The organism is Gordonia jinghuaiqii (assembly GCF_014041935.1).
Taxonomy (GTDB): domain Bacteria; phylum Actinomycetota; class Actinomycetes; order Mycobacteriales; family Mycobacteriaceae; genus Gordonia; species Gordonia jinghuaiqii.
This window is the reverse complement of record NZ_CP059491.1, coordinates 5,003,183-5,060,580: the sequence shown is the minus strand read 5'-3', so window position 1 is coordinate 5,060,580 and position 57,398 is coordinate 5,003,183. Positions and strand designations below refer to the sequence as shown.

Genomic DNA, 57,398 nt, shown 5'->3' with positions numbered 1-57,398 from the left:
GTCCGGTCAGCTCCTGCACCCGTTCGAACACGGGAACCGGGAGTGGAGCGCTGCCCGAGATGAGCAGACGCGAAGTGGAAAGCGTCTGTGCGGCAACAGGTTCGGCAGCGATGCGACTCCACACCGTCGGTACGCCGAAGAACATGCTCGCGCCCGCCTCGGCGGCGGCCGCGTAACCTGCGGCGGTCGGCTTCTCCGTGTGGATCAACCGTCCGCCCCGGCGGAGCGGACCCAGCACGCCGAGAATGAGGCCGTGTACGTGGAACAGCGGAAGGCCATGTGCCAGTGTGTCATCGGCCGTCCACAGCCAGGCGTCGGCGAGGGCATCGAGTCCCTCGGCGATCGCCTGCCGGGTGATCGGCACGCCCTTGGGCAACCCCGTCGTACCGGAGGTGTAGAGGATCAGCGCCGTCGAGTCGGCGTGCGGTTCGGGGTGACGATGCCACGACTTCGCGTATCGCCGGACGGGGATGACGGGCAGCGTCGCCTCCGCCGGGCCCTGTCCCAGCCAGGCCTGCGCGCCCGAATCGGCCAGGATGTGTTCGAACTCGCGTGGCCCGGAGTCGGGCGGCACCGGGACCACCGGCACGCCTGCGATCAATCCGCCGACCAGCGCGAGCACGGTGTCGACAGTGGGGGTGGCCAGGACAGCGACGGTGCGCGCCCCCGCTATCCGCTCGGCCACCGCGGTCGCGGCGCCGACCAGATCCTCGCGTGAGAGACGGTCGCCGCCGATGCGGATCACGTCTGGGTCGTCCGGCGCGGTGGGGGTCAAGGTCGGCAGCAGCACATACTCACTGTGCCACGGTGCGACAGTTCAACCGTTCACCTGCTGCGATCGCCGAGGTCACGCGGCGCGCGGGGAGTCCGGCTCGATGTTCCCGGAGCCGGTGCCAGCGGCTCGACGCGCCGATCGTCGACGCGGTGGTCGAGATGTCTCCACCAGGCGGCCAGCGCGATCTCGATCACGCCGATGACCGCGACCGCCGGCTGGAGATAGAAGAAGATCTGAAGAAAGGCGACCTGCAGCAGAATCCACACGATCAACGACGCTCCGGCGAACAGACCGCCGAGACTCGCGAGTCGTGCGCTGACGGGTGGGGCGACGATGGCCAGCGCGGCCAGGATGTGCGGAACCGCGATTGTGGCGATGAGCAGTAGTCCGGGACCGGTCCAGTTGTCGAAAGGTGTGTTGTGCAGCCACTCTCGGGGCATCACCCACCGGTCGTCGATCAGGGCGAGGCCCCCGCTGATCGCCTGGTACGCCACAAAGCCCTCGATGAGGGCGAGAACCCATGCTGGCCAGGGTCGTCGGCCATGCGCGGTGAGCGTGGGGTGGTATTTGCCCGAATCCGGCCGCATTTCCTCAGTCTGTGCCGATCGTCGGGCGGAGTCGTGGGCCTTAGGTCCCTCCGGTTCAGAGACGGCCCGAGGTACGCCTCACGGGCGTACCCACCCGTCGGCCATGAACTCCAGAAGTAGTTGCGCCTTGTTGCCGACGGGACGGCCGGCCTCCTCGTAGCGACGGACGACGCGACGATAGTGTTCGCGGACCGTGCTCTCGGCGATCTGGTGTTCCCGCGAGGTCTGCCGCAACGTGGCACCGAGTGTGTAGGTCGTCAGGATCTCCTGCTCGCGTTCGGTGACGCGCACCCGGTTGACCGGCGCGACCGGCGTGGAGGGCGGCGGCGGGCCGATCGTGGTGGCGAGTGCGTTGAGGAGCGCGCCCTGAGCATCGGGTGCCCGCGGGGAGATGCGGATGTGGTCATAACCTGCAACGCCGTCGCCGACGAGGACAACCCTCACGGTTCGCAACATCGGCAACCGCCGAGCGAAACCGAGCATCGCCGCGGAACGCACGAGCAGGACGGCGGGATCGCGAAGGGCGGGGAGCTGGGCGGGTTCGATCAGGGCCGCGCTGTACCCGGAGGTCTCCACGAGGGCGACGAGCGCGGCGTCGAAGATGTCTCCCTCGGCCACGACGGCAGCCAGGCGTGCCGTCGCAGTTGTCGGGGCCGTTCTGGACGGACGCCGTTGCCCGGCGGACGTGTGCCCGGTGCGAGAAGACGGATGGTCGATCTCGTTGAGGGGTACAGACACGTCGCGGTCCTCCTGGGTCGACATTCGACTCGGCGTGCGCGCATCGATGACGATGGCGCGGCGCTGCTCGGCTGCGATCGACTCTGCTTGCGATCCCGACGCGGGATGGAACGGATCCGCTTCCGCGTCTACTTGTTCAGCCTTGCGAACATCGGCCCGGAAGTCAGCGGGTTTCGGGACCAGATGTGTGTCGAATCGGGTCAGAAACTCCGTAAAACACTCAATCGGAAGCGTGATCGCGCATGAATCGGAGATATCGGGCAGAATCGCACCGTGCCAAACCGTTTGCGAGTGCTCGTCGCCTCACCTCTGGGACACGTGGTGGCAGGGCCACTGCAGAGTGCTCTCGAGGACGCTGCGGTCACGGTCGCGACGGGTGAGAACGAGTTCACCCGCAGCGTCGCGGGCAACGTCCGGTTCGACGTGGTGGTGGCGGACCTGATCTGGAACCGTGCCGACATCGAGTGGACATTCGACGGTCTCGACGTCATCGACGCGCTGGACAAGCACGATCGTCGCGCGCCCGTGATCCTGGCCACCCAGGGGCATGACATGGAAGTCGACCACATCGACGAGGCGCGGTTGCGGGACGAGGTCGCCGGGGTGATCGCGAAGTCCGACGGTTTCGCGACTCTGGTGAATGTGGTGCGTGCGGTGGCATTGGGGCAAGGCCTGCCGGACAAGGCGCCGGGGGTCCGAAGCCGGCCGCCACTCTACGAACTGCTCACCGGTCGGCGCGGGCAGACCGCCGGCCGACTCGCCGGGGCGATCGCCTCGGGTAACGCCGCCGACAACGCATCGCTCGCGCGGACAGCCAAGGTCTCACCGAACACCGCCAACAAGGTGACCAGTCACTACCTCGGCCCGATCATCACCGCGCGCGGCGAGCACGGACCGGGACTGCCGATGACGCAGGCGGCCGTCTACCGGTGGTGCGGTCTCCACGCGCGGTATCTGATCAGCTGGTGTCGCCGGCACGGCCACTCCGACGTCCTGGGCCCCATGCCGAGCTGATCAGCGCTCCCGGATTCCCGCGGGTTCGGCGCGCCCGAGCCCGCAGCGCTCGCCGAACCACCGGAGGATCTCGACTCCCGCGAGCGCACCGGTCTCTTCGGTCACGGCGAGCCCCGGTGCCGACCAGCCGAGTAGTTCCAGTTCTCCGTGTCGCGGGCGGATCGCATGATCGGCGACGAGCAGCAGGTCGGTGTCCAGCCAGCCGTCGCCCGCCGCGTACAGCTCGGCGCCGGGCTGCAGGGTCCCGTCGTCGAGGAGGCGTCGGCGGACCTCGGCGATCGCCGATGACTTGGTCACCGGTCGGGGTGTCGCGTAGATCTTCCGGCCCTGCTGGGACACCGTCCATCCGCGTGCGGCACACCAGTCGTGCCATGCCGGCAGGAACTGCGGTGGTTGCGCTCTCGGGTCGACGACGAGGTAGCAGAACAGGTCGTCGGCGGTCCGCAGCGAACTCACCCACGTCTCGTCGATGCGGCCACGCAGTTCGGCCAGGATCTCCTCGAGAGTGGCGCCCGAGGCCGCGACGGACTCCTCGACGTGGCTGCGCCACAACGGGTCATCGGCCCCGTCGACCAGGATGCGCCCGCCGTTGCTGACCACCGCGTACCGGAACGGGCCTCCCGGTAGAGAGATGCGCTCGTACTGGGCGGGCGTACGTGTGGTCGTCGGGACCACGGTCACCTCGACGGCCAGGCGGGTCATCAGTTCGACGGCGGTGGTGGTCATGTACGACAACGGTGCATTCTGGTAGATCTCGACGCAGACTGTGTCGAGCGCGGCGAACTGGGCCTCACCCATCGCGGCTCGCGAGTAGATCATCGTCCGGTCGAGGTCGGTGGCGACCAGGGCGTTCACGCGTCCTCCTTGATGAGCCCGACGCAGGAATACCCCAGGCCGGGCGAGACCTCGACGGGCACATCGCGTTCGGCGGCCAGGAGCCGGATGTGGCGATGTTCGGGCAGGTCCGCGTCGCGGACCAGGATGCGCCACGGCACCCGGCGCAGCAGTACGCGGGTGGTCTCACCCACACCGGGTTTGACCAGGTTGATCGACGAGAGGCCGTACTCGGTCTGGAGGTGTTCCACCGATCGCCATCCCGACCAGGTGGGTCTGCGCATCTCGGGTGTCATGCCGGCGAGTGTGGCGGCGACGCGCTCGGCGACGGCACCGAACTCGGCACTCACGGTGTCGAGCAGTACACCCGAGACGTCGAAGTCGGTGAGATGGCGATAGAACTTGGCGCCGTGGAATTCTCCCGGACCGATGTGATCGGCGTTGAGCACCGTGCGCGACACCAGTCCCGAGACCGTGGAGTTCAGGCACGCAGAGGCGATCAGGAAGTCGTCACGCGTACCGAACAGGGTGGTGCAGGATCCGGGGTCGGCGAGTACGGCCAGCTCGTCGTGCAACCGCGGGCGGCCGGCGACACTCGCATAGTCGTCGAGCGCCGCGGTCAACTCGCGTTGGATCGCGCCCTTGCCGGTCCAGCCGTCGACGAAGACGACCGATTCGGCGGGATGCCGCTCCAGGATGTGATCCAGTGCGACGGTGTCGATTCCGCGACCACGAACGATCGAGATGGTGTAGTGACGTGGGTCCCCGCCGTGCATCGAGGCCATCCATCGCCGGATCAGGATCCCGACCGGGGTCCCGGCGCGTGCGAGCGACACCAGTGTCGGCGACGTATGTCGTTCGGCGAGAATCAGTTCCGCCACGACGCCGACAGCCTCGGCGAGGCGTTGTGCCGATGACCGCAGCGTCGCGTGGAACAGGTCCTGGTACTCCCGGCCCGGCTGGTACTCGATCGGCAGCGATTCGGCGTAGTGGGCCTTGCCGGATTGGATACGGCGCTCCCTTTCGCGCAGATCGGCTTCGAGTGCGACCTCGGACAGATCCTTCAGCAGCCAGGTCACCTCGTCGGGGGCGTACGACCCGAACTGCGGCCCGCGAAGCGGCGGCGTGGTGGTGACGATGTCCATCACCGCGCCGCCTGCCGGGCCCGGGCGAGGGCGGACTGGCCGGTCGCCGGGAGTACGGCCACGGTCACGGGGTGCCCGGCGTCGGTGAGGACATCGATGAGCCCGCCCGGCGCGTGGAGTTCGGCGGTGTCGGCAGGGGAGTCGACGACCAGCACCACCTGCGGATCGGGTGCCGCCGGGGTGGCGACGTTGTAGACGTATCTGGGGGCATGTGGATCGGACTCCGGTGCGGGGAAACGGAATCCGCGTCGGAGTGGATAGCCGGTCACGTCGTGGACCTGGGCGGGCGACCGGGTGGTTGTCTGATACCTCGTCTCGAAGCCGACGGAGGCAAGACGCTCGCCGATGCACAGCGGCGCGTACATGAGCTCCTCGTGACCGAGCACGACGACGGGCCGTTGCGGGTCCAGGTGGGTGGCCAGCGTGTCGGCGGCGGCATCGGCCGCCTGGCGGAAGGCCTCGGTATCAGTCCGGAGGAATCCGTGCCGACCGCCGTCGGGCACCGAGGTCGGCCACTCGACGGGCACCATCGTGACGTCGCCGCGGTGTGGCGCCGAGGGATTGAGGTCCCCGGACTCCAGTGCCCACACATCGTCGAGGAGGTTCGGCGGCAGCGCGATGGAGCCGGAAGCGAGCGCGACGTAGGCAACTTCGACGCCGAGATCGGCTGCAGCGGTATCACAGTCGGAGCGCTGAGCGGGAGTACGCATGTCCACCAGCGACGCCACGACGAAACGCGTACGTGGCCGCGCGGCGATGATCGCCGCGATGGCGCCCAGCGCGGTCTTGCCCGTCGAGACCTCGTCGTCGACGAGGATCAGGGTCTCCTCGGGGGTGGTGGCGTCGAGGAACTCCGGGTTGCTCGGTTGCAGCAGGTGCGTCGTCGCGTGGGAGTGTCCTTCCTCGAAGGTGCCGGACACGGTCACCCCAGGCATCCTGCGGCGCGTCGAATGGAGGTAACGCGAGGCGCAGAGTCGCTCGGCGACACAGTGTCCGAGTCCGGTGGCGGTCTCGGCGAAGCCGAAGACGATTGCGTCGCGCGCGGCGTCGGCGCCGATCCGCTCGATGATCGCCGAGCCCAGGTCGTCGGCCGCACCGCGGACGGCGGACGGCGGCGTCGGGATGTGCTTGCCCAACACGGTCGACACCAACAGGTGGGCGCGCCGGCGATTGCGGCGCAGGCCGAGCATGACCAGATCGTGAACCGTGTGATCGGGGTGCCCACCGTCGACGGACTCGATTGCGACGCCGAAATTCTGTGTCACCCAATCGGTGTCACGGGCGACAGAGGTGTTCACGCGGGCCCCGATCCCGGGTTCGCGAGTGCGGTGAGGACATCGACAAAGGAAACGCCCTGACGCGTCACGCCGAACGCCGCCGCCCGGTCCATCACCCGCAACGCCCAGTTGCGGTGTGGTTTCGCCTCGTTCATCTTGTTCCGGTACGACGACGCCCGCACCCCGCCCGACTCGCCGGCGAGGATGTCGAGCGCGTCGTGGTACTCCTCGTGGGTCACGGCCGACAATGCGTGTACCGCCGCCACGTGTGCGGGGTGGATGACGGTCTTGCCGTGCAGGCCGTTGGCGCGGTCGAGAGTGATCTCACGCAGGAGGCCGTCCATGTCGCGGCTGACCAGCTGCTGCCGGAAATAGACCGCATCGTTCTCACGAAAAGGGGTGTGCCGCAGCGTCGGTTGGAAGAGTCGCTCGTGATCGGCGAAGTACTCCCACACCGGCCCGGTCACGACGAAGCCCGATTCGTCACTGCGCCCGAGGTGGTTGACGATCGCGGCGATCACGTCGGCGGCGACCCGGACGTCGTAGATCGTGAGGTCGCGGTCGCGTCGGATGCCGAAGTATCCGCAGATGTCGGTGGCGCCGATGCGCACCGCGAGGACATGTTCACGGTTCGCGGCGAGCACCGACGCGATCGCCGCGAGCTCTTCGTCGCGGGTCTCTCGGTGCACGACCGACGCGGATTCCAGGACCGGCATCATCCACAGGTGATGGCCGAGCACCTTGCCGGCCTCCCGGACTGCGTCCAACGCATCGTGTGCGTTGTCCGAGTTGAACTTCGGAATCACGAAACCGGTCAGAACGGACGTGGGACCGAGGGCCGAGGCGATCGGCATGATCCGGTCGGCGGCGCGCGGCCGGACGAACAGGAGCATGGGCCGGCCGGGATTCTCGGCGATGTCACGGAGGGCGGTGACCGCGTGGTCGATCGCCTGCGCCTCCTCGTCGTCGGCGACCGCATCCTCGAGGTCGATGACCATCGAGATAACGCCTCCCGCGCGTCGTCTGCGGATCACCTCGGCGAGGTCTGGCCGCGTCGCCGGCACGTAGAGCGTGGCCCCCAACGCGACGGCGAGCCGGTGTGCGGGCCAGCTCGAGTCGATCGACTCGGGATGCCGGTGGAAGAGCAGTTCACTCGCGTGGAGTCCCAGATGATCGAAATGCCTGATCTGCCCGGGTTCCAGCCCGGGTCCCTCGTGGCGTGCCGTGGTGGTCATCGCGCGGCCACCTGTCCTCTCATCCGGGAAACGATTTCGGTGATCCGGTCGTCCACCGCCCGCAGCTGCGTGAGGTACGCCCAGTAGTCGGGGTGGACACGATCGAGGTCTCGCTTCGCACGCTCGATCCGGTCGGCCTGAGCATCGAGGACCGAACCCCATTCGTCAACCAGCGTGTGATTGACGGCAAACAGTTGAGCGTCGCGGAGTCGGAATCGGACGCGTTGTTCGGCGCCTTGCGGATCGGCACGAACCTCGCGCAGGACCCGGAGCCGGTCCAGAACGGCGTCGACGGACTGTTCGGCCACGGCCAGATCCTCCCGGGCGGCCTCGGCCTGCTCGATCGCCTGGTCGGGCGCCGCATCGAGCAGCGAGCGGGCGGTGGCGAGCTCGGCGTCGGCCTCGGCCAACCGCTCGTCGACGAGAATTCCGTTGCGCTGCAGGTCCACAGAGCATTCGGCACTGAACTCGCGCCGCAATGCCGACAGCGTGTCGGGAACCTGTTCGCTGCGCGTCGAGATGGCGTTGCGACGTGTCTCCACCGACCGGATGACGCGACGGGCGCGGTCGGCGAAGTCGGGCGCCTCGGCGAGGAGTTGTTCGAGTCGCCGGGCCGCCGCGACCACCGCCGCCGCCGCCGTCTGGCGGTCGAGGATGTCCGTACTCTGTTCGAATACTGTCAATGCGCGGTCGAGGGCTTCGGTGGCCAACGACACAGACCGAAGCCGGCCGACAGCCGGAGATGCGTTCTCGAGGGCGGACAGCGACCGATGAGCCGCCACCCGTGCCTCGTGGTCCCCGGCCGTCGCCGCGCGGAGGTTTGCCCGGGCCCGTTCGAGCGGGTCTGCGTTCACCTCGGCGAACCGCCTCATCGCCGCGGTTACGGTGCGCAGCGCTTCGGTGGCTCGCTCGTACTGCTGCGCGCGCACACGGGTGCCCTCGGGCGGCGACACCAGCTCGAGGTAGTCGGCGGTGGCCGCGGCGTGCTGCTCGCGCAGTGCCGACCACGCGGCCCGCAGCTGTGAACGGGGGTCTCTGGAGGCTGCCACGCGCACGGCCTGATCGATGTCGGCGAGGACGGACTCGGCCTCCAGGAACGCCGCTGTCATTTGTTCCGATGATGCAGGTGGTGCGGATTTCGTGCGTGAATCGTCCCCGAACCATCGACGTACGAAGTTTCCGGGCACCACACGATGCTATCGGCTATTTTCATCTCCGTATGAGGCCGGATTCCGGACTTGTGGCGGAGACCGGCCGGGACGTGATCGGGTGCGGGCTGCCGGGGTGTGCGGGGATGGCCGGTGGATCGAGCGGCTCTCGGGCCGAGTCGAGGACCAGACGAGGGAGACCGGGTGGCGGCCTCCCCGCGGCGCGAGAGAGGCACGTCGAATGCAGTTGGTACAACGCTCCAAACGCGTGGTCGAGGCCAGGCTCAACAACACCGCGGTCCGCGCGATCAGCGGGTCGATGGTGGCCTATGAGGGCCAGGTCACGTTCAAGTCGGCGGGTTTCGGGGGTGGCGACGGCGTGCTGGCGGGGCTCAAGCAGCGCGCAACCGGCGAGGCCCTGTCGCTGATGGAGGCCGCGGGCAGCGGCGTCGTCTACTTCGCCCACAACGCGGCCGAGACGACGATCATCGAATTGAACAACGAGACATTGCAGGTGGAGTCCCAGCAACTGATGGTGCTCAACGGCAATCTGCAGACCAACGTGACCTTCGCGGGTCTGCGAGGGGCGTCGTCGGGGCAGGGTTTGTTCACCACGACAGTGACCGGGCACGGTCAGATCGCCCTGCTCTCCAATGGGGGGCCGCTGATCCATCTCGAGGTGTCACTGCAGTACCCGCTGGTCGTCGATCCCGACGCATTCGTCTGCGCGCGAGGACAATTGAGCCAGTCCTTCGTCACCGACGTCTCGTGGCGCTCGGCCCTCGGACAGGGCAGCGGCGAGGCGTTCTCGTTGCGCTGGGATGGCAGCGGCGTCGTGTCGATCCAACCTGCCGAGCGGTGAGGGCGAGGTAACGCGAGATGTTCACCAAGGTCAACAGCAAAGTCGTCTGCGTCGACATCGGCCGCAGCGGTCCGGTGATCGCGCGCCGTGGGGCGATGCTCTTCTACAAGGGCAACGTGCACTTCCAGCCGCACCAGATCGCGGGAGCAGGCGGAATGGGCGGCGGTATGCCAGGTCTGGGAGCGATGGGCGGCATGGCCGGACGCATGCTCGCAGGCGAACACGAGTCGACGATGATCGCGCAGGGCAACGGCGAGGTGCACTACGGCTTCCTCGGTATCGAGGTCCACGTGGTGGATCTCGGGTCTGTCGGCGGGATCATGCGCGTCGAGGCGTCGCGCCTGCTGGCGTACTCGGCCAACCTGCAGGCGTCGGTGGTCTCGGTCGCCTCGCAGGGGAACGGTGGCGGGGGTGGCGGGGGACTGTTCGGCGCGCTGCGGTCCGCGGCGGCCGGCGCGGTCACCGGCCAGGGGATGTTCACGACGCAGCTCTCCGGTCCCGGTACGGCAGTGATGCTGGGGCACGGCGGGATCTTCGAACTGGAGGTGTCTCCCCAGAAGCCGCCCGTCACCGTCGACCCGCAGGCGTTCGTGGGTTCGGCCGGTCAGGTCGACACCAGTCTGCGATCGGCCATGAGCTGGCGCAACGTCGGCCGTTCGGGCGGCGAGGCAATGCAATTGGAGTGCTCCGGACAGGGCATCGTCTACGTGCAGGCATCGGAGGAGAAGCTGTGAGCCAACTCAACACCGTGTGGAATCCGATGAGCCTGCCCGCGGATGACAATGTGCCGGACAACAATTACTCGTTCTGCATCGACGTGTCCCAGCCGTGGTTCATGTCCAAGGGCGCGATGATCGCCTACTACGGACAGATGCAGTTCACCGCGTTGACGCAGGGGCTGCAGGGCAGTGTGCTCCAGATGGTCGCCCAGCAGTTTTCCGCCCCGCTGTATCTCGGCGACTACGTCGTCGTCGAGGGGCAGGGCAAGCTGATCATCGGTGACCGCGGATACGACATCAACGCCTACGACCTCGACGACGGCAACCTCACCATCCGCGCGGCCAATCTGCTGGCGTTCCAGCCGAGTCTGTCGCTCAACCAGTCGATCGTCCCCGGGTTCCTCACGCTCATCGGCACCGGCAAGTTCCTCGCCTCGTCGAACGGGCCGGTGATGTTCGTCGAACCGCCCGTGCGCGTCGACCCCGAAGCCCTCGTGGGCTGGTCGGATTGTCCGTCGCCGAGCCATCACTACGACGAGGCATGGGTCAACAGCTTCATCGCGGCCGCCGGCCGGCGGATGGGCCTCAACTCCGGGGAGGAGCGACAGTTCGACTTCACCGGTAGCGGAACGGTTCTCGTCCAATCGAGCGAGAAGGTCCGCGACGACACGTCTGTGCTGCGCACCATCCAGGGGCATCTGCCCGGAATGACGGTGCCGAGTCTGCAGCAGATCAACCAGCAGATCAGCCAGCAGTTGGGTCAGCAGCAGGGCTGATCCGTCCTCGGGCACAGAAAGAACTGCGCCGCAGATCCTTTCGGATCTGCGGCGCAGTTCGTTGTGTCCTTGCGGGGGTCAGATGTTGACCCTGTCCTCCTGGCCCTTGGCCGCGAGTCGGTTACGCCGGACGATGCTGGAGAGCAGCGCTGCGACGATCAGTGCCACGCCGATGAGACCGGTGATGATCTCCGGCACATGGGTGCCGATCGAGTACAGCAGGATGAACGCCAGCGCGCCGATGGCCCAGTGGGCGCCGTGCTCGAGGTAGACGTACTCCGAGAGCGTGCCCTTGCGCACCAGGTAGACGGTGAGCGAGCGGACGAACATCGCGCCGATGAGACCGAGGCCCAGGGCGATGATGATCGGATCGGCGGTGATGGCGAACGCGCCGATGACACCGTCGAACGAGAACGATGCGTCGAGCACCTCGAGGTAGAGGAACAGGAAGAAGCCTGCCTTACCGGTCGCCTTGGCCAGGCCTGACGGTCCGGAACGGCCTTTGGTCGTCTCGGAGGCAGGCTGTCCGGGTTTGGATTTGTCCAGCGTCACCTTCTCGGCGGCGTCGGTACCCGGCTCCACTGCGTCGTCATTTACTTCGGTCTCGACGTTGAAGTACTCGCCGAGGCCGTTGACCAAGATGTAGGTGATCATGCCGAGAGCACCGGCGATCATGACCGTCGATCGTTCGTCAGCAGGAGCGATGTAGGTCGCGGTGAGCACGAGCAGCGTGATGGCGATGACGACTTCGAGCATCTCGAGCTTGCCGATGCGCTCGAGAGGACGCTCGATCCACGACAGCCAGGTGATCTCCTTCTGCTCGAAGAAGAAACCGAGGAACAGCATCAGCAGGAACATGCCGCCGAATGCCGCGATCTGCGGATGCGCGTCGGTGATGATCGTCTCGTAGCTCGGGTCACCGTTCGCGAAGTACGCCGCGTCGTTGGGCGGCGGGTTCAGGGCGAGGTCGAGCGCATCCACCGGATTGAGGCCCGACGCGAGCCACACGATGACCAGCGGGAACACCAGCCGCATACCGAAGACTGCGATCAGGATGCCGATGGTGAGGAACATCTTCTGCCAGAACTCGCTCATTCTGCGCAGGATGGTCGCGTTGATGACCGCGTTGTCGAAGGAGAGCGAGATCTCGAAGACGCCCAGGATGGCCGTCAGGATCAGTGCTTCGACACCGCCGTAGAGAAACGCGATGATCAGCGACACGATCGTCACGACGACCGAGAGGCCGAATATTCGTACTACCACTGGTTGGTGGCCTTTCTAGAGATGCAGAGGGCCGACCGCCGACGGCATCGTCGGGGACGTACACAGACACGCGGATGCCGCACCCACTCTAGGAGAAGGTGCGGCATTCACGGGGATCAGCCGGTGTGAGCCAGGACTCAGACGTTCACGCCGAAGTCGCGGGCGATGCCCGCGAGCCCCGACGCGTAACCCTGGCCGACGGCACGGAACTTCCATTCCGCACCGTTGCGGTACAGCTCACCGAAGACCATGGCGGTCTCGGTCGAGGCGTCCTCGCTGAGGTCGTAGCGGGCGATCTCGGCGCCGCCTGCCTGGTTCACGACGCGGATGAACGCGTTGCGGACCTGACCGAAGGACTGCGAGCGTGCATCCGCGTCGTAGATCGAGACGGGGAAGACGATGGAGTCGATGTTCGGCGGAACACCGGCGAGGTCGACCTTGATGACCTCGTCGTCGCCCTCGCCCTCACCGGTCAGGTTGTCGCCGGTGTGCTCGATCGAGCCGTCCGGCGAACGCAGGTTGTTGAAGAAGACGAAGTGCTGATCCGAGACGACCTTCTTGTCGGTACCGAGCGCGATGGCGCTGGCGTCGAGGTCGAAGTCGGTGCCGGTGGTGGTGCGGATGTCCCAGCCGAGGCCGACCGACACCGCGGTGAGTCCCGGTGCCTCCTTGCTCAGCGAGACATTGCCACCCTTGCTCAGGCTCACGCCCATGAGATGTGCCTTTCTGTTGGTACGTGGTCTGGTGATGTCCGATGCGCCCGAGTTACGAGAGGCATTCGGAGCAACCGACAACACTCTATGTGAAGGGTGGGTGAGGGTCACCTAGTTGACCGGATGACCTGCGGGTTCTCTCAGCGGGGCAGGCCGCGGGTGTGTACGGTCCGAACGATCGGCGTATCTGCCGAGCCGCCGCGCACGTGTCCCGTGAGTCGACGATGTCTGTGGGGGACAACCCCGATTGCACGCCGCGACTTCTGCCGCGACGACAACGTCCCCGCGGGAATCGGAGGGGTGAACCTCACGAATCCCCACGGGGACGAAGTTGTCTTCGGCAGACCTACGAGGCTCAGGCCTCGATGATGAACTCCTCGAGCTGCTTGCGCGCGACGTCGTCGGCGAGCTGCTCCGGCGGGGACTTCATCAGGTAGGCCGATGCCGGGAGGATCGGTCCGCCGATGCCGCGGTCCTTGGCGATCTTGGCGGCGCGCACGGCGTCGATGATGATGCCGGCCGAGTTGGGGGAGTCCCAGACCTCGAGCTTGTACTCGAGGCTCAGCGGCACGTCACCGAAGGCGCGGCCTTCGAGGCGGACGTAGGCCCACTTGCGGTCGTCGAGCCACGCGACGTGGTCCGACGGTCCGATGTGGACGTTCTTGTCGTCGACCTTGCCGGCGAGCGCGCCGGTGAGGTTGGAGGTGACGGCCTGGGTCTTGGAGACCTTCTTGGATTCGAGTCGCTCACGCTCGAGCATGTTCTTGAAGTCCATGTTGCCGCCGACGTTGAGCTGGTAGGTGCGGTCCAGCGTGACGCCGCGGTCCTCGAACAGCTTGGCCATCACGCGGTGGGTGATGGTGGCGCCGACCTGGCTCTTGATGTCGTCGCCGACGATCGGGACGCCGGCGTCGGCGAACTTCTGGGCCCACTCCGGGTCCGAGGCGATGAACACGGGCAGCGCGTTGACGAAGGCGACGCCCGCGTCGATGGCGCACTGTGCGTAGAACTTGTCGGCCTGCTCGGAGCCGACCGGGAGGTAGCTGACGAGGACGTCGACCTCGTTGTCCTTGAGGGTCTGGACCACGTCGACGCCGGAACCGTCTGCCTCGGTGATGGTTTCGAGGTAGTACTTGCCGAGACCGTCGAGGGTGTGTCCGCGCTGGACGGTGACACCGGTCGGCGGCACGTCGGCGATCTTGATGGTGTTGTTCTCGCTGGCGAAGATCGCGTCGGACAGGTCGAAGCCGACCTTCTTGGCGTCGACATCGAACGCGGCGACGAACTCGACGTCGCGGACGTGGTACTTGCCGAACTTCACATGCATCAGGCCGGGAACGTTGGCGTTCTCGTCGGCGTCCTTGTAGTACTGCACGCCCTGCACCAGGGATGAAGCGCAGTTTCCTACGCCCACAATGGCCACGCGCACCTTATTGGGCTCACCCATGGTCGGGTTCTCCTTCTTCTCGCGGCATCGCAGTCGTTCGCTGCGCAACCGGTGTTTTCAATTGCTCGGGTTTCCCGAGCTGTTCGTCCCGGCTCGGCGTCGAGTCGGGTTCTTGATAGTCGTCAGCGGATCGGCCGGAGTCGGTCTTCGACGCCGAACGGCCCTGTGACTGTTGGGCTTCGGCGAGTTCGTCGTCGAACTGGCCGTCCCGGAATCCGTTGTCGTCGAACGGACCGGGCACCCCGTCTTGCTGGGAACTCTCCGCGGCGATCAGCTCGTTGAGCCAGCGCACTTCTCGTTCGCTGGACTCCAGGCTGAGCTGATGCAGCTGACGGGTGTAGCGATCGACGGCGCGGTTGGAGCGTCCGACGATCTCACGCAAACCTTCGCGACGTTCCTCGACCTGCCTGCGCCGGCCCTCGAGGATGCGCATGCGCGCGACCGCGGGGGTTCGGCTGAAGAACGCCAGATGCACACCGAAACCGTCGTCGGTGTAGTTCTGCGGTCCGGTGTCGGCCACCAGCTCGGCGAACCGGACCCGGCCGGCATCGGTGAGCTGGTAGACCCGCCGACCCCGCCGCACCTTCGCGCCCAGCGGCGTTTCCGGCTCGTCTATGAGGCCGTCGGCCTGCATGCGACGCAGCGTCGGGTAGAGCGAACCGTACGAGAACGCGCGAAAGGCGCCGAGCAGGCCGGTGAGTCGCTTGCGCAACTCGTAGCCGTGCATGGGGGATTCGAGAAGCAACCCGAGAATCGCGAGTTCGAGCACTTGCCTCACCCCCTCCGGTGCCGTCGACGTGATCGCCGCTGTTGGATCGTGCGCTGTGTCGGTACGCTCTGACGTCCCGACACCTCGCTCCGATGTGTTTGCCAATGTATCGCACCGATATAACCGTGTCCACGAGGAGGTCGGTCGGGGGAGTGACAAGAGTCTCCGTGCCCGGGCCGTACCGAGCCGGTACGCCTCGCGCCGACCCGAACCGTGCGACCACGTACCCTGAAAGCCGTGCAACGCCAGATCGTCGACTACGCCCTGCAGCGGCGCGCTCGGCTGTCCGCGGTCCACGCGGGCCGGGCTGCTGTGGCCGAGGTCTGCGATGCGAGTCCGTACCTTCTGCGTGCGGCAAAGTTCCACGGTCGGACAAGTGCCACGATGTGCCCGATCTGCCGGAAAGAGCAGGTCACGCTCGTGTCGTGGGTGTTCGGCGATCGGCTCGGCCAGGTGAGTGGCTCGGCGCGCAGCACCGAGGAGATCGCCCGCCTGGCAACCACCGCCGAGGAGTTCTCGGTACACGTGGTCGAGGTGTGCCGAACCTGCAGTTGGAACCATTTGGTGCAGTCATACGTTGCCGGGCTGCCGCCGCAGACCACGCGCCGCTCTCGACGCGTGGCCAAGTAGCGCGTCGACTGCGTGCTTTTGCCCAGGTGACGCGCGTGCTGTCAAAGTGGAGTGGCACAAGGCTCGAGAAGGTAACCGTGGTTCGCGGCGCGTGAGCCCGCGCAGCCCGGTAGGAAGGTGGACGATGAGCGAGGCGCATGGTTCTTCGCCCACACCGCGGGGAACGGGAACCCGTCCCGGACGCAACGGTGGCGGTCAGGACAGCAGGAACACGATGGCAACCCGGCACCGCCGGTTCGCGTGGGCGCTGGGCATTGTCGGAGCGATCGTCCCGGCGATCGTCCTGGTCTTGATCGTGGCCTTCGCGTTCACCTACTTCACGGCTGAGATCCCCGAACCCGACGTGAGCCAGAAGGCCACCATCGTCGACACCTCGGGTCGAACTCTCGCCGACATCACCTCACCGGACGGCAACCGCACCGTCGTGCCGTTCGACGAGATCCCCGAGACGATGAAACAGGCGATCGTCGCCGCCGAGGACCGCGAGTTCTGGACCAACAACGGTTTCTCGCCGCGCGGACTGTCCCGCGCGGTCATCGGGCAGATCACCGGCAACCAGACCGCCGGCGGTGGTTCGACGATCACCCAGCAGTACGTCAAGAACGCGATCGTCGGTGACGAACGCAGCTTCGATCGCAAGTTCAAAGAACTCGCGATCGCCGCGAAGATGAACGACCGGCACGGCTGGTCCAAGGAGAAGGTCCTCGAGGCCTACCTCAACACCATCTACTTCGGTCGCGGCGCCTACGGCATCGCCGTCGCCACCCAGAAGTACTTCAACAAGTCGATCACCGACAAGCGTCGCGCCGAGAGGAACCCGCTGACCTTCGAGGAGGCGGCACTGCTCTCGGCCGTCATCCGCGCGCCGTCGTACTACGACCCCGACTCCAACCGCGAGGTCACCGAGTCCCGCTGGCGCTATGTGCTGGAGGGCATGGTGGCGACCGGCGCCATCACCCAGCAGCAGGCCGACAACGCGGTGTTCCCGAAGACGATCAAGGCGCGGGTCACCGACACCGACGAGACGCCCGGCCCCAACGGACTGATCAAGCGTCAGGTGCTCGGTGAGCTCGACCGCATCGGCATCACCGACAAGCAGCTGCGTACCGGCGGTCTGAAGATCAGCACGACGATCGATCCGCAGGTACAGAACGCGGCGGTGCAGTCGGCGTGCCGCAAGAACAAGATCTACAAGTGCCCCGAAGGTGAGCTCAACGGCGAACCCGACGACCTGCGCGCATCGGTGGTGTCGATCGATCCGCAGAGCGGCGGCGTGCGCGGCTACTACGGCGGCGACAACCCGTCCGGCTGGGACCTCGCCCAGGCCGGGCTGCAGACCGGCTCGTCGTTCAAGGTGTTCGCGCTCGTCGCGGCGCTCGAACAGGACATCCCGCTGACGAAGACGTACAGCTCGGCACCGTTCGAGGCCACGGGCGGGCTCACCGTCGAGAACTCCGACGGTGAGAGCTGCGGCAGCTGCAACCTCGCCACCGCGATGAAGATGTCGCTCAACACCGTCTACTACCGGCTGATGATGGATCTGAAGGGTGGCGCGCAGGCCGTCGCCGACGCCGCACACAAGGCCGGCGTCGCAGAGTCGTTCGGCAACATCGAGAAGACCCTGCAGGAGGCCAACGGCTCCCCCGAGGGCGGTGTGGTGCTCGGCCAGTACCAGTCTCGCGTCATCGACATGGCCTCGGCGTACGCGACCCTCGCCGCGTCGGGCGTCTACCACGAGCCGTACTTCGTGCAGAAGGTCGTCGACTCCGACGGCCAGGTGCTCTACGAACGCAGGAACGAGGGCAAGCGTGTGTTCCCCGCGAAGGTCGCCGACACCGTGACCGCCGCTCTCGAGCCCATCGCCGCCTACTCCAACGGCAACTCGCTCTACGACTCGTCCCTCGGTTCGCGCCCGTCGGCCGCGAAGACCGGCACGGTTCAGCTCGGCGACACCGGGCAGAACAAGGACGCCTGGATGGTCGGGTACACCCCGCAGCTGTCCACCGCGGTGTGGGTCGGCACCAGTGACGGCACGGCGCTGACCAACTACAACGGCGCGCCGATCTACGGCAGCGGTCTGCCCTCCCAGATCTGGAAGTCGGCCATGGATGCCGCCCTCGAGGGCAAGGAGATCAAGCAGTTCCCCGAGCCCGACGAGGCCATCGGCGGCCAGGTGGGCGTCCCGTACGAGGCGCCCGTCACGTCGGCCGAACCGACGCGTCGTTCCCGCGGTCCCGCGGCACCCACCTTCGAGATCCCCGACCAGGGCGGCGACGGCAACCTGACCCTCGCCCCGGGCGTGACCATCCCGATCCCCGGCGCCCCGCGCGGCGGCGGGGGTAACGGGGGAGGTACCGGTGGCGGCAACGGCGGCGGCAACGGCGGCGGCAACGGCGGCAGCCCCGGTGGTGGCGACGCCGGCGGCAACCCCGGTGGCGGCGGCGGAGGAGGCGGTGAGCCCGGTGATGGGGACAGCGGAGGAGTCCCTGAACCGCCCATCGGCTGACCAGGATTCGGCGCCGGGCCCCGCAACGACCGGCGCCGACCCCGCCTGGGACAGCCCCGTACCGCTCGCCGACGATCTCCGCGTCGACGATGAACGTGTCCTGCCGACGCGCAGCGACGACCTTGTCCGCGAGGCGAGTTCCCTCGTCGGCGGGCCGGTGGGCGCGCATGCCGTCATCGGTCGCACGCGTCACCTGACCCCGCTGCGGGTGCTGTTCGCGCTGGCCCTGTGTGGACTGGCGCTCGGCTGGTTCGGCAAGGCCGGGTGTCTGCAGCAGGCCCCGCCCGACGATGGGACATCGGGGCGGCCCGGCGCCGAGATGCGACTGGACTGGGATGACCAGCGCCAGTTCACCAATCTCTGCTACTCGGACGTGATCAGTCTGTTCGGGGCGGAGCGACTCAACCAGGGCGCACTGCCCTACCGCGACTTCTGGTTCCAGCAGGACTCCGACGGCCAGACGATCAAGCGATACATGGAGTACCCGGTCCTGACCGGCATGTTCATGTACGGCGCCGCGCAGGCGGCCCTCGGATGGAAGTGGGCCGAGACCAACTGGGGCATCCCGGGGGCGCTCGACGTGGTGCTGTTCTTCACCATCGTCGCGCTCGCCCTGGCCGCGTTCTGGCTGGTCACCATCTGGGCGACCGCACTGACCGCCCGCACGCGGATGTGGTCGGTGTGGCTGGCGGCGCTCTCGCCGCTGGTGATGGTGCACGCCTTCACCAACTTCGACGCCATCGCCACGGCGGCAGTCGCTCTGGCGCTGCTCGCGTGGGCCCGGGACCGGCCATGGCTTGCGGGGGTGGCCATCGGCATCGGAACCGCGGCCAAGCTCTACCCCGCGTTGTTGCTGGTGGTGCTCGGTGTGCTGTGTCTGCGGTCGGGCAAGGTCCGTGAGTTCGGGGCGGTCGCCGCGGCCGCCGCCGGCTCGTGGCTGGTGGTCAACCTGCCGGTCCTCATCCCGTACCCCACGGGGTGGTGGGAGTTCTTCCGCTTCAACGCCGACCGATCTGCCGACCCCGACACCATCTATCGAATCCTCGCCGACACCGTTGGTTTCACATGGAACATCGATTTTCTGAACGCCCTGTCGGTGGGGTTGACGGTTGCCGTGCTCGCCGGGGTCGCCGCGATCGGGATCTGGGCGCCCCACCGCCCCCGGGTGGCGCAACTGGCGTTCCTCGCCGTGGCAGGCTTCCTACTGGTCAACAAGGTGTGGAGTCCGCAGTACTCGCTGTGGCTGGTTCCGCTCGCGGTCCTGGCGGTTCCGCACACCCGCCTGCTGCTGACCTGGATGACGATCGACGCGCTGATCTGGGTTCCTCGGATGAGCTTGTTCCTCGATCCGGAACGACGCTGGCTCCCCGACCAGTGGTTCACCGTTGCGGTCGTTCTCCGCGGACTCATGGTGATCGCCCTGTGCGTGATCGTCGTCTGGCAGATCTGGCATCCGCGTGATGACCTGGTGCGCCGCGGAAACGACGGACGCTGGTACGACGATCCGGCCGGTGGTGTTCTCGACGGAGCCGCCGACCGCCTCCCGTTGCGCCGGAACACCCGACGCATCGCCGACGCCGGACACACGGCGCCGATCCTCACCGGCTGACCGGCCGACGGAACCGACAACGGTTCCGCCGCGTCCAATCGCAATGACACACACTCTGGCCTTGCCCGACGACCTCACCAAGTGGCTCGCCGACGGTGACCGCGCCGCCGAACTGCATACGGAGACGGTTGCCATCGACAAGCCATGGTGGACCGACGCTCTCGCCGAGCACGATCTTCCGGATTCGCTGCACGGCAACCGCATCAGCCGTAAGGATCTGTTCGCTCTCGGTGCCACTGCCGCCGACAGTCCCGATGACGCGATCGCATTGCTGTGGAATGTCGTCGCGTTCTGCCTGGGCCGCAAGAACACCGACGGTAAGAAACGGATCGCCGCGGTCGCGGCCGATCGCAAACGCATCGGCCGGCTCGTGCAGGAAGCTGCTCTGGCCTCCCGCGACGACCCGGGCGCAGCCTACGCGATGCTGCGACCCGACAAGGGTGGCAACGTCGTCGAACGTCTCGGTCCCGCCGGGTTCACCTGGTTCCTCTACTTCGCCGGCGGCGGGGAGCCGAAACACCCGAGCCCGGTGCTGGATGCCAAGGTCGCTCGGTCGTTGCGTCGTGCCGGTTGGAGGGAACTGCGCGACAGCGTCTGGACCGCGGCAGACTATGTGGCCTACTCACGCCTGGTGGATCGCTGGCGCACGGAGGCCGGGGTGGATCGCAACGACGTGATCGTGCGTGGCCTGTTCGCGATCTCACCACCAAGCGGGTGGGATCATCCGTGGCAGGCGTGGGAGCGGGAGACCTGGGAGCGGGCCGACTGGGTTCGCGGTCCGCTGTCCACCGACGATCTGCGGACAGTTCATCACTGGCTGTCCACACTGGCTGCGCTGACATCGTCCTCGGCCGCCGCCCAGGCCGACTTCTCCCGCCTGAGCCGCAAGATCAACAACGCGCTCAGCGGCGAGGTCGGCGACACCGCGGCGGGCTTCGACGAGGACGAGCCGTACTCCTATCAGCACTATTCGAGGCCGTTCCACTGAGGATTGCCCGCTCACTCCGTGGGTACTGTCGAGGCATGGCTGAGCGCGGCGAACAGATCCCGGACACCACCGCTGAAGCGGTCGGCAAGGTCGGGGAGGCGCTGGAGTACGTCGAACGTGCCCGCGGCCACCTGTACAGCTTCCACCAACTGATCGGTCACGCCGATCTGCTGCTCGGTGACGCCGTCGACGCATTGCGCGACGACGGGCACACAGAACTGGCCGACGCGATCGCCACCGAGATGGTGGGACGCAATGTCATCAACGGGCGCTGGACATTTCAGGTCGTCGAAGAGTTCGACGACACCTACTGGCAGCCCTTCCGCGAAGTGGTGGGCCGGGCGCGAGAGCTCACCGGCGGGGTGGCGCACCTACACGAGTCGCGGATGAAGGAAGATCGACGCACCCACGGGCACCCCCACCACACCGAGGGGCCGTGAACGCCCGCTCACGACGAGACACGCTGCAGTAGAACAGCTTTCGCTGCGGGCCAGTCGTCGTCGGTCATCGCGTACAGCGCGGTGGTCCGCCAGCCGTCGCCGAATCGCCGGTGCTTGCGCAGCAGCCCCTCGAAACTCGCGCCGAGTTTGGTGATCGCGGCGCGGGACTGCGCGTTGTCCTCATGGGTGTGCCAGGTGAGGCGCACGGCGCCGCACTCCTCGAATGCGTGGCGCATGAGCAGCAGTTTGGCAGTCGGGTTGACCGTCGTGCCCTGCACCCGTTCGGAGTAGAAGGTGTAGCCGATGCAGGTGCTGCGGTTGGTCGCGTCGATCTCGTAGAAGCTCGTCGCGCCGACGAGCCGCCCGTCCTCGTTGTCGATGACCGCATAGGCGACGCGCGACTCAGGATCGGCGGTCGCGGCCTCGATGAAGCGGGCCGCGGACTCGCGATCGGTCGGGACTCCGGGTGACCACCGGAACCGGCCCGGGTCACCGACGACCCGGGACAGTGCGTCGGCGTCGTCGACGGTCAGCGGTCGCAACGTGACCCGCCCGCCGACAAGCGGACCGGTGCCCAGCCACGCGCTCACCGGGTACCGGCCCCGGTGACCGGGCTGCTCGCAGCGCCGACGTCGCCGAAGGGTCGACGCCGGCCGATCGACGCGAGCGGTTCGCGCAGCGGTGTGCCGATGAACGAGACGATCAGATACGCCAGCAGGATCGCGTGGACCCACACCGATCCGGCCACGCCCGTGAGAATCCACCAGGGCAACGGGTCGCCGGCGTCGCGGATCGGGAACAGCCGGAAGATGGTCAGGTCCAGGGCCAGATCGGTCAGCAGATACGTGACGATGACCGGCCAGCGCACCTTCATCAGCACGAAGAACGGCAGTATCCACAGCGTGTATTGCGGCGAGTGCACCTTGTGGAACAGCATGAAACCCGCCAGCATCGCCGCGCTGACCCCGATCCAGGGGAAGGCGCCGTGGCGCTCGAGGCGCCGCCATCCCAGGTACATCGCGAGCGCGAACGAGGCGAGGATCAACAACGGTGAGGTGATACCGACGATCGAGTGATACGTGTCGGTGGTGCCGGTGAGGTATCGAAGCCCCCAGTACCAGATGGAGTTGGTGTCGACATCGGCCTTCCGCCGCCCCTGGAAGGTCAGAGCGGCCTTCCACCCGTCGAACCCGAGCACCATGAACGGCACCTGGATGGCGATGACGGTGACGATCGCTGCGCCGGCCACCCAGGCCGCGCCGATCCAGTCGAGCCCGCGACGGGCGACCGTTCGCATCCCGCCGGCCCCGCCGGTCAGCACATACGCGGCCAGCGGCAGGACGAAGATCCCCGGATAGAGCTTCAGGCAGAAGCCGATGGAGAGCAGGACTGCGGCCACGGTCGCACTGGTCCGCAGCGGGAGGCGTCGTCGACCCGTGTCGGGGTGGATCGACGCACCCCACGTCACCACGGCGATCGCCGCGACCGCGGTCGCGACCACCGGCAGTTCCCAGTTGTGGAAGGAGTACAGGACCAGGGGCGGCGTTGCCGCCCACAGCAACGCCCACCAGCGCACCATGGCGACGAGCATCACCGTGATGGCAAACCCGAACGGCGCCAACAGGAGTGCCGACTGGTTGAAGAACTCGGTATCGGTGTCGGCGCCGATCGCCCCGAGGAACATCATCACCCCGGACAACACCGGGTATTCGACGACGCCACCGAAAAGTGTTCCGTCTGACCCGATTCCGCCGTGTATGTAGGGAAAGACGTGATTGTTGATATCGCGTCCGAGCCAGAGGTAGGCGATGTCGGAGTAGCAGGGGATCACGGCGTCGGGGTCGCCGGTGGGCCAGTTGGCGCTGCGCCCGAGCGCATCGAACGGTGGGCCACCGCACCGCAACTTGGCCTGGTAGCTCCAGAACATGGTGGCGGCTGTTGCCAGCAGCGTCACGAGCAGGATCACCGCGCTCTCGCCGCGACCCGACAGCCATTCGGCCCGCCGGCGTGTGCTGGTCCGCGCGTCCGACATGGCCAACAGCGTAGGTCGTCGGACGCGGCACCGACGAGGCGGCCCATGACCACGGATTTCACCGAGAACACCCTGGTCATGTATCTTGGACCGGTTGCCGACGCAGGCGACCCTCCTGTCACGGACAGTCCGTGGCCGACCTAGCCCATAGGAGGTGATGTGGTCTTATGCGTCACTACGAATTGATGGTCATCCTCGATCCGAACCTGGACGAGCGCACCGTCGCACCCTCACTCGATACTTTCCTCAATGTTGTCCGCAAGGACGGCGGCAAGGTGGATGCTGTCGACATCTGGGGCAAGCGCCGTCTTGCCTACGAGATCCTCAAGCACAACGAGGGCATTTATGCCGTCATCGATCTCAATGCCGAGCCCGCCACGGTTACCGAGCTCGATCGTCAGCTGAAGCTGAACGAGTCGGTTCTGCGCACCAAGGTCCTGCGGAAGTAGTCCACAGGCTTTCTTGATCGTCTGAACACGTCGGTACCGGGTTCTAGGGTTGGACCCACAGAGTTCAACACCGAACACCCGGTGCATGTCGATTCGACGAGTGCCCACCAACGACCCAAGGGGAACACACATGGCAGGCGACACGGTCATCACCGTAATCGGCAACCTGACCGCCGACCCGGAACTGCGGTTCACGCCGTCCGGCGCAGCGGTTGCCAACTTCACGGTGGCTTCCACCCCGCGAACCTTCGACCGTCAGACCAATGAGTGGAAGGACGGCGAAGCGCTGTTCTTGCGCTGCAACATCTGGCGCGACGCCGCGGAGAACGTGACCGAAAGCCTCACCAAGGGTTCCCGGGTGATCGTGCAGGGACGGCTCAAGCAGCGGTCCTACGAAACCAAAGAAGGCGAACGACGCACGGTCGTGGAACTCGAGGTCGACGAGATCGGCCCCTCGCTGCGCTACGCAACCGCCAAGGTCAATCGCGCCTCGCGCGGTGGCGGCGGCGGCGGTGGTGGCTTCGGTTCCGGTGGCGGCGGCGGTAGCCGCGGCGGCGGGAACTCGAACCAGCAGGTTGCCGACGATCCCTGGGGCAGCGCGCCTGCCAGTAACAGCGGCGGATCGTTCGGTGGCGGGGACGACGAACCACCTTTCTGATATCTCTCGGGACGCACGCTTCGGCGTGACCGGTCCCGGACAGCATTGACTGGAGCAACACACAAATGGCAAAGGCAAAGCCCAGCCGGAAGCCTCGCGTCGAAAAGGTCACCAAGACCAAGGCGTGCAGCTTCTGCAAGGACAAGAAGGCCGTCATCGACTACAAGGACACCGCGCTTCTGCGTCGTTTCCTGTCCGACCGCGGCAAGATCCGGTCGCGTCGCGTGACCGGTAACTGCGTGCAGCATCAGCGCGACGTCGCTGTGGCCGTGAAGAACTCGCGTGAGGTGGCCTTGCTGCCCTTCACCTCGACCAGCCGATAAGCGGAAAGGATCAGTTGACATGAAGCTCATCCTCACCGCCGCCGTGGAGAACCTCGGCGAAGCAGGCGACATCGTCGTGGTCAAGGACGGCTACGGCCGCAACTACCTGCTGCCTCGCGGCCTGGCCATCAAGGCCACCCGCGGCGCAGAGAAGCAGGTCGAGGGCATCCGCCGCTCGCAGGAGGCCCGCGAGGTTCGCGGTCTCGAGCACGCCAACGAGCTGAAGCAGGCCCTCGAGGGCCTCGCCGAGGTCTCGCTGGACGTCAAGACCCACGACTCGGGCAAGTTGTTCGGTTCGGTCACCGCGGCAGACGTCGCCGGTGCCATCAAGACCGCAGGCGGTCCGGCCGTTGACAAGCGCAACGTCCAGCTGCCCAAGGGGCACATCAAGGCAACCGGCAGCTACCCGGTGGTCGTCAACCTGCACCCGCAGGTCTCGGCGACCGTCCAGCTCGCCGTCGTCGCCGCGAGCTGACCTCAGCGACAAACACACAAGGCCGGGTGGAGATCCTCCACCCGGCCTTGTTGTGTTTGCCACGCCCCACCCGCGCTGGTTGAGCTGGGCGCCCCCATCCACGCTGATTGAGCCGGTGAGGAGCGCAGCGACGAGCCGTGTCGAAATCACCTGGTGACCAGACGAACTCAGCCGCCCACCACCCGGACCTATTTCGGCGCAGGAGGCGTGGCGGGTAGTTGGTTCCAGTACTGCAACCGCGGCGGAAGGTATTGCGGTGCAGGGTTGCCGCTGTGCGCGACGGCGGTGTTGCCGGGCCCGAAGGTGTCCCACGAGGGAAAGAAGAACTTGTGCCAGGCCGGTGTGAAGATCAGCGCGCGTTGCCCGGTCCGGCAGGCGACGACGTCGCGGCGCGGGACGGTGCAGGTGACGCCGGCGATGGTGACGCGTTTGCCGACGCCGAGTACGGGCGGGCGGAAACCGGTCTTGGAGCCGAACCGATACGTCTGCTCCGTACGCGACCACCACGGGCCCTGCTGGTCGCCGGAGATCGCCGCACCCGACGCGTCGGGCGGAGCGGTCGCGGGACGGCCCTGACAGCCCACGTAGCGGTACGCCTGACCGATCTGGCACATCCACCGACCGGTGGTGAAGAACGACCGCCCGTTGTCCTCATAGGCGAGCGACCGGAAGGTCGTCGGATCGACCGGTTGGTAGCGGGGTAGGTCGAATTCCACAGGCATCGTCGGACCGGGTGCTGCGTCGGCGGACGGGGTGAGGGCGGACGGAGCGACAGCCATCCCTGATGCCACGGACAGGGCGGCCGCCACAATGGCCACGCGACGGACGACCCCGGAACTCAACCCCAACCTCGACACGATCGACATTGCATCACAGGAGGGCGTGCGGTTGGCTGCGATCGGCAGATAAGTCGGACGACTGATCGGATCGATCACAGCTCTGACAAGGTGTAACGCGGAGCACACCTGATGTTCCCGCGAATATTCGCCACGTGGAGTTGAACACCCGGTCGCAACACGCCCACAACGCGACGCGCCGAAGAAGGCCGGGCGATTTACAAATACTTGATTGTGGAAATTAAGCACGCCTCTGAGCTGGGACGATCGAGTTGTTCACACCCAAATTCCTCAGGTTGTCCACAACCGGTGCACACGCCGACCTGAGCGACTCACATGCCGTCCACAGGTGTTCCCCAGATTGGCTAACAGCCCGGTTTGAGTCGTCGTCGCAGAGGTCCTAGTGTCACGGCTCAGCGTCTCTGTCCGTCTCGGCGCGCACGACAAACGTTCGATGTCGGTGCGACCCGATAGGAAAGAGACTGACGAACACGACGTCGACACCGGGGACTCGCAGGGCGGCCTGCCGGGGCCGACACCACACAAGGTCGTACTCATTCGATGTCGGGTGGGATCGAGCGTTGCGAGAGGTATGACACGCGTGGCTGTTGTGGATGACCGCGGGCGCGGCTCTGCTGCCGGAGGCAAAGGTCGGGGAGACGACGCGATCCCCGCCGAGGACTTCGGCCGCCAGCCCCCGCAGGATCTGGCCGCTGAGCAATCCGTGCTCGGCGGCATGTTGCTGTCCAAAGACGCCGTCGCCGACGTCGTCGAGAAGATCCGTACAAACGACTTCTACCGCCCGGCGCATCAGGCGGTCTTCGAGGCGATCCTCACGCTGTACAGCAAGGGCGAGCCGGCCGATGCGGTGACCGTGTCGGCCGAACTCGACCGCGCGGGTGAGCTCAAACGCATCGGTGGCGCACCTTATCTGCACACGCTGATCTCCACGGTGCCCACCGCGGCCAACGCCGGTTACTACGCCGAGATCGTCGCCGAGAAGGCGATCCTGCGCCGCCTCGTCGAAGCGGGCACCCGCATCGTCCAGTTCGGTTACGCCGGTGCCGACGGCCAGGATGTGGCCGAGGTGGTCGACCGGGCCCAGGCCGAGGTCTACGAGGTCACCGAGCGCCGCTCCGCCGAGGACTATCTCCCGCTCGAAGACCTCCTGCAGCCGACGATGGACGAGATCGACTCGATCGCCTCGCGCGGCGGCATATCGCTGGGTGTCCCGACCGGTTTCGCCGACTTCGACAAACTCACCAACGGGTTGCACCCGGGGCAGATGATCATCGTCGCTGCGCGTCCCGGTGTCGGCAAGGCACTCGCGCTCGACACGCCCCTGCCGACGCCGTCCGGCTGGACCACGATGGGCAAGGTCGGTGTCGGTGATCACCTCCTCGACGCCCACGGCCGGCCGACGCGGGTCGTCGCCGCCACCGAGGTGATGACCGAACGTCCTTGTTACGAAGTCGAATTCAGCGATGGCGCGCTGATCGTTGCCGACGAGCAGCATCAGTGGGCGGCCGAGATCGACGGCAAGCGGCAGGTCGTCACCACGGCGGGGCTGCGTGCACACGTCGGATGTGCGGTGATCCGTAACACCGCGCCGCTGGAACTGCCGCGCAAGCGGTTCGCCTACGGCCCGTACACCGTTGCGGCGCTGGCGGGCATGGCCTTCGACGATCCGGAGATCGGCATGCGGATCGACGCGGAGGGGCCGGTCGACGTCATGACCTTGATGGCCGACCTCGGTGGACGTATCCCGTATGAGTACCTGCGGGGTTCGATCGCGCAACGTCGGGCATTGCTTGCGGGGTTGCTCGACGCCCGAGCCACGGTCGACGACGACGGCTGGATCACCGTCCCCGCCGCGACCCGGCACATGACCGCCGTCGTCGCCGACCTCGTGGCCGGTCTCGGGTTCAGCTACAAGCGCTCGGCCACCGGCTGGTTGCGCGTCGACGCCGACGACGATGTCTTCACCGTCCATCACAAAGCCATCCGGCACAAGGAACTCCGACGCAAGTCCGGTGTTCGTCGCGTGGTGGGGGTCCGGCCGGTCGACCCTGTGCCGGTGAGGTGCGTGCAGGTCGACAACGACGAGCACCTCTACCTCGCCGGCGAGGCGATGGTGCCCACGCACAACTCCACGCTGGCCATGGACTTCCTGCGGTCGGCGGCGATCGGACACGGCCTCACTGCCGCCATGTTCTCCCTGGAAATGAGCAAAACCGAGATCGTCATGCGTCTGCTGTCGGCGGAGGCGAAGATCAAACTCGCCGACATGCGCGCCGGCACCATGAGCGACGACGACTGGACCCGCCTGGCGCGTCGGATGGGTGAGATCTCGGAGGCGCCGTTCTTCATCGACGACTCGCCGAACCTGACGATGATGGAGATCCGCGCCAAGGCGCGTCGCCTCAAGCAGCGTCACGACTTGAAAGTCCTTGCGGTGGACTACATGCAGCTGATGACGTCGGGTAAGAAGGTCGAGTCCCGTCAGCAAGAGGTCTCGGAGTTCTCCCGCCAGTTGAAGCTGCTGGCCAAGGAACTCGAGGTTCCGGTGATCGCGATCAGCCAGCTGAACCGTGGTCCCGAGCAACGTACCGACAAGAAGCCGCAGGTGTCGGACCTTCGAGAGTCGGGTTCACTGGAGCAGGACGCCGACATGGTCATCCTGCTGCACCGCCCCGACTCCATCGAGCGCGACGATCCGCGCGCGGGTGAGGCCGACATCATCGTGGGCAAACACCGTAACGGTCCGACAGCCACCATCACCGTTGCGCACCAGCTGCATCTGAGTCGGTTCGTGGATATGGCGCGGGGCTGATTCGAGTTGTAGGTGCTTATCCCAGTGTCCAGTTTCCGGTCGGACTTCGCCTCCAGCAGGTTGCCGACCGCAGACCAGGCACCTGCATACCGCGACGTCGGTGATTTCCATATCCAGCGGAACCAGTCGAGGCGATCGCATCGGCGTGTTCGGCCGTCCGGAGCGGAGCGTGACGGTGGGGGCGGCGGCATCAAAGAGCGCGAGTCTCCGCTCGGAACGCTCGTGCTGACAGCGCGATGCCGACCAGGGCGACGATCCACAGCACCGCCTGCATCGACCAGGCGATCCGGAAGGAGTCGAAGGAATATCCGCCTGCTGCATTGATCGCCATGCCCATACCCTGCAGAAGGGCCAGTGATCCGAGGTAGCCGCCGAGATTCGTGATCGCCTGAGCGGTACCCAGATTCGCGGGTTGCGTGCTGGTTCGGACGATGTCGAGGGCGATGATCGATGCCGGTCCGCCGAGCCCGATCACCGTCATGAGGATGACGAGGACCCACAGTGGCGCGGCGGTCGGCAGTACCAGGACACCGGCCCACGTGGCTATGAGGCCGGCGACGTAGCCGAGCGCCATTTGTACGCGACGGTTCGGATACCGACTGGTGACTGCGCCGACGAGGGGTGCGGAGACGACCATTACGACGACAGAAAAACTCATCAGTGCGCCGGCGAGTTGTGACGACAAGCCCTGGCCGAGTATGAGATAGGGGAGTCCCCACATCAGCGAGAAAGTGTTCATCGAGAATTGCGTGCCCATGTGGGTGAAGAATGCGAGACGAGTGCCAGCACTGCGCCACACCGCTCGGATCGGGCCGATCAGGGCCCGCTTCTGGTGAGCGATTGGACCGACCGTGCCGCACGAAACGCCAGGCGGCTGGTTCCGGATGAACGCTGCCGCCAGGGCGACCGCGACGAGTCCTACGGCTGCGGCACTGAGATACGCAGTCGCCCAACCGCGTGCCTCGAGAATCGCCAAGAAGGGTACCGCTGACAGCACTTGTCCGAGCTGTCCACCGATGCCGGTCAGCTGGGTGACGATTGGGATGCGTCGTGGCGCGAACCAGCGAGGAACCAGTGAGATGACCGCAATGAACATGAAGGCGTCGCCGAGGCCGACGAGCACCCGTGCCGTCAGCGCATGTCCCAGTTCGGTGGTGACAGCCAGCAGTACCTGTCCACACGCCATCAGCGTTCCGCCGGTCACGATCATGAGACGGGAACCGAAGCGATCGAGCAGTACCCCTGCCGGGACCTGCGCGCCGGAGTACACGATGACCTGAACCAGGACGAACGTCGACAGCACGCTCGCCGAGACGCCGAACCTCTCGGTGGCCTGCACCCCGGACACACCGAAGGTCGTACGGTCCAGCACTGCCACTACGTAGCTGAACATGCCGACGCCCCACACGATCCAGGGGCGTGGGCCGGCGTACGGTGACGTGATCATCGGACGGTCGTCTTCACCTCGACGCGAATACAGGCCGCAGCGGTCAACTCTTGGTGTTCAGTGCATGGCGGGGTACGAAACCCCTCAACGCATTCGGGTTGCGGAGCGCATCTCGACTTATCACGGTATTCGGATCGGCACCCGCGAGGATCTTCTTGATCGGCACCTCGACCTTCTTTCCGCTCAATGTGCGGGGTACCTCGGCGATCTCGATGAACTGATCCGGGACGTGGCGTGGGGAGAGTTCGCGCCGGAGAAGCGTGGCCAGCGACGGGGTGAGGTCGTCGAGTGTGCGACCGTCGGCGAGGACAACGAAGCACAGCAGATCCCCTCTAGTGCCACCCGAGGAGGTGTCGATCACCAGCGAGTCGAGGACACCGGGGAAGCTCTCGACGACCCGGTAGAACTCTGCGGTACCCATACGGATCCCGCCGCGGTTGAGGGTCGAGTCACTTCGACCGGACACGACAAATGTCCCGCGTTCGGTGACCATTGCGGAGTCGCCGTGACGCCACACACCCGGGAAAGTGTCGAAGTATGCCTCGCGAAGCCGGCTGCGGTCGGGGTCGTTCCAGAAGCACACAGGCATTGCGGGCATCGGCTTTGTGACGACGAGTTCGCCGACCTCACCGACCAACTGGTTTCCTGAGTCGTCGAAGATTTCGACGGCGGCACCCAGTGTTGCGCAGGATATCTCGCCCACCCAAACCGGAACATCCGGGCTCGCGCCGACGAGTGCGGTGCAGACGTCAGTGCCGCCGGAGACGCTGGCCACCTGTATGTCCGGTCCAACTGACCGGTGAATCCACCGGAAGCCCGGTTCGGTCAGAGGTGAGCCGGTGACCCCGATGGTGCGCAGCGCCGGCAAGTCGTACTGCTCGCCAGGGATCAGCCCTTCCCTGGCGCAGGTGTCGATGAACAACGGGGACGTTCCGAAGTACTTGACTCGGTGACGTTCGGCAAGCCTCCACAACACCGACAGGCTTTCATAGGTGGGGCTGCCGTCGTAGAGCACGACTGTCGAACCGACCAGCAGTCCGCCGACCAAAAAGTTCCACACCATCCAGCCGGTGGTGGTGAACCAGAAGAACCTGTCCTGTGGACCCAGGTCGGAGTGCAGTCCGATGGCCTTCAGGTGTTCGAGCAGCATCCCGCCGTGGCCGTGCACGATCGCCTTCGGAAGCCCAGTGGTCCCGGAGGAGTAGAGAATCCACAGAGGATGATCAAACGGTACGGACTCGTACTGGACGGTCGCGCCGCGGTGGCGTTCGATCATCTCGTCCCAGCCGACGTTTGGGTGCGCTGCGGTCGACGTATCGACGCGGGGTGAGGTGGCCTCGATCCCCAGATAGTCGATGAGCACCGTGGTCTTCAGCGTCGGAAGTTCGTCCCGGATCTGCACGACGGTGGATCGAATGTCGAATTTCTTGCCGTTGTATGGGTATCCGTCGACGGCGAAGAGCACCGTCGGTGTCACTTGGGAGAAGCGGTCGATGACCGCCGTCGCACCGAAGTCCGGTGAGCACGATGACCAGATGGCACCGATGCTCGCCGCACTCAGGAATGCGACTAGGGTTTGAGGGATGTTGGGGGCCAGCGCGACGACCCGATCACCGGCCCGAACCCCCAGTTCGACGAGCGCGGCACGGACTGCGGCGACCTGGTGCCGCAGCTCGCCGTAGGTGATGGACTGGGAGAATCCGCTTTCCCCCTCGAAGATCACAGCAAGATCCGAATCGCGTTTGCCGTCCCCGAAGCGGAGCGCGTGCTCGGCGTAGTTCAGGGTCGCACCTTCGAACCAGGTGACCTCGGGCATCTGACTGCCAGCGATCACGGTGGTGGGCCGTTCGTGGAATCCGACGTCGAAGTAGTCAGCGATCGCCTCCCAGAACCCTGCGAGGTCGGACACCGACCAGCGCCACAGTGCGGGGTAGTCCGGGATATCAACCTGCCGTTCCGTCCCCAGCCAGTGCCGGAACGTCTGCATGTTGTTGGACTCGGCGACGGTGGCGGGGCGCCAGAGCATTTCAGGGTTTGGGAGCGGGTTGTTTTGCTGTGTCATCTGTTTCCTAACCGGACGATCAGTCGGTGAGTTCGGCCTGGTATCGCTGGAGCGTCAGGCGTGCTGTCTCGGCCATCGCCTCGTCGACCATCTCGCCTTCGAATGCGACGACGCCCCTCCCGTCCGACTGGGCGCTGGTGACAGCCTGAACAAGACGTTGTAGGCGCGCGAGTTCCTTTTCGGTGGGTGCGAACACTTCGTTGATGACCGGAACGTGCGTAGGGTGAATAGCGACCATGCCTTCGTACCCGAGGTCGCGGTTCTGCTCAGCGAACGCGCGAAGTCCCGCCAGATCTGCGACGGGCGTCCACAATCCGGTCATCGGGTTTGGTGATCCGGCGGCGCGCACATCGAGCAGCACCCGAGAACGCAGTTCGGCGGTCTCGGAACATTCCTTGGTCCACCGGTAGCCGACCGCACGTGCCACGTCGCCGCCGGCCCCGGTCACGGCCCCGAGGTAGGCGACCCGCTGCGCGGCACCGGCGATGGCGTGCGCGTCGCGCAGGCTCCGCGCGGTCTCGAGAACCGGCATGAGCGCGATCGAGCCGCGGGGCAGCCCGTGCTGATCCTCCGACCAGCTCATGAGCTCGTCGGCAAGCATCACATCACCCACCCCGTCGACCTTCGGCAGGACGATTCCGGACAGGCCGGGACCGATGAGCTGACGAAGGGCGTTCGCGTTGGTCCAACTGTCGATCGGGTTGACACGCACGAACATTCGGGGTCCCGCGGCGGACATTCCGACGTCGCGGACGACGTCGATGACGGTCGCCAGCGCGGTCACCTTCTCGCTGTCGGGCACCGCGTCCTCGAGGTCGAAGATCAGGGCGTCTGGACCGACGCGCCTTGCCTTCTCGAGCCATTCGGTCCTCGTGCCGGGGACGAACAGCATCGACCGTATGCGCGGTCGAGGTCTCTCGTCAGACAACGCCGTGCCTCTCGAGATTGTTGATCTCCTCGACGGACAGCCCAAGCCAGTCGCGGTAGACGAGCGCGTTGTCCTCGCCGAGTGCGGGGCCGCTTCTCCACACCGCACCAGGCTGCCGTCGGAAGTGCGGCAGCGCCGCCTGCATACGCACGGGACCGAGATCGGGGTCTTCGACGGTGATGATGTCGTCGCGTTCGGCGTAGATCGGGTCGGCGGCGATGTCAGCAGCGCTGAACACCCGAGACGCCACGACCTCAGCGGCCGAGAGCGCGGCGAGAGTGTCGGCGGTCGATCGTTTCGCGATCCACTCGCGGAGTCCGTCGTCGAGGTGCTTCTTGTTGGCCAGCTGCTGTTCGGAGGTGCGGTACTCGTCTTCGTCGAAGCCCAGGAGGCGCGCGATGTTGATAACCGACCGCAGAGTTGCGGAGGTCACCGTGATCCAATCGCCGTCGGTCGATTGGTAGCTGTTGATCACCGCAGCGGGCGCGACTGCCAGCTGATTGCCGGCCCGCATCGGGTCGATGCCCAGTTGGTCGTGGATAATGATCTGCCACTCCACAAGTCGGTACAGTGGCTCGAACAACGCGAGGTCGATCCATTCGCCGTCGAAGTCGGGATCGGTCGCCCGCCGGTACGCCGCGGCCATGATCGCGTAGGCGCCCATGAGGCCGGTGACGGCGTCGCCGTGGGAGAAGCCGGTATGCACGGGTGGTCCGTCCGGGAAGCCGGTGAGGTGTACGACGCCGCTGCGCGCCTCGCCCATCTTGCCGAATCCTGGGGCGTCGGCGAGTGACGTGTTGGCCCCGTACCCAGAGATCTGGAGCAGGATTGCTTTGGGGTTGACCCGGTGTACCGCATCCCAGTCGAGCTCCCATTTGCGGAGTCGATCGTTGCGGAGCGTGACGATCACGACGTCGGCCCACTCCACGAGACGGTGCGCGACGTCGCGGCCGGACTCGTGGTGCAGGTCGAGGGTCACCGAGCGCTTGTTACGGCCGGCCACCTTGAACCACAGCGGTACGTTGTCGCGCTTGGGTCCCATTTGCCGCGCCGCGTCGCCGAGCCCCGGAGGCTCGACGTGTACGACCTCCGCGCCCTGGTCGGCGAGGAGGGACCCGGCCATGGGGCCGGCGACCACATGGGCGAACTCGACGACTTTTAGGTCGTGCAGCTGCCCCTGCCTGGTGTTATCGCGGTTCTCTTTCGCGCTCACAACAGCTCCCTCGACTTGATCCGACAGCCGACCGTCGAGGTCGGCGCAGTGTGGTTTCGGTCTCTACTGTCACCTCGTATGCATATGCCAGTCCAGCAAAATTCATGCATTAATAAATGCGCCAATCGCATTAAACGCTTTCAAGATTGTGAGATTTACGGTGCATGGTGGCGAGTAGCCAGGGGATCCCCCGCAATCGTATTGATGCAAATGCTGCATTGGTATATGCCGAATCAATGTTGGACAGAGATACCGGGGCCCTCCAATAATCTGTGTGAGCAGTCACACTTCGTGGGAGAGGTGGCTGGAGGCACCGATCACTGAAGTCCTGGACAGCAGGTAGACCTGCGCGGCGAGGACCACGGGATCGACCGTCCTCAGTCCGCCCTGCTGCGCCGTCCCGGGCACCGCACAGCGCGAAGTGGTGTGGTGTGCGCCGCAGGCCGGGTGTGACCGTCGAGTACTCGAGAAGTCGAGATCACTACTACAGGAGGACCGGATGTCCCTACCTAGTTCCGCCGGAGGTTCCGCAGCACCGCCCTCGCGAATGAGCAAGATGGAGAAGCGTGCAGCGGTCAGCGGCACCGCCGGCTCTGCGCTCGAGTTCTTCGATTTCGCCATCTACGGAGCGCTGGCGGCCTCGCTGTTCCCGGACCTGTTCTTCAGCGATCTGGGCAGTTCGGGTGCTTTGTTGGCTTCCTTCGCGACGTTCGGCGTCGGATTCCTCGCACGACCGTTCGGCGCGATCGTCTTCGGCCATCTCGGCGACCGGATCGGCCGACGGCCGGTGCTCTACATCACCCTAGCTCTGATGGGCGGGGCCTCAGCGTTGATCGGCCTCCTGCCGACCTACGGCGGCGTCATGATCGCCACGCTCCTGGTTGGACTTCGCTTCCTACAGGGGTTCTCGCTCGGAGGCGAGTACACCGGCAATCAGCTGATGGCGATGGAGCACGCGGACAAGACCCGGCGCGGTCTATTGGGCGCGTGCGTCGGCATAGGCGGACCGATCAGCCAGGTGGCCGCGAATCTGACCCTCGCGGTGCTGACTGCGGTGCTGACCGAGCAGCAATGGGAATCATGGGGCTGGCGCATCCCGTTCATCAGTAGCATCGCGATCGTCGCAGTTGCCGCCTACATCCGGCTGAAGCTGACCGAGACACCAGCATTCGAGGCGCAGCGGGCCAACGACGACGCCGTCGTCGACAAGGAGAAGGGCGCCGATAGCCGTGGCCTACGCATTCTCAAGACGCATCGCGCACAGATCATCAAGCTCGCCCTACTGTGGTGCGGCCCGTCGTTGTGCTACTACCTCGCCGCTGTGTACGGGCTGAGCCTGCTCACCAAGCAGGGCGGATTGGCCAGCGGTACAACTTTCGTCATCCTGCTGGTCGCCAATGCCTTCACGATCCCCGCATGTATCGCGGGCGGCTATCTGAGCGACCGGCTGGGACGGAAGCGAATCATCCTCGTGGGTCTGGTGGGTGCCTCCATCGGCGTGACCTTGTTCTTCGCTTTGGCGCTGAGCCAGGCTGTCGTCGCCATCGCCGCCGCCCTGGCTCTGACGATGGGCTCGATCCTGTTCGCGACCGGAGCTCAGCCGGCGTTGTTCGCCGAGCAGTTTCCGACGAAGTCGCGATTCTCAGGTTCGGCGCTCGCATTCACACTCGCCAACCTGGCGTTCTCGGCGCCCGCCCCGCTGATCGCCACCGCGCTCGCGGATGCGGCTGGGACGCGAGCGGTCCTTTGGCTGGCACTGGCCTCGCTGGTGGTGTCGTTGATCGCGCTGACCACGATCCGAGATCGTGCGGGCATCGACCTGACCACGTACGTCGATGACGATCAGGTCGCCGGCGCGGCAAACGAATCGCAGGTCCTCGACGGCACGCGCGGCTGACGCTTCGCAGGTAGCGGACAGGCGACGGGCAGTCTCGTTGCGACCCGCCTGTCTGCTATCGATGCCGACCGTTCGATCCCGCGCGGACGCTGGACGTTGGTCACCGCCCCGGAGGGCTCGAGTGTCTGGCCACCGATACTGGAACGGATTCGAGCGGTTCGTCGCACGTGACATCGACTAGGAGTAGATCGCCAAATGTGGAAAGAACAGCGGATTCGAAAGGTCGCCATCGCGACGTGGGACAACCCGCCCCACGGGTACTACGACCTCGACGGCGTGACCCAGCTCTCGGCGATGGTCGAGACCTGGACGGCTGATGATGCTGTCAGGGCCGTCGTTCTCACCGGTGGTACCGACAATCGGTTCGTGACTATGTTCTCGCCGGAGCACCTGGTGATGGGACAGAAGACCCCCCTCGTCGATCGGGTCGCCGACGGCCCGGATCGTTATCTGCGGATGCATGATTCGTTCAGCAGGCTGACCGCGTTGCGCAAGCCGGTCATCGCGGCGCTCAACGGCGACGCGATGGGAATCGGATTCACCCTGGCACTCGCGTCCGACATCCGGATCGCTCAGGCCGGCGATCACCTCTACGGACTGCCCGAGGTGAAGCTGGGTCTGGTTCCCGGAGCCTCTGCGTTACAGCGACTCTCGCGGCTCATCGGTTCGGCCACCGCGCTCGAGTTCGCCCTTCGCGGGCGCGTTGTAGACCCGCAGACCGCCCACACGCTCGGCCTCGTGCACGAGGTCGTACCCGATGCCCGGCGATCGGCACTCGAGATGGCGCACGGGCTCGCTTCGTTGCCCGTGCAGGCCGTCGGACTCACCAAGTACGCCTTCTACGCCGGGATGGATCTGCGACTCGACGATGCGGTCTCGATCGAGGCTCACGCTTCGATGCGGGCGCGTCTCGCCGACGACGCGGCCGACCGGATCACCACATTCGTCTCACAGCCGTTCGAAGACGCGCGGCGCTGGATAGCAGAGGACCCACACGAATGACTGTCACCATGTCTCCCTCGACGCTTCACACGACCACACGCACCGAGGTGCGACTCGTCGGATACCCGACCGGAATCCCCGACCCTGGGGACTTCGCCCTCGCCCACGTGGAGATTCCTGCGCTTCGTGAAGGGCAGATCCTCGTCCGAAACATGTTCATGTCGGTCGACCCCTCGATGCGTATTCGGATGAATCCGACGGCCGGGACCGGCTCCTATCTCGCCCCGTACGAACTCGATTCACCACTCGAGGGGTGGGCGGTCGGAGAGGTCGTCGAGTCGCGTCATTCCGGATTCGCGCCCGGCGACCACGTGACGCATTTCAAGGGCTGGCGCGACCTCGACGTCCTCGACCCGGGATCGCGCGGTTACCGCGATCCGCTGAAGGTCACCGTCGACGACGCCATCCCCGCCTCGTCCTACCTCAACAGCCTGGGCGTCAGCGGTCTGACCGCATGGTCGGGCATCTGTTGCCTGGCCGAGGTTCGCCGTGGCGACGTCGTGTTCGTGTCCGGCGCCGGCGGCTCGGTCGGGAGCCTGGCCGTCCAGATCGCGAAGATCATGGGTGCCACCGTCATCGCCAGCGCGGGCTCGGCGGAGAAGGTCGCTTTCAGTACGACGGCGCTGGGCGCGGATGCCGCATTCTGTTACCGCGACGGCCCGGTCGCGGAGCTGCTGCGCGATGCGGCGCCGTCTGGCGTGGACGTGTACTTCGACAACGTCGGTGGTGATCATCTGGTGGCGGCACTCGATGAGATGAACATCGACGGCCGAATTGTAATGTGCGGCGCCATCTCCGGGTATTCCACACCGGGCAGTCCGACTCCGGGGCCCCGGAATCTTTTCAACATCACCTCGCGGTCGCTGAGCGTTCGCGGGTTCCTCGCCCGGAACTTTGCGCACCGGTTCGACGAGTTCAGGGCTCAGATGATCGAGTGGCGTTCCCGGGGCCTCATTCTCGAGCGCGAGACGGTCGTCGAGGGGATCGAGAATGCTCCGAGCGCGTTCATCGACATGCTCAGCGGAGCCAACACGGGGAAGATGATGGTCGATCTACGCTGAGCTGCAGCGTGATACGTCTCTCGACGAGAACTCCCCTCGGTCACGGCCGAGGGGAGTTTCTCGTTGGTCTGCCAACCACGCGGGTGAAGTTGCGCCGGGCAGCAGGCCGCCCCCGGCCTGGTCGGCGCGGGGGCGGGGCACAGTTGCGACGCGGGGGCTGTCCTGTTCGGACCTCTGGTCAGTGCTCAGGAGAGCTCGGCGATGCGCTGTCCGATGAACGCCGTGATCCCGGGGGGTTGGGTGGTCGTGCCTGCGTCGACGGGGAGAGCGACCCCGGTGACGTACTTGCCGTCGTCGGAGGCCAGGTACAGCACAGCCTTGGTGACCGCCTCGGGCTCGATCCACGGCACCGGGAGCTGATGTAGCGCAGTGGCCGGGAACTTGAGGGACTCAACCGTCGGATTCGGCTCGCCGGGGTTGAACCGGGACAGGTTGTAGTCATTGATGAACATGTCTGTGGCGACTGCCGTCGGGCATACCGCGTTCACGCGAATCCAGTACTGCGACAGGTCTGCCGCGAGGGACTTGACGAGACCGATCACACCGTGTTTTGACGCCGTGTAGGAGGGGTTGTTGTAATGCGCGACGATTGAGGACGACGACCCGATGACGGTTATCGAGCCACCCTGGTTCTTGAGATGGGGGATCACCACTGAGGCGGTCCGATAGACGCCTGACAGGTTGGTGGTGATCACGGCGTCCCACAGTTCGTAACTGTCAGGATCGTCCGGCTCGTGCGGAATGGCAATCCCATGGTTGATGACCACCGTGTCGAGGTGCCCGAGCTCGGCCACCGCCGCGTCGGTCACTTCTCGCATGCGGGCGACGTCTCGTGCGTCCACGATGTAGGCGAGACAGCGGCGGCCGAGACCCTCGACAATCGCGACCGTCTCCTCGAGATCGCCCGGGGTGGCCATCGGGTACTTCACGCCCGGGATCTGCTCGCAGATGTCGGTGATGATGATGTCGGCGCCCTCGGCGGCGAGCTGGCGGGCGTGTTCACGTCCCTGCCCGCGAGCGCCTCCGGTGATGAGCGCGACCTTGCCTTCCATCCTGTTCATGTCTACTTCCTTACTCTGGTTCGTCACGGACGGGTCACCGGACTCGCGATGTTCGAGTCGGTTCAGCTCAGCGCGGGTTCCGTCCCTGATAGAACAGATCGTCGTCAGCGTCGGTGACGGGGAGTCCGGAGGCCTCGGCGCCTCGTCGGAGAATGGCCATCTGTCCGGCGCTGATACGCATGTGTGGCTGGCGGATGGGGCCGCCGTTGAAGCCCACCAGCCAGCCCTGGTACTTCGCGTGCATGCGGGGAACGAGTCCGCTGCCCATCGTGAGACGGGAACAGACCTCGGCGTTGGCCTGGCGGGCGGGATTCAGCTTCCAGTAGAGGTCCATGCCCTCGTCCCACGTCGATGGTTCGGACAGCAAGCCCAGCATGCGTGGGACTTCGCCGGCGTAGGTCTCGTAGTTCGAGGTGCCCATGAAGCGCATGCCGTAGTTGGCGATCCACGCGGGAGCGTTGAGTTCTTGCGGGTCGGAGACCACGACGCGGTCGCGAAGCGCTTCGAACACCGCGGCGATGCCGCCGACTCCGGGTGCGCCGATCTCGTTCTTGATCGCACAGATCTGCGGGATCTCGTCAACCATACGAGTGAGCAGGTCCACCGGGAATCCCGACGGGTGGAGCCGTCCGAATCCGAAAGCGTCCATTCCGAAGATGATCATCCCGAGGTCGCTCGCTGTCGCGACGGCCTTCGTGAACTCGAAGACGTCGTCGAAGGACGAGGGCCGGTAGTACAGCGGGTACGACGGCATGACCAGATCGACGCCGACGCGTGCTGCTTCCTCGGCCGAGGCCACGGTGTCGGCGCGCGTGGGCTGTGACGCCTGCAGGACGGTGATCAGATCGTTGCCTGCCTCGTCTGCCACGATCGCGCAAAAACGAGCCATCTCCTCGAGGGTCGTGCCGCACTCGGAGACGATCAGCACCGCGGACATGCCATAGTGCTTCTCCATCCGCACGTCGTGGCGAATCGCCTCCTCGTTGAGATCGGTCAGGTCAGCGGTGAAGGTCGGGGTGATGCATCCGCAGCAGCCGGTGAGCGATTCCAGCGCCCACTGTCGGGCTTCGCCTTTGGCGTACTTGGCCATGTGTGTTCCTTCGCAGTTCGTCGTGGCGTCGAGGCCGACGCATCCGCCGATCGGTGACTGGTCGCCGATCCGCGCGGATCGGCGTGCAGCTGTCGATGGATGCTGCGCGTCAGTGACCGCGCCTCGTGCGCGTATTGGTCGAAGTTGGGTGAGCTCATGCCAACGAGGCGATGGCCAGAGCTGTTGTGCTCCTGTGCGCGGCTGAGAAATCCAGAGAGTCCAGTCCTCGGCTCGCGACTCCATTCTCGCGACGCATACCTCTGCGCGTCCAGCAACAATCACTCATTAATCCATATGAAATGCTCATGAGTCAGTTAGGCTCTGGCGATGGATGCCAGTCTTCGGCAACTCGCTGCATACGTGGCCGTCGCGAAGGCGGCCAGCTTCACCGCCGCCGCGGCAGAGTTGCATGTTTCGCAGTCCTCGCTGAGTCGCACGGTCGCCGATCTCGAGCGTGTGTTCGGTGGTCAGTTGCTGGACCGGGATACCCGAAACGTGGCATTGACGCCGGCGGGTGTCGAGGCGTTACGGATCGCGGAGCAGATCATCAACACTCATCGGGCGGGCATGCGCGAGCTCCAGCAGTTCATGCTCGGCGGCGCGGGTACGGTCTCGGTGGCGACCATGCCGTCAATCGCCGCCGTGGTCTTGCCCCAGGTGATCAGCATTTTCAAGCAACGGTGGCCGAATGTCACGGTGCAGATCCTCGACGGCCTCGAGCGTTCGGTGCTAAAGCGCGTCGCCTCTGGGGAAGCCGATTTCGCGATCTGCACTCTGGGTGCGCCGACTGCGCAGCTCGAGCATCGCCCGCTGGTGCGCGACAGGTTCGTCGCGGTACTGCCCGCCCAGCATCCGTTGACGACGCACCGACAGGTGACGTGGCGCGAGCTCGCCGAGGAGTCGTTCCTCGCGGTCGGGACGGACTCGAGCGCGCGGCGACTGGCGGATGCTGCATTCGCCCAGGTGGACGCGCATACTGCGCCGGCGGCTGTGGCGAGCAGCGTCGCCACGGTGGGTGGACTCGTGGCGGCGGGGCTGGGTGTCTCGGCGATCCCTGCGCTGGTTCTCCCGCTGATGGCCCCGGGATCCGTGGAGCATCGTCCCCTGGTCGATCCGATCGTGGAACGGCACCTGGACATCGTGCACCGGCGCCAGCATCGAATGCCCCTCGCTGCCCAGCATTTTCTCGAGGTCCTCGAGGAGGCCCGTGAGCTTGATCTGCCGCTGGGCGAAGGCGCCGCCTGGGCTCCTCGACCGGCGTGAACCGTGAACCGATAAATTAATGAAACAGAAGCATCAAATTATGAGACTTTGATGCTGGACATGCATTGTTCGTGCGCGGCACGATGGGACCTACGAGTGTGACCGGAGTTACCTCGGTGGTGGTCTTCATGGTGCCGGGCCTCTGGACTCCGTCTGGTCGGCGCAGTCGGCGCAGCTGTCGCAGTGGGGTCGTCCCACGGCGGCGCAACCCACGTTTCGGATGAAGGAGTGAACACATGGGAAAGATGGACGGCAAGGTCGCCTTCATCACCGGCGGAGCGCGCGGTCAGGGGCGCGCACACGCGTTGCGGCTGGCACAAGAGGGTGCCGACATCATCATCACCGACATCTGCGTACCCATCGAGGGTGTTCACTATCCGCTCGCCGCGGAGACGGATCTGGCAGAGACGGAGAAGCTCGTGCGCGACATGAATGTCCGTTGCCTGAGTTACGTCGCCGATGCGCGGGATGCCGGGCGGATGAAGCAGGTAGCCGACGAGGCCGTCGCCGAACTCGGCCGTCTCGACACTGTGGTGATCAACCACGGCATCGGACTCCCGCACGGCATCGACGAAGAGTCGCTCGACATTTGGGACACGGTCATCGAGACGAACCTCAGCTCGGTGTGGCGTACCGTTGTCGCGACGGTGCCGCACCTCAAGGCGACGGGTCCTGGTGGTTCCATCATCGTCACGGGTTCGGCGGCCTCAGTGGTCGCGATCTTCAACAATGCCGCATACACCGTTGCCAAGCACGGCGTTATCGGCTTGGTCAAATGTCTGGCCGCGGATCTGGCGCAGGATTGGATTCGCGTCAACGCGGTGCTTCCCACGAACGTCAACACGACGCTATTCATCAATGAGTACAACGCGTCGCGGTTCTGCCCGGACAAAGAAGATCCGACGGTGGAGGACATGAAGATACCGGCGGAATCGCTCAACCTTCTTCCCGTGCCGTGGATGGAACCCGAGTATGTGTCGCATGCGGTCCTCTTTCTCGCATCCGATGAGGCGAAGTACGTCACCGGCATCGCGATGCCGGTCGACGCCGGCATGACAATTCAACCACCCGGCATCACTCCCTTTCTCGGTCGTCGGATGGCCGAGCTCAAGCAGGGTATCGACTGAGTTCTCGCCATTGACTGCGCGATCGGCAGTGCGCACGAGGCTTCAGTCCTGCCACAACACTTCTCGTCACCGGTGCAGTCGGCTCCCCAGTTACTCCTGTCGCGATCAAGCAGATCGTGCGAGGAAGGTTCCGGCGCCTGAGGCCGACCAGTCTGCGACGCCCATGGCAGGGAGGAAGATCTGATCAGTCACGCGATCCGGTGGGCGCCCTATGACGGTGGGTCTGGTGAGGATCTGTTCGTGACGTTTGGACTGACCAGAGCGCAGTACATCTCGCGCCCAGTAGGGGTTCTCGAGCGCAACGGTCCGAGGTCCGGGCGCGCGTGGACGACAATGATCAGGTGACCGATACTTCGCATGCCTCACGACTGGTTGCCGGCACACGACGATGACCGCACCCTCGCGCAGGACCCAGGCGACCGCCATCTGGCTCGTCGCACTCGCGGTCTACTTCGTCGCGGTGCTGCATCGCTCGTCGCTGGCTGTGGCCGGCCTGCTCGCGGCCCAACGTTTCGACATCACCGCGTCGCAGCTGTCGACCTTCGTCGTGCTGCAGCTGCTGGTCTACGCGCTGATGCAGGTGCCCGTCGGCCTGCTGGTCGACCGCTTCGGGCCGCGCCGGGTCCTGCTCACCGGGACGCTGATCCTCACCCTGGCGCAGTTCAGCTTCGCCTTCGCCGACAGCTACCCGTGGGCGTTGTCGTCCCGCTTCTTCGTCGGGATCGGCGACGCGATGACCTTCGTGTGTGTCCTGCGCCTGGTGACCAGCTGGTTCCCGGCGCGACGAATCCCGCTGATGACCCAACTCACCGGAGTGCTCGGGCAGCTGGGCGCCGTCGCGGCAGCGATACCGATGACGTGGGCGCTGTCCACGTGGGGTTGGACCCATGCGTACATCGCCACCGCCGCGCTCGGATCGGTGCTGCTCGTGGCCACGCTGGTGGTGGTGCGGGATTCCGCGGCCGCCCGCTCCGTGTCGGGCCCGTTGCTCGGGTTCTCGGGTATCAAGCGGAGCCTGCGCGCGTCGTGGGAGCATCCCGGCACCCGCCTGGGGTTCTGGATGCACTTCTCCACCCACTTCGGCGCCACGGTCCTCGGGCTGCTGTGGGGTTATCCCTTCTTCGTGGAGGGCCAGGGCATGAGTCCGGGCTCGGCAGGTGTCCTGCTCACGATCATGGTGTTCGCGATCATGGGCTTCGGGCCGACGTTTGCATGGCTGATCACCCGATGGCCGTGGCACCGGTCGACGCTGGTGCTGCTGGTCGTCGCGTGCATCGCGACCGCCTGGGCCGTGGTGCTGGTCTGGCCTGGGGGAGCACCGTTCTGGCTGCTCGTCGTACTGGTCGTGATCTGCGGGATGGGTGGCCCGGCGTCGATGATCGGTTTCGACCTCGGCCGTACCTCCAACCCGGCTTCGCGGGCAGGCACCGCCACCGGGATCATCAATCAGGCCGGATTCCTGGCCAGCCTCGTCACCGCGGGGCTCATCGGTCTCATCCTCGACTGGCGCACCCCCGATGGTGTCCAGGGCTATCCCGCGGAGGCGTTCACGTGGGCGATGTCCGCGCAGTTCCTGCTGTGGGGACTCGGCGCCACACAGATCTGGCGGTACCGCCGCAAAGGACGTGCACGGTTGCTGCACGACGACCCCGAACGGTGGTCGCGGCAGTCAGGGCGCGACATTCCGGAACGTACGCAGTTCCGGAACGACGGTGACGGCCGCCTGCCTGTCGGGCGGTCAGAGCACCAGTAACCACACGAACCGCGAACAGATGGCCGAGACACCGAGAACAGCGGTCGCGACCAGCCATCGACGGGCAAGCCGCTCGGCCGCCAGGCGTTCACGACCGGGTCGCAGGTAGACGACGGCTGCCGTCACCGCGCATACCGAAGCCGCGGCACCTGTCGCGAGCACCAGCGTCAACATCACCGCGTTCAGCATCGTGTCCCATCGTCGCCGAACTGGCAGCGGCCCGACTGCCAGACTTCGCTTCGACGTCGCGACCTCGATCGAAGTCGCGTCGTCGAAATGAAGTCTGCCGGTGCGCGACTCACACCACCCGCCGCAACTCCCCGGGCACCACGTCATCGTCGGCCGCCAATGCGAGCACTTCACCGAAACCCGCGACCAGGCAATCGGCGAACAACTCCAGATCGGTGACCGCGGCGCCGTCGGAATTGATTCCGAGACAGGCGGTTCCGTTGTGGGTGATCATGGTGGCCATCATCGCGCAGCCGGGGAGTGGTCCGAACGGGAACATGCGTTCCACCTTGGCGCCGGCGACGTAGGTGTCCCAGGGTATCCCGGGGACGTTGCTGGCCTGTAGGTCGTTCTGGCTCGTCGTCCCGCTGAACCGCATGAGAACCGGCCCGGGCAGCCAGGCCATCACCGAGCCGAGTGTGTTGAAGATGTCGACGGCCGGTTCGTGGCGGGCGACGCGCACCTGCTCGCGGATGGTGAGCACGCGTTCGAAGGGATCGGCGATGCCGACCGGGCCGGCCAGGCGTCCCACCGCTATCCGGTTTCCGCCTGCCGGGTCCTCGGGGCGCCGCACCGAGATCGGGATGGCGACGGGCATCGTCTCGACAGGCGTGCCCATCTTCTCGTGGTACAGACGGAAGCCGCCGATCAGGCCGGCCAGGTAGACGTCGTTGACCGAGGCCTGGCTGGCGGTCGCGGCCGCCTTGAGGTCGGCGAACGGGACCTCGAAAGCGCTGAAGCGCCACGAGAGGCTGCGGTGGGCGAGCAGCGGCGAACCGGGCGCGCTCACCAGCCCGGCCACCCGCGGCACCGAACGGCCGTATCGCAGAGCGGTACTCAACGCCTGACGAGGATGCGCCAGCGCGCGGACGCCCCGAAAGGTCGTGTCGACGCGATGGGGGATGCGCCGGATCTCCTCGCCGATCTGCCGACCGAGAAGGTCCAGTGCCGAGATGTTGACCGGATCGGGACTGGGCGGCTGCGGCTTCCCCGGATTGTGCTCGCGCGTGGGCGAATGCAACTGGGCGAGACCGAGGATCGCTCCCAGGCCGTCGGTGAGCGCGTGGTGGGCCTTGAGGAAATAAGCGGCTCTCCCATCGGGCAGCCCTTCGATCAGCGTTCCCTCCCACGGGGGCCGGGCGGCGTCGAGTGCTGTCATGGCGAGTTGCTCGCAAAGGGTCAGCAGTTCAGTCATGCTGCCGTCGCCACCGAGGCGCATCCGTCGCATGTGGTAGTGCAGGTCGAAGTCGGGATCGACTGCCCAACTGGGTGTTCCGGTGCCGAACGGGGAGTCGACGACCCGCTGGCGGAACCGCGGAGCCATCCGGCTGCCCCATTCGAGCGCCGCCATGAGCCGGTCCCAGTCGGGGGCGCAGTCGTAGATCTCCAGCATGCAGATGGTGCCGCGCATGCGACGGTCGGTGTCCCCGCGCCACATGATGGTGTCCACCGAGCTCATGTGCGGCTCGTTCGCCCAGTCGAGTGGGCGGTCCACCCCGTCGGTCAGGCCGGTCTCATCGCTCATGCCGTTCCTCCTGGGCCTTACGCATCGACTCCCCGGCCCTCGACTCCGCGGAGTCGACGAAGGACTCGAGCGGCCAGTCGGCGAGAGCGGAGATGTACATCTGCCGAACCTCCTCGGCGTGGGTGCCGATGTCGTCGGCGTGCCATCCCGTTGTCTCGACGGGCGGCAGGACCATCACCTCGACGGTGCCCGGCCGGATCAATTGCGAACCGCGCCACATCAGTTCGCCGGTGTTGCGCAAGACGACGGGAACGATCGGCACACCCGCCTGCATGGCGATGTGGAACGGCCCCTTCTTGAATCGTCCGATCCGGGGCGTCGGAGACCGCGTTCCCTCCGGGGCCACCACCAAGGACATGCCGTCGTCGCGGAGCGCCTTCACCGCCGGTGCGAGCTGTTCGATGGCCCGACTCGGATCGGCACGGTCGATGAAGACCAGACCCGCCTGATCGAGGATCTGCCCGAGTACCGGAACCCGTTGGATCTCCTTCTTGGCCACTCCGGTCGCGTCGGACCGCACGAGGGTGATCATCACCGGCAGATCCAGTTTCGACTGATGGTTGAACAGGAATACGCAGGGCCGGTGCGACAACAGATACTCACCGCCGTCGAGTACCTGCACATGGATTCCGGCCAGCGACAGGCCGACGTCGGTGCCCGTGGGCAGGACCTCGACAAGCGCCTGCGGATCGCGACGCAGGAGTCCGGTGGTGATTCCCACTGCGGCAGAGGCGATGAACGATCCGTAGAAGGCGCCGGTGCGGACCAGCATCCCCGCGCGGTTGTACGTCGGGTTCTTCAGGTCGATGATCGGCCAGCCGCGAGATTCGGCCTCCGCGCGCAGGATTCGACGCGGCGACACCGCGGCCGGGTTCCCCACCGACTCGAGGTAGGGGATGTCCTCGTTGCCGTCGCTGTAGGCGAACGATGCGTCGAGGTCGATGCCGTGCGTCCGCGCGAGGGTCCGTACTGCTGCGGCCTTGCCCGGACCCCACAGCGGCCGTCCTTGGATCTTGCCGGTGACCACTCCGTCGACCACCTCGACGTCGGTGGCCAGCGCGAAGTCGGCGTCGATCTCGCGCGCGATCGGCTCGATCTGAAATCTGGTGGCCGACGACGCGATCACGATCGTGTGACCCATCTCCCGGTGCGCGCGCAGGATCTGCCACATCTGAGGCCGCAGCTTGGCGGCGGTCTCGTACTTGAACAGATGCTCGCCGAACTCGATCAGCTCGGCGTAGGTCTTGCCCGCGAAAGTCGGTTTGGTGGCGTCGAGCACCTCGGCATAATCCTGCTCGGAGACGACGCCACGCAGGCCGATCAGCAGGAAGTCGGCGAGCTCGCCGAGGCCGAACTCCATGCTGCGCAACCTCGCCCGCATGATCGCCGCCGCCGAGAACCCCTCGATGAGCGTGCCGTCGTAATCGAAGAGCGCAGCGACTTTCTTACCGGTGGGTGCCGCGCGGATGGTGCGCATCCGCTCGGTGAAAGCGCTCACGGCGTCACCTCGGAGGACACCGCGGGTTGGATGTCCTCGATCGATGCGATGCGCGCCAGCCGATCCCGCATCAATTCGACTTCGTCGAGCCAGCTCTGGCGAGCCGCGCGCAGATCCACGATGTCCTCACCGTGGATCAGACCGCGGTTGTCGGCGAGCTGGTAACCGCCGTCGTAGAGATCCTTGGACACCGAATCCGCGCTCCGCACAACACCTTGCAGCGACAGTTGACGTCCGAGTCCCAGGCAGTCGGCAATCAGCTCGTCCTTGTCGCGTGCGGTGTTGCCGAGTTCCACCAGCTTGGTCGCCACGACGAGCTGGGCGTCGAAGAACGGTTGCAGGGTCCGCCGCGCCAGCAGCGCCCCGGTGTGCCCGTGCAGGACCTCGTAGGTCCATTCCTGGCTGGGGGTGACCGCTCGCCATCCGGGGGCGAGGAGATCCAGCTCGACACCCAGCCGATGAAGGAACTCGGTCTTGGGCGGGAAGAAGAACTCGAACTTGAGAAGATCCCGGATGCGCAGGGCCTCCCGCTGGGCCGCGGCGAGTAGTCCGTCGTCGTCCCCGGCCTGTTCGTCCCCGAGGTGGTCGATCCCGACCAGCGTGCCGCCGGCCTGCACCTCACCTTCGGCCAGGGCCAGCAGGCCCATCTCGACGATCGCCCGGTCGACGAAGTGGTGGAGCGCGCCGTTGCGGTAATAGGCCGCGACGGCGCGGTTCTCGGGGACGATCGACCACACCGGTTCGGAGCCGCCCTCGTAGCAGGCCACCACACCGTTGCCGGCCAGCACCCGGAGAGTTCGGGTGAGGCCGACGCCACGACACAGCGCCGGATCCGGTCCGGGGAGGTCCCGGTGCCGGATGTAATCGAGCAGCGGGGCGAGGATCGCCTCGATCTCGGGCAATGTGTAGGCGCGGTCCGCGGCGCCGAGCGCGGCGAAACCGACCAGCGACGTCGCCGAGATCGGTGTGGCGGAGTTGATCTCGTCCATCACACGAAACGCGACCTTCTCGAGGCGGGCACGGCCCTCTCCGGCCTGTTCGAGCGACTCCCGTAGTGAGATGGGAGTACCGAAACGCACTCGAGCCTCGCCCAGGTAGGCGCGCTGCGCCTTCGCATAGCGCAGCAACCATCCGACCCCCTCGGGCTTCTTGGTGCCGCCTGCATCCTCGGCGGCGATCGCGCCGACCTCTTGGAGCTGGTCGTACACGATCGACGTCGGCACGATCGCCACGTCCGCGTCGTCGAGCTGGCCGACGGCATCGACGACATAGGTGAGCAGGCCCAGCATCGGCTTGCGGAGCTTGCCGGTTCGGCTGCGTCCGCCCTCGATGTACCACTCCAGGTTGAACCGCTTCTCGACGATGTAGGCGAGGTAGGAGCGCATCGCGAACTTGTAGACCGGGTCCGAGCCGAACTTCCGCCGGATGAAGATCATCCCCGCGCGGCGCGCGACCGGACCCACCGGCCAGAAGGACAGGTTGTTGCCGCCGAGCACCAGGTTCGGGGGGAAATCGTTGCTGCGCAGCACTTTCGCCAGAACCAGGGGGTCGACATAGGAGCGGTGCGACGGCAGGAAGACCAGGCCGGTGGATTTGTTCAGCGTGCGCAGGGTGTTGAGGTTGTCGACATCGACCGTGACGTTCCACGCACGTTCATGTAGCCGGTTGAACGTCGCGGAGAACACATCGTCCATCAACCGGCTCTGGGTGGCGACGAACGTCGACAACTTGTCGGTGGCCTCGGCGACCACCGCGTCGGCCGGCCTGCCCAACTCGGCGGCCAGCTTGGCCGCACCGGCCCGGAACCTCGACGACGTCCCGATCTGCTCGGCGACCAGCCGGGGGACCTTGTAGCGGTCCCCGACGATCTGGCGTTCGGCACGCTCGGCCGACAGCGATGCCTGCACCGAGACGAACTCGCCGAACGGTTCGCCCTCGGCCTGATGACGTGTGTATCGCTCGCGGAGCTCCTCGATCGAGGCGGGTTCACCGGCCACCACGCGAAGGCTGTCGGGTCGTCTACGGCGGATGATCGGTTGGGCGATCCCGAGGGGGCGTCGTGGGTTGGACAGCACCAGAACGTCGCCGAGCGTGACCCGTCGCTCGCCCTGACGGACCGCGGGTAGCCAGACCGCTCGGACGGGCACGAGCTGGGTGTCCGGCGGCAGTTCGTCGAAGTCGAGGTCGGCTGCGCGTCGTATCCGGGCGTCGGGGTAATTGGCCGTTGTCCAGTCGGTCACCGCCCGCATCTCGCACGACGTGCGGGCCTCGGTCAGGACCATCACCGCATCGGTCACCTACATCACCCTCACGCGTCATCGGCCGGCGTCGTCGCCGATCGACGGCAGCCACGGTACCGACCATTGTGACGTGGGTTACAACCCGGGCGGTGGGTTTTGGCGATGCCAGTGGTCCGCTCGCCGCCACCCGGGACCGCTCAGCTCAGGGCTGTCACCGAGATCGACTGCCACATCGAGTGGGTGGTCCCGCCTGCGACCTCGACGACGTCGGGTCCGGCGTTCGCCGTCTCCACGCACACGAACTCACGCCAGTGCGGACCGACGTCGGCCATGTCCGCGGCCACGGCCTCGCCCGGGTTCCACACCACCGCGGTGCGCGCGTCTCGGGTGACGATCTCGATCGCGCGCGACAGTCCGGGATCGAGGAGGCGATAGTGTCCGCCGGCGCCCGGGTAGAGGCGATCGCTGCGGGGAAGATCGACGGGCAGGCGCCAATCACCTGTCTGCTCATGGGCGTTGCCGTCGTCGAACTCGTCCAGATAGGTCAGACCGGTCAGCCCCTCCACCCGTACGGAGGTGGCGTCGGACACCCGGAAGTAGTTGTGCAACGCCTCGGTCAGCGTCAGCGACTCCGTGCCCGGATTGGTTGTGTGCAGACCCTGTTCGAGGGCAGCGCCCACGCGGACCGTCATCCGCAGGCGCATCGGGAGGTGGTCGAGCCTCTCCGGGGTCAGCTCGACTTCGATGTCACCGTCGTCGAAGGTTCGTGCGCCGGTGACCGTCCACCTCGCGGTCCGTGCGTATCCGTGCGACGGGACCTCGCCGGTCTGGCCCTCACGGCTGAAGTAAGGCCAGCACACCGGGGTGCCGCCGCGGATCGGGGTCGGTGGTTCCAGAACGAGAGGCGAGACCCAGAGGACCTCGTCGCCGCCGGCCGGCACGAGGGACAACACCTGTCCGCCGAACAGTGAAACGGTTGCCGTCGCCGACGGTGTCTCGACGATGAGTGCGTCGAATCCGTGGCTTGTCCCGACGCTGATTCCGTTGATGTCTCCGAACACGGTCACCCGTCGAGCCTGGCATAGGTCTCGGAGCCCCACACGTCGCGGGCCGACCCCGGAAACGACGAAGCGCCCCGCCCGACCGAGGTCAGAGGGGGCGCTTCGCGAAAGTCAGGAGCTCAGAGCGCGCTGACGTTGGTAGCCTGGGGGCCTTTGGCACCCTGCTCGACGTCGAATTCGACGCGCTGATTCTCTTCGAGGTTGCGGAAGCCGCTACCTGTGATCGAAGAGTAGTGGACGAAGACATCTGCGCCCTGATCGTCGGGTGCGATGAAGCCGAAGCCTTTTTCGCCGTTGAACCACTTGACGGTTCCCTGTGCCATACCGCTGTACTTCTTTCTTCAGTCAGCAACCACCAAGACCGATGGCTGCGGTTTCCACTCTGTCACACATGGTGACCCGTTGGGAAATCGTAGCGGATATTTCGCCCCTGGGCAGCACTTCAGCGCGGTTGACGACATTCCCGCGACATCCCGGAAAGCTGTGGTGGCGGCGGCAGATGTCGAGTGGTTCGGGTTTCAGTGCTCGCCCGGGGTCGGCTGCACGAGAGGTAGGGCAACCCGGACCGCGGTACCCGACGGCGTGTTCGGCAGGTACTGGATCGTTCCGCCATGCCGTTCGACGATGTGCTCGGAGATGATCAGCCCGATCCCGGAACCGTCCTGTTTCGACGAGAACGCCCCGGACGCCAGCCGATCGCCGGGCGCTTCGGTCATGCCGCGACCCTGGTCGCGTATCACCACAAAGGCCGCGCCGTCGGCTTCGCCGGTCTGCACGGCCAGCTCCTTCACCTCGGTCGTCGGGCGGACGATCTCGTCGAGCGCGTTGACGCACAGGTTGACGATCACCTGCCCGATGAGCACGTTCTCGCCCTGGACCGCGAGGTCCCGGTCGGGGATCTCGGCGTATACCCGGACGCCCTGCTCCGCGGCCCGGAGCCGCACGAAATAGAGGCTCTCCTCGACGGTCTCGTTGAGGTCCATGAGCGCGGCCGTGCTCTCGATGCGGCGGACGTAGCGTTTCACCGACGACACGATGTCGGCGGCCCGGTTGAGTTGCTTCTCGATCTGGTCGATGCCGTAGGCGAGGCTGCGCGCGTCGACGGTCTCCGCGGAGACGCGGGCCTTCAGGCCGCTGAGGTAGTTCGTCGACGCGGCCAGCGGTTGCCCGAGTTCATGCGCCAGGATCATCGCCATGTCACCCATCGCGTGATAGCGGCTCAGGTACTGGAGGTTGGCCTCCTGGTAGGCGGTACGGCGTTCCCACTCGACCCGGTCGGTGACGTCGCGCACCGTCAGGACGCGCGAGCGCATGCCGTCGTGGGCGACGATCTCCAACTCGCCGGCCAGCCACACCATGCTGCCGTCGTCCTTGGTGATCTCCTGCTGGATCGACACCGACCCGGCTCTGGTGTCGAGGCGTTCGGCGACGTGGTCACTCGTCAGGCGCGGCTCGCAGCGACCCAGGTCCTCGAGGTGCACGCCCGCGAGTTCGGCCGGGGTACGGCCGAACAGCTGCGCGGCGAGCGGTGAGATGTCGTCGATGCAGTTGTCGTCATCCAGCACGACGATGCCGGCGGATGTATGGGTCATGATGCGCTGCAACGACTCCGACACCCAGCTGAGTTCCTCCTGCAGCTCGACCTCTTCGGCGATGTTGCGGAACTCGACCATGACGACGGGACCGTCCTCGCATCGGACGAGAGTGGCACGGGCGTCGGTGAGGAAGTCCGTGCCGTCCTTGGCGCGGTACTTCCACTGTTTGCGACTGGAACCGTGCACCACCGCCGACTGCAGCCACGCGACGCCCACCTCGCGCCGGTACTGCCGCTCCTGACCACTCATGTGGTGGGCCTTGAGTGGCTTGAGTTCGTCGAGGGTGAACCCGAACATCCGGCAAGCGGCCGGATTCGCCCAGAGGATGTTCTTCGAACTGGCCTCATGGATGAGAATTCCGGTGCCGGTGTTGAGGATCATCTGCTCGAAGTCCCGGCGTGCGGGGAACATGGCCATCACCTCACCTTTCGGGGTTACACATTTCCCGGCGGCTCGCCGCCGTGCAAGTGCCGACTGCGCCACCACAACCCCAGCGCCTCGTCGTGCCCTGGTCGGGGTCCCGCGGGTAAGGGATTGCTTACCCGCGGGGCGGGAAATCCCGATACCGGCGACACTGCGAAATCCATAGTGTTGCGCCCAGATCGAGAGTCGAATCTGGAACGGAGACAGGGATGGCCACGGAGACAGGGATGGCCACGGGGAGCATGACCGATCGGATGTGTGCCGAACCCGTGGGACCGGCGCGCGACGCCGCGTTCGATCATGCTCTCGATGTCCTCCGGGATCGCCGGGATGAGTTCAACGCCCAGCGCCATGTACCGCGGGACTTCATCAGGCTCCTCAAACGCGCGGGGATGTACCGCGCATCCACCCCGGCGGCGTTCGGCGGTGAGCCGATGGCGCCGTCGGACTTCATGTCTCTGGTGGAGCGGATCTCCGCGGTCGACCCGGCGACGGGTTGGGTGTCGAGTTTCGGGTCATCGCTGGTCTATTTCGCGGCGCTGCCCGAGGAATCTCAGCGCAAGGTCTACGCGGACGGTCCCGATGTGGCCTACGCCGGCGGGCTCTTTCCGATGCAGGAGGCCCAGAAGGTCGACGGCGGCTACCTGTGTACGGGTGTGTGGCAGTTCGCGAGCGGGTGTCGCGGCGCCGACATCCTCGGGATCGGCCTCGCGGGCGGACCGCAGACCGACGGCAAGCCGTTGACCGCTCTCGTCGATCCCGCGGATGTCGAGATCGTCGACAACTGGGATGTCGCCGGGATGAAGGCGACAGGTTCGCACGCGGTTCGCGCCGACCGACTGTTCGTGCCCGCGGAGATGACCTTTGTCCGCGGGGGTGCGCCGCAGATCGACGAACCTCTGAACCGATACCCCGCCTTGGCATATGCGGCGCAGGTCCTGGCGGTCGTCACCCTCGGCGCCGCCCGCGGAGCACTCGACTACGCGATCGAGGTCGGCGCGGCGCGCACCTCGATCACCGGCGGTGCGAGCAAGGGCAACCGCCCCGCCTACAAGAGCGGGCTCGCGCACGGCGAAGCCGAACTGCGTTCTGCACGAGCATTCTTCTACGAGACCACCGATCAGGTCTGGGCCAAGGCCACCGCGGGCGAGCACATCTCCACCGACGACCAGGCGATGCTGCGGTTGAGCGCAACCCATGCCGCCCACGTCGGACGCCGAGTGGTCCTGCAGGCCTTCGACCTCGCCGGCACCGGCGCCATCTACGAGACCCATCCGCTCCAGCGCTATCTGCAGGACGCCCTGGTGCCCGCCCAGCACGCGATGCTCCAGACCGGTACCTACGAGGCCGCCGGAGCGTTGCTGCTCGGTCTCGACGCCGGTATCCCCAGCTTCCCCTGACCGCCGAGACCTGCTGGTCACCAACACATCACAAGGAGAGACCCATGGCCGACGAGCCGCTGCGCACGTTGTTCTGCGTCGGGAACAACCAGAACTTCTTCGACCTGCCGAAGTCCGACATCGGGCCGGTGTGGGAGGCGACGATGGATTTCCTGACGAGCCTGAAGAAGCTCGACGGCGTCGAGATCATCGGCACCTTCGACGACGACGCGCACATGGTGGGCCCGTCGGACGGCTGGCCGTGGACGTTCTATGTCCTGGCCGACGTACGCGACCAGCCGACGGTCAAGGCTGCCTGCAATCTGCTGCGCACCACCATGGTCGGCGATCACGCGCTCTGGAAGTACTTCAAGATCGAGGCCCGGATGGGGCGAGCGCTCACCATCCGCGACGACGTCGACTCCTGAACCCATTCCCCAGCCCCGCCTCACCCGCACCCACGTGGGGCGACACCGAAGTGAAGGACGCATCAGCGATGACCACCATCGAGAGGCCCACCCGCGGCTTCGCCGACCTCGCCGCGAAGGACCGCGTCGCCGGTCAGCTCTACACCGACCCCGAGATCTTCGACGAGGAGATGAAGAAGATCTTCTACCGCACCTGGGTGTGGGTCGCACACGAGAGCGAGGTCCCCGAGGCCGGCTCGTTCAAGACCACCCAGGTCGGCGATCAACCCGTCATCGTCACGCGAGATCGCAAGGGCAACTTCAACACCCTGCTCAACCGGTGCCGTCATCGCGGCGCGACGGTCTGCGACCAGCGCAGCGGCAAGGCCAACGGATTCACCTGCCCGTACCACAACTGGTCCTACACTCTCGACGGTCGGCTGCGCGGCATCCCTTACCCGGACGGCTACGAGGGCGTCGTCGACAAGAACGACTTCCCGCTGCAGAAACTGCGCACCGAGAGCTACCTGGGGATGATCTGGGCGACGTTCAACGCCGACATCGAACCGCTCGAGGACTTCCTCGGCGACGCCAAGATCTGGATGGAACGTTTCCTCAAGCAGTCCAACGGTTTTCCGACGAAGGTTCTCGGCACCCACAAGTTCCGGTTCAAGGGCAACTGGAAGATCCAGCTGGAGAACACCACCGACGGCTACCACTTCCCCATGGTGCACAAGTCGTGGATGGCATCGGTGGACGCCGAGACCGCGAACATGATGTCGTTCATGGACGATCCCGCGGCGCAGACCCATGCACTCGGCAACGGGCACAGCGTCGCGATCATGGCGGCCGCGCACGCCGATCTCGACATCGACGACGGCAGCGAGGAGGTCCAGCCCCGATTCGCCCACCTCGTCGACGAGCTCACCGCGGCAGGGGAGAGCCCCGAACGAATCCGCCGCTACATGCGCTCGATGCACGGGTGTGGCTTCAACCTCAACATGTTCCCCAACGTCGCGATGTCGTCGTCGTTCTTCCGGGTGCTCATCCCCATCAGCGTGGACGTCACCGAGGTGTGGCACATGGCGATCGGCATGGACGGCGGGCCCGAGGGAATCAACCGCGAGCGTCTGCGCATCCACGAGCACTTCCAGGGGCCGTTCGGATTCGGCAGTCCCGACGACGCCGAGGGATGGGACCGCGTACAGATCGGTGCCGGCGGCAATCCGAACATGCCGATCCTGGTCAATCGCGGCGAGAACCGCGAGCGCATCTCCGAAGAGGGTTGGCCCACATCGCATGTCACCGACGAGACCGGGATGCGCGAATCCTACGACATGTGGAAGAAGATGATGAGCGATGACTGACCTGCACGCCTTCAACGACCCGCGGGTCCTGCGCGCGATCGCCGTCGTCTGGAAAGAGGCAGAAGTCCTCGACGCCAAGGACTATCCGGCGTGGGAGTCGCTCTACACCGAGGACGCCCGGTACGTCATCCCGATCGATCCGGACACCGACGACTTCGAATCCACGCTCAACATGGTCTACGACGACCAGCGGATGCGTCGCCTGCGCGTCGAACGGATGATGCAGGGATACGCGCCATCGGCGGTCGCGGCGGCGCGCACCGTCCGCATCGTCTCCCGCTTCACCGTCTCCGAGGTCACCGACGACACCGTGATCCTCCGGTCCGCGCAGATCCTCAACGCCTTCAAACGAAACACCTTCTCGACCATCGGTGCCGAACTGACGCACACCATCGTGCTCGGGGCCGACGGCGAGGACAAGATCGGTCTGAAGGTGGCCAGGCTCCTCGACAGTGAGGACGCGGTCAGCGCCTCCGGATACCTGTTGTGAGGCGGTGACCATGACCACGGCACAGACATCCGGTGTCGCCGTCGTCACCGGCGCCGCAGGCGGGATGGGCAGCCACATCGCCCGGCGTCTGCACGCCGACGGCCACCGCGTCCTGCTCACCGACATCGCCCTCGACGAGGCCCATCGGCTCGCGACCGAGCTGTCCGCGGACGGTTCGACGGCCCGCGCGGCCGTTCTCG

At 66.1% G+C, this 57,398-nt stretch carries 53 protein-coding genes (2 of these 53 running past the window's edge); 25 read left to right on the top strand and 28 right to left on the bottom strand.

What is annotated here, in order from left to right:
- The 3 genes from H1R19_RS22560 to H1R19_RS22550 all read right to left on the bottom strand — a co-directional run.
- A protein-coding gene (locus tag H1R19_RS22560) for an acyl-CoA synthetase (protein WP_219850217.1) crosses the window boundary here: on the bottom strand, positions 1-790 show its 5' portion. It extends 602 nt beyond the left edge of the window; the window shows 790 of its 1,392 coding nt (coding positions 1-790); the start codon lies at positions 788-790; its stop codon lies beyond the left edge, outside the window.
- Positions 791-825: 35 nt separating this feature from the next.
- Complete coding sequence (locus H1R19_RS22555) at positions 826-1,362, bottom strand: hypothetical protein (RefSeq protein ID WP_219850216.1); 537 nt, start codon at positions 1,360-1,362, stop codon at positions 826-828.
- A gap of 78 nt (positions 1,363-1,440) precedes the next feature.
- Entirely contained in the window at positions 1,441-2,100 is a 660-nt protein-coding gene (locus tag H1R19_RS22550) for a helix-turn-helix transcriptional regulator (protein WP_244970805.1), read from the bottom strand.
- A 273-nt stretch (positions 2,101-2,373) separates the two neighbouring features.
- Here H1R19_RS22550 and H1R19_RS22545 point away from each other — a divergent pair, with 273 nt between their 5' ends.
- Entirely contained in the window at positions 2,374-3,114 is a 741-nt protein-coding gene (locus tag H1R19_RS22545) for an MSMEG_1198 family transcriptional regulator (RefSeq protein ID WP_188328496.1), read from the top strand.
- Here the strand turns inward: H1R19_RS22545 and H1R19_RS22540 are convergent, their stop codons facing one another.
- From H1R19_RS22540 to H1R19_RS22520, 5 genes are read right to left on the bottom strand one after another with little or no spacing between them, the layout of a single operon-like run.
- Positions 3,115-3,969 (bottom strand): HAD family hydrolase, encoded by an 855-nt coding sequence (locus tag H1R19_RS22540; protein WP_219850215.1) that lies wholly within the window; start codon positions 3,967-3,969, stop codon positions 3,115-3,117.
- Complete coding sequence (locus tag H1R19_RS22535; protein WP_219850214.1) at positions 3,966-5,093, bottom strand: cysteine protease StiP family protein; 1,128 nt, start codon at positions 5,091-5,093, stop codon at positions 3,966-3,968. Before H1R19_RS22535 ends, H1R19_RS22540 begins: the two co-directional genes overlap by 4 nt.
- Positions 5,093-6,358, bottom strand: coding sequence for a phosphoribosyltransferase family protein (locus H1R19_RS22530; RefSeq protein WP_372631883.1), 1,266 nt, complete (start codon positions 6,356-6,358; stop codon positions 5,093-5,095). Before H1R19_RS22530 ends, H1R19_RS22535 begins: the two co-directional genes overlap by 1 nt.
- 29 nt (positions 6,359-6,387) lie before the next feature.
- Positions 6,388-7,605, bottom strand: a complete 1,218-nt coding sequence (locus H1R19_RS22525; protein ID WP_188328493.1) for an HpcH/HpaI aldolase/citrate lyase family protein — start codon at positions 7,603-7,605, stop codon at positions 6,388-6,390.
- On the bottom strand, positions 7,602-8,714 hold the full coding sequence (locus H1R19_RS22520) for a coiled-coil domain-containing protein (protein WP_219850213.1): 1,113 nt from the start codon (positions 8,712-8,714) through the stop codon (positions 7,602-7,604). The genes H1R19_RS22525 and H1R19_RS22520 overlap by 4 nt, the downstream gene beginning before the upstream one ends.
- Positions 8,715-8,994: 280 nt before the next feature.
- Between H1R19_RS22520 and H1R19_RS22515 the strand changes: the two genes are divergently transcribed.
- The 3 genes from H1R19_RS22515 to H1R19_RS22505 are packed head-to-tail and all read left to right on the top strand — an operon-like array spanning position 8,995 to position 11,110.
- On the top strand, positions 8,995-9,615 hold the full coding sequence (locus tag H1R19_RS22515; protein ID WP_219850212.1) for an AIM24 family protein: 621 nt from the start codon (positions 8,995-8,997) through the stop codon (positions 9,613-9,615).
- A gap of 17 nt (positions 9,616-9,632) precedes the next feature.
- Positions 9,633-10,349, top strand: coding sequence for an AIM24 family protein (locus H1R19_RS22510; protein ID WP_188328490.1), 717 nt, complete (start codon positions 9,633-9,635; stop codon positions 10,347-10,349).
- The gene (locus H1R19_RS22505; RefSeq protein ID WP_188328489.1) at positions 10,346-11,110 is read left to right on the top strand and encodes an AIM24 family protein; all 765 of its coding nucleotides are present in this window, start codon (positions 10,346-10,348) and stop codon (positions 11,108-11,110) included. Before H1R19_RS22510 ends, H1R19_RS22505 begins: the two co-directional genes overlap by 4 nt.
- Before the next feature lie 78 nt (positions 11,111-11,188).
- Here H1R19_RS22505 and H1R19_RS22500 read toward each other — a convergent pair whose 3' ends face one another.
- The 4 genes from H1R19_RS22500 to H1R19_RS22485 form a co-directional block, all read right to left on the bottom strand.
- On the bottom strand, positions 11,189-12,373 hold the full coding sequence (locus H1R19_RS22500; protein WP_219850211.1) for a DUF475 domain-containing protein: 1,185 nt from the start codon (positions 12,371-12,373) through the stop codon (positions 11,189-11,191).
- A gap of 137 nt (positions 12,374-12,510) precedes the next feature.
- Entirely contained in the window at positions 12,511-13,086 is a 576-nt protein-coding gene (locus H1R19_RS22495; RefSeq protein ID WP_188328487.1) for a TerD family protein, read from the bottom strand.
- Positions 13,087-13,441: 355 nt separating this feature from the next.
- Positions 13,442-14,533: an inositol-3-phosphate synthase gene (locus H1R19_RS22490; RefSeq protein ID WP_188328486.1), complete on the bottom strand. Its 1,092-nt coding sequence runs from the start codon at positions 14,531-14,533 to the stop codon at positions 13,442-13,444.
- A complete protein-coding gene (locus H1R19_RS22485; protein WP_188328550.1) occupies positions 14,526-15,302 on the bottom strand; it encodes a PadR family transcriptional regulator in 777 nt (258 codons plus the stop codon). Before H1R19_RS22485 ends, H1R19_RS22490 begins: the two co-directional genes overlap by 8 nt.
- 237 nt (positions 15,303-15,539) lie before the next feature.
- Here H1R19_RS22485 and H1R19_RS22480 point away from each other — a divergent pair, with 237 nt between their 5' ends.
- From H1R19_RS22480 to H1R19_RS22460, 5 genes are all read left to right on the top strand, one after another.
- On the top strand, positions 15,540-15,932 hold the full coding sequence (locus H1R19_RS22480; RefSeq protein ID WP_188328485.1) for a DUF5318 family protein: 393 nt from the start codon (positions 15,540-15,542) through the stop codon (positions 15,930-15,932).
- A 124-nt stretch (positions 15,933-16,056) separates the two neighbouring features.
- Positions 16,057-18,438 carry a transglycosylase domain-containing protein gene (locus H1R19_RS22475; RefSeq protein WP_219850210.1) on the top strand — a complete coding sequence of 794 codons (2,382 nt, stop codon included), beginning with the start codon at positions 16,057-16,059 and terminating at the stop codon, positions 18,436-18,438.
- On the top strand, positions 18,398-20,047 hold the full coding sequence (locus H1R19_RS22470; protein ID WP_219851856.1) for a glycosyltransferase family 87 protein: 1,650 nt from the start codon (positions 18,398-18,400) through the stop codon (positions 20,045-20,047). The genes H1R19_RS22475 and H1R19_RS22470 overlap by 41 nt, the downstream gene beginning before the upstream one ends.
- Positions 20,048-20,090: 43 nt before the next feature.
- A complete protein-coding gene (locus tag H1R19_RS22465; RefSeq protein ID WP_219850209.1) occupies positions 20,091-21,035 on the top strand; it encodes an 8-oxoguanine DNA glycosylase OGG fold protein in 945 nt (314 codons plus the stop codon).
- 35 nt (positions 21,036-21,070) lie between these two features.
- Positions 21,071-21,475: a hypothetical protein gene (locus tag H1R19_RS22460; RefSeq protein WP_188328482.1), complete on the top strand. Its 405-nt coding sequence runs from the start codon at positions 21,071-21,073 to the stop codon at positions 21,473-21,475.
- A gap of 8 nt (positions 21,476-21,483) precedes the next feature.
- Here H1R19_RS22460 and H1R19_RS22455 read toward each other — a convergent pair whose 3' ends face one another.
- Both H1R19_RS22455 and H1R19_RS22450 read right to left on the bottom strand, forming a co-directional pair.
- Complete coding sequence (locus H1R19_RS22455) at positions 21,484-22,065, bottom strand: GNAT family N-acetyltransferase (RefSeq protein WP_188328481.1); 582 nt, start codon at positions 22,063-22,065, stop codon at positions 21,484-21,486.
- Positions 22,062-23,507 (bottom strand): hypothetical protein, encoded by a 1,446-nt coding sequence (locus H1R19_RS22450; RefSeq protein ID WP_219850208.1) that lies wholly within the window; start codon positions 23,505-23,507, stop codon positions 22,062-22,064. The genes H1R19_RS22455 and H1R19_RS22450 overlap by 4 nt, the downstream gene beginning before the upstream one ends.
- A gap of 167 nt (positions 23,508-23,674) precedes the next feature.
- On the opposite strand from H1R19_RS22450, the gene rpsF reads away from it, so the two are divergent.
- The 4 genes from rpsF (at position 23,675) to rplI (ending at position 25,412) form a co-directional block, all read left to right on the top strand.
- Entirely contained in the window at positions 23,675-23,956 is a 282-nt protein-coding gene (gene rpsF, locus H1R19_RS22445; RefSeq protein WP_188328479.1) for a 30S ribosomal protein S6, read from the top strand.
- Positions 23,957-24,086: 130 nt separating this feature from the next.
- On the top strand, positions 24,087-24,614 hold the full coding sequence (locus H1R19_RS22440; RefSeq protein WP_188328478.1) for a single-stranded DNA-binding protein: 528 nt from the start codon (positions 24,087-24,089) through the stop codon (positions 24,612-24,614).
- Positions 24,615-24,679: 65 nt separating this feature from the next.
- Positions 24,680-24,937, top strand: coding sequence for a 30S ribosomal protein S18 (rpsR, locus tag H1R19_RS22435; protein ID WP_004020662.1), 258 nt, complete (start codon positions 24,680-24,682; stop codon positions 24,935-24,937).
- Between the two features lie 19 nt (positions 24,938-24,956).
- Positions 24,957-25,412, top strand: coding sequence for a 50S ribosomal protein L9 (gene rplI, locus H1R19_RS22430; RefSeq protein WP_188328477.1), 456 nt, complete (start codon positions 24,957-24,959; stop codon positions 25,410-25,412).
- Between the two features lie 188 nt (positions 25,413-25,600).
- On the opposite strand, the gene H1R19_RS22425 is transcribed toward rplI, so the two are convergent.
- Positions 25,601-26,278: a hypothetical protein gene (locus tag H1R19_RS22425; RefSeq protein ID WP_188328476.1), complete on the bottom strand. Its 678-nt coding sequence runs from the start codon at positions 26,276-26,278 to the stop codon at positions 25,601-25,603.
- Between the two features lie 571 nt (positions 26,279-26,849).
- On the opposite strand from H1R19_RS22425, the gene dnaB reads away from it, so the two are divergent.
- Complete coding sequence (gene dnaB, locus H1R19_RS22420; protein WP_188328475.1) at positions 26,850-29,081, top strand: replicative DNA helicase; 2,232 nt, start codon at positions 26,850-26,852, stop codon at positions 29,079-29,081.
- A 190-nt stretch (positions 29,082-29,271) separates the two neighbouring features.
- Here dnaB and H1R19_RS22415 read toward each other — a convergent pair whose 3' ends face one another.
- Genes H1R19_RS22415 through H1R19_RS22400 form a run of 4 tightly spaced genes read right to left on the bottom strand, consistent with a single transcriptional unit; the run spans position 29,272 to position 34,731 of the window.
- Positions 29,272-30,528 carry an MFS transporter gene (locus tag H1R19_RS22415; protein WP_219850207.1) on the bottom strand — a complete coding sequence of 419 codons (1,257 nt, stop codon included), beginning with the start codon at positions 30,526-30,528 and terminating at the stop codon, positions 29,272-29,274.
- 43 nt (positions 30,529-30,571) lie between these two features.
- Positions 30,572-32,590 (bottom strand): acetoacetate--CoA ligase, encoded by a 2,019-nt coding sequence (locus H1R19_RS22410; RefSeq protein ID WP_219850206.1) that lies wholly within the window; start codon positions 32,588-32,590, stop codon positions 30,572-30,574.
- A 19-nt stretch (positions 32,591-32,609) separates the two neighbouring features.
- Complete coding sequence (locus H1R19_RS22405) at positions 32,610-33,482, bottom strand: HpcH/HpaI aldolase/citrate lyase family protein (protein WP_219850205.1); 873 nt, start codon at positions 33,480-33,482, stop codon at positions 32,610-32,612.
- A 28-nt stretch (positions 33,483-33,510) separates the two neighbouring features.
- Positions 33,511-34,731, bottom strand: a complete 1,221-nt coding sequence (locus tag H1R19_RS22400) for a CaiB/BaiF CoA transferase family protein (RefSeq protein ID WP_219850204.1) — start codon at positions 34,729-34,731, stop codon at positions 33,511-33,513.
- Between the two features lie 556 nt (positions 34,732-35,287).
- Here H1R19_RS22400 and H1R19_RS22395 point away from each other — a divergent pair.
- The 3 genes from H1R19_RS22395 to H1R19_RS22385 all read left to right on the top strand — a co-directional run bounded on the left by H1R19_RS22395 (position 35,288) and on the right by H1R19_RS22385 (position 38,691).
- Positions 35,288-36,628, top strand: a complete 1,341-nt coding sequence (locus H1R19_RS22395; protein WP_219850203.1) for an MFS transporter — start codon at positions 35,288-35,290, stop codon at positions 36,626-36,628.
- Between the two features lie 195 nt (positions 36,629-36,823).
- The gene (locus H1R19_RS22390) at positions 36,824-37,630 is read left to right on the top strand and encodes an enoyl-CoA hydratase/isomerase family protein (RefSeq protein WP_219850202.1); all 807 of its coding nucleotides are present in this window, start codon (positions 36,824-36,826) and stop codon (positions 37,628-37,630) included.
- Positions 37,627-38,691: an NADP-dependent oxidoreductase gene (locus H1R19_RS22385; RefSeq protein ID WP_244970804.1), complete on the top strand. Its 1,065-nt coding sequence runs from the start codon at positions 37,627-37,629 to the stop codon at positions 38,689-38,691. Before H1R19_RS22390 ends, H1R19_RS22385 begins: the two co-directional genes overlap by 4 nt.
- Positions 38,692-38,876: 185 nt before the next feature.
- On the opposite strand, the gene H1R19_RS22380 is transcribed toward H1R19_RS22385, so the two are convergent.
- Positions 38,877-39,752: a mycofactocin-coupled SDR family oxidoreductase gene (locus tag H1R19_RS22380; protein ID WP_219850201.1), complete on the bottom strand. Its 876-nt coding sequence runs from the start codon at positions 39,750-39,752 to the stop codon at positions 38,877-38,879.
- A gap of 67 nt (positions 39,753-39,819) precedes the next feature.
- Entirely contained in the window at positions 39,820-40,842 is a 1,023-nt protein-coding gene (locus H1R19_RS22375) for a dihydrodipicolinate synthase family protein (RefSeq protein ID WP_219850200.1), read from the bottom strand.
- Between the two features lie 327 nt (positions 40,843-41,169).
- Between H1R19_RS22375 and H1R19_RS22370 the strand changes: the two genes are divergently transcribed.
- The 3 genes from H1R19_RS22370 (at position 41,170) to H1R19_RS22360 (ending at position 44,985) form a co-directional block, all read left to right on the top strand.
- On the top strand, positions 41,170-42,105 hold the full coding sequence (locus H1R19_RS22370) for a LysR family transcriptional regulator (RefSeq protein WP_257865662.1): 936 nt from the start codon (positions 41,170-41,172) through the stop codon (positions 42,103-42,105).
- Between the two features lie 236 nt (positions 42,106-42,341).
- On the top strand, positions 42,342-43,232 hold the full coding sequence (locus H1R19_RS22365) for a mycofactocin-coupled SDR family oxidoreductase (RefSeq protein WP_219850198.1): 891 nt from the start codon (positions 42,342-42,344) through the stop codon (positions 43,230-43,232).
- A 388-nt stretch (positions 43,233-43,620) separates the two neighbouring features.
- A complete protein-coding gene (locus tag H1R19_RS22360) occupies positions 43,621-44,985 on the top strand; it encodes an MFS transporter (protein ID WP_219850197.1) in 1,365 nt (454 codons plus the stop codon).
- On the opposite strand, the gene H1R19_RS22355 is transcribed toward H1R19_RS22360, so the two are convergent.
- From H1R19_RS22355 to H1R19_RS22325, 7 genes are all read right to left on the bottom strand, one after another.
- Positions 44,971-45,174, bottom strand: a complete 204-nt coding sequence (locus tag H1R19_RS22355) for a hypothetical protein (RefSeq protein ID WP_219850196.1) — start codon at positions 45,172-45,174, stop codon at positions 44,971-44,973. The genes H1R19_RS22360 and H1R19_RS22355 overlap by 15 nt on opposite strands.
- Positions 45,175-45,283: 109 nt before the next feature.
- Entirely contained in the window at positions 45,284-46,738 is a 1,455-nt protein-coding gene (locus H1R19_RS22350) for a wax ester/triacylglycerol synthase domain-containing protein (protein ID WP_219850195.1), read from the bottom strand.
- Positions 46,728-48,236: an HAD-IB family hydrolase gene (locus tag H1R19_RS22345; RefSeq protein ID WP_219850194.1), complete on the bottom strand. Its 1,509-nt coding sequence runs from the start codon at positions 48,234-48,236 to the stop codon at positions 46,728-46,730. Before H1R19_RS22345 ends, H1R19_RS22350 begins: the two co-directional genes overlap by 11 nt.
- A complete protein-coding gene (locus tag H1R19_RS22340; RefSeq protein WP_244971019.1) occupies positions 48,233-50,518 on the bottom strand; it encodes a glycerol-3-phosphate 1-O-acyltransferase in 2,286 nt (761 codons plus the stop codon). The genes H1R19_RS22345 and H1R19_RS22340 overlap by 4 nt, the downstream gene beginning before the upstream one ends.
- A 155-nt stretch (positions 50,519-50,673) precedes the next feature.
- The gene (locus H1R19_RS22335) at positions 50,674-51,543 is read right to left on the bottom strand and encodes a D-hexose-6-phosphate mutarotase (protein ID WP_219850192.1); all 870 of its coding nucleotides are present in this window, start codon (positions 51,541-51,543) and stop codon (positions 50,674-50,676) included.
- A 113-nt stretch (positions 51,544-51,656) separates the two neighbouring features.
- Positions 51,657-51,860 (bottom strand): cold-shock protein, encoded by a 204-nt coding sequence (locus H1R19_RS22330; protein WP_004020476.1) that lies wholly within the window; start codon positions 51,858-51,860, stop codon positions 51,657-51,659.
- A 195-nt stretch (positions 51,861-52,055) separates the two neighbouring features.
- Entirely contained in the window at positions 52,056-53,543 is a 1,488-nt protein-coding gene (locus H1R19_RS22325; RefSeq protein ID WP_219851853.1) for a PAS domain S-box protein, read from the bottom strand.
- 221 nt (positions 53,544-53,764) lie between these two features.
- Between H1R19_RS22325 and H1R19_RS22320 the strand changes: the two genes are divergently transcribed.
- From H1R19_RS22320 to H1R19_RS22300, 5 genes are all read left to right on the top strand, one after another.
- Positions 53,765-54,955, top strand: a complete 1,191-nt coding sequence (locus tag H1R19_RS22320; protein ID WP_372631895.1) for an acyl-CoA dehydrogenase family protein — start codon at positions 53,765-53,767, stop codon at positions 54,953-54,955.
- 44 nt (positions 54,956-54,999) lie between these two features.
- Positions 55,000-55,362 carry a hypothetical protein gene (locus tag H1R19_RS22315; RefSeq protein ID WP_188328464.1) on the top strand — a complete coding sequence of 121 codons (363 nt, stop codon included), beginning with the start codon at positions 55,000-55,002 and terminating at the stop codon, positions 55,360-55,362.
- A 68-nt stretch (positions 55,363-55,430) separates the two neighbouring features.
- Positions 55,431-56,708, top strand: a complete 1,278-nt coding sequence (locus tag H1R19_RS22310; RefSeq protein WP_219850191.1) for an aromatic ring-hydroxylating oxygenase subunit alpha — start codon at positions 55,431-55,433, stop codon at positions 56,706-56,708.
- Positions 56,701-57,198, top strand: coding sequence for an aromatic-ring-hydroxylating dioxygenase subunit beta (locus H1R19_RS22305; protein ID WP_188328462.1), 498 nt, complete (start codon positions 56,701-56,703; stop codon positions 57,196-57,198). The genes H1R19_RS22310 and H1R19_RS22305 overlap by 8 nt, the downstream gene beginning before the upstream one ends.
- Positions 57,199-57,208: 10 nt before the next feature.
- Positions 57,209-57,398: the 5' end (the start) of an SDR family NAD(P)-dependent oxidoreductase gene (locus H1R19_RS22300; RefSeq protein ID WP_188328461.1), read on the top strand. Its footprint extends 566 nt past the window's final position; only the first 190 of its 756 coding nucleotides appear in the window; the start codon lies at positions 57,209-57,211; its stop codon lies off the right edge, out of view.

What these genes read in the sequence shown, in the direction of transcription:
- H1R19_RS22470 (WP_219851856.1), top strand. Translation starts at nt 18,398, where the DNA reads ATGGGGACAGCGGAGGAGTCCCTGAACCGCCCATCGGCTGACCAGGAT.
- rpsF (WP_188328479.1), top strand. Translation starts at nt 23,675, where the DNA reads ATGCGTCACTACGAATTGATGGTCATCCTCGATCCGAACCTGGACGAG.
- H1R19_RS22450 (WP_219850208.1), bottom strand. Translation starts at nt 23,507, where the DNA reads ATGTCGGACGCGCGGACCAGCACACGCCGGCGGGCCGAATGGCTGTCG.
- H1R19_RS22465 (WP_219850209.1), top strand. Translation starts at nt 20,091, where the DNA reads ATGACACACACTCTGGCCTTGCCCGACGACCTCACCAAGTGGCTCGCC.
- H1R19_RS22370 (WP_257865662.1), top strand. Translation starts at nt 41,170, where the DNA reads ATGGATGCCAGTCTTCGGCAACTCGCTGCATACGTGGCCGTCGCGAAG.
- H1R19_RS22385 (WP_244970804.1), top strand. Translation starts at nt 37,627, where the DNA reads ATGACTGTCACCATGTCTCCCTCGACGCTTCACACGACCACACGCACC.
- H1R19_RS22460 (WP_188328482.1), top strand. Translation starts at nt 21,071, where the DNA reads ATGGCTGAGCGCGGCGAACAGATCCCGGACACCACCGCTGAAGCGGTC.
- H1R19_RS22315 (WP_188328464.1), top strand. Translation starts at nt 55,000, where the DNA reads ATGGCCGACGAGCCGCTGCGCACGTTGTTCTGCGTCGGGAACAACCAG.
- H1R19_RS22555 (WP_219850216.1), bottom strand. Translation starts at nt 1,362, where the DNA reads ATGCGGCCGGATTCGGGCAAATACCACCCCACGCTCACCGCGCATGGC.
- H1R19_RS22535 (WP_219850214.1), bottom strand. Translation starts at nt 5,093, where the DNA reads ATGGACATCGTCACCACCACGCCGCCGCTTCGCGGGCCGCAGTTCGGG.
- H1R19_RS22355 (WP_219850196.1), bottom strand. Translation starts at nt 45,174, where the DNA reads ATGCTGAACGCGGTGATGTTGACGCTGGTGCTCGCGACAGGTGCCGCG.
- H1R19_RS22380 (WP_219850201.1), bottom strand. Translation starts at nt 39,752, where the DNA reads ATGAACAGGATGGAAGGCAAGGTCGCGCTCATCACCGGAGGCGCTCGC.
- H1R19_RS22410 (WP_219850206.1), bottom strand. Translation starts at nt 32,590, where the DNA reads ATGACACAGCAAAACAACCCGCTCCCAAACCCTGAAATGCTCTGGCGC.
- H1R19_RS22515 (WP_219850212.1), top strand. Translation starts at nt 8,995, where the DNA reads ATGCAGTTGGTACAACGCTCCAAACGCGTGGTCGAGGCCAGGCTCAAC.
- H1R19_RS22330 (WP_004020476.1), bottom strand. Translation starts at nt 51,860, where the DNA reads ATGGCACAGGGAACCGTCAAGTGGTTCAACGGCGAAAAAGGCTTCGGC.
- H1R19_RS22320 (WP_372631895.1), top strand. Translation starts at nt 53,765, where the DNA reads ATGGCCACGGAGACAGGGATGGCCACGGGGAGCATGACCGATCGGATG.
- H1R19_RS22510 (WP_188328490.1), top strand. Translation starts at nt 9,633, where the DNA reads ATGTTCACCAAGGTCAACAGCAAAGTCGTCTGCGTCGACATCGGCCGC.
- H1R19_RS22310 (WP_219850191.1), top strand. Translation starts at nt 55,431, where the DNA reads ATGACCACCATCGAGAGGCCCACCCGCGGCTTCGCCGACCTCGCCGCG.
- H1R19_RS22305 (WP_188328462.1), top strand. Translation starts at nt 56,701, where the DNA reads ATGACTGACCTGCACGCCTTCAACGACCCGCGGGTCCTGCGCGCGATC.
- H1R19_RS22360 (WP_219850197.1), top strand. Translation starts at nt 43,621, where the DNA reads ATGACCGCACCCTCGCGCAGGACCCAGGCGACCGCCATCTGGCTCGTC.
- H1R19_RS22495 (WP_188328487.1), bottom strand. Translation starts at nt 13,086, where the DNA reads ATGGGCGTGAGCCTGAGCAAGGGTGGCAATGTCTCGCTGAGCAAGGAG.
- H1R19_RS22390 (WP_219850202.1), top strand. Translation starts at nt 36,824, where the DNA reads ATGTGGAAAGAACAGCGGATTCGAAAGGTCGCCATCGCGACGTGGGAC.
- H1R19_RS22365 (WP_219850198.1), top strand. Translation starts at nt 42,342, where the DNA reads ATGGGAAAGATGGACGGCAAGGTCGCCTTCATCACCGGCGGAGCGCGC.
- H1R19_RS22325 (WP_219851853.1), bottom strand. Translation starts at nt 53,543, where the DNA reads ATGTTCCCCGCACGCCGGGACTTCGAGCAGATGATCCTCAACACCGGC.
- H1R19_RS22475 (WP_219850210.1), top strand. Translation starts at nt 16,057, where the DNA reads ATGAGCGAGGCGCATGGTTCTTCGCCCACACCGCGGGGAACGGGAACC.
- H1R19_RS22350 (WP_219850195.1), bottom strand. Translation starts at nt 46,738, where the DNA reads ATGAGCGATGAGACCGGCCTGACCGACGGGGTGGACCGCCCACTCGAC.
- H1R19_RS22440 (WP_188328478.1), top strand. Translation starts at nt 24,087, where the DNA reads ATGGCAGGCGACACGGTCATCACCGTAATCGGCAACCTGACCGCCGAC.
- rplI (WP_188328477.1), top strand. Translation starts at nt 24,957, where the DNA reads ATGAAGCTCATCCTCACCGCCGCCGTGGAGAACCTCGGCGAAGCAGGC.
- H1R19_RS22425 (WP_188328476.1), bottom strand. Translation starts at nt 26,278, where the DNA reads ATGTCGATCGTGTCGAGGTTGGGGTTGAGTTCCGGGGTCGTCCGTCGC.
- H1R19_RS22415 (WP_219850207.1), bottom strand. Translation starts at nt 30,528, where the DNA reads ATGATCACGTCACCGTACGCCGGCCCACGCCCCTGGATCGTGTGGGGC.
- H1R19_RS22340 (WP_244971019.1), bottom strand. Translation starts at nt 50,518, where the DNA reads ATGGTCCTGACCGAGGCCCGCACGTCGTGCGAGATGCGGGCGGTGACC.
- H1R19_RS22405 (WP_219850205.1), bottom strand. Translation starts at nt 33,482, where the DNA reads ATGCTGTTCGTCCCCGGCACGAGGACCGAATGGCTCGAGAAGGCAAGG.
- H1R19_RS22490 (WP_188328486.1), bottom strand. Translation starts at nt 14,533, where the DNA reads ATGGGTGAGCCCAATAAGGTGCGCGTGGCCATTGTGGGCGTAGGAAAC.
- rpsR (WP_004020662.1), top strand. Translation starts at nt 24,680, where the DNA reads ATGGCAAAGGCAAAGCCCAGCCGGAAGCCTCGCGTCGAAAAGGTCACC.
- H1R19_RS22375 (WP_219850200.1), bottom strand. Translation starts at nt 40,842, where the DNA reads ATGGCCAAGTACGCCAAAGGCGAAGCCCGACAGTGGGCGCTGGAATCG.
- H1R19_RS22525 (WP_188328493.1), bottom strand. Translation starts at nt 7,605, where the DNA reads ATGACCACCACGGCACGCCACGAGGGACCCGGGCTGGAACCCGGGCAG.
- H1R19_RS22395 (WP_219850203.1), top strand. Translation starts at nt 35,288, where the DNA reads ATGGAGAAGCGTGCAGCGGTCAGCGGCACCGCCGGCTCTGCGCTCGAG.
- H1R19_RS22520 (WP_219850213.1), bottom strand. Translation starts at nt 8,714, where the DNA reads ATGACAGCGGCGTTCCTGGAGGCCGAGTCCGTCCTCGCCGACATCGAT.